This is a genomic window from Rhizobium sp. WSM1328 (assembly GCF_057653715.1).
On record NZ_JBYGKO010000005.1, the window covers coordinates 1 to 57,671 of the forward strand.

Genomic DNA, 57,671 nt, shown 5'->3' on the forward strand with positions numbered 1-57,671 from the left:
ATGGATCAGATGACGACCCGCAAGCCAACGAGCGAATCCTCCGCTGCGAAGATTACACGCCAAGCGCAGATGTTGTCAGCGCAGTTGCAGTCTCTTCGCACCCATATGTATCCGCCGGAGGCGATGAAATCGTTGCGCACCTTTACCTCGCGCGACGTGGCCACCATGCTTGGGATCGCCGAATCGACGCTCCGACAGATGTCGTTGGACGGCGAAGGCGCAATGCCCGAGAGGCTGGAGAATGGCCGCAGGAGCTACACGCTCGCCCAGGTCAATGAGATCCGTCGATACCTGGCGGTGAAGCGGCCCATGGAAGCCTTGGATTTCTTTCCGCGCCGGCGTCCCGGTGAGAAGTTGCAGGTTATCGCGGTTGCGAACTTCAAGGGCGGATCGGCCAAAACGACGACGACCGTTCATCTCGCCCATTATCTTGCTCTGACGGGTTTGCGGGTGCTCGCGATCGATCTTGACCCGCAGGCATCCTTGTCGGCCATGTTCGGCTATCAGCCGGAGTTCGATGTCAGCGACAACGAGACCATATATGCGGCGATTCGCTATGACGACGACAACCGCCGGCCGATGCGCGACGTCATTCGCAAAACCTATTTTGACGGAATCGATCTCATACCCGGCAACCTGGAGCTCATGGAATACGAGCATGAGACGCCGCAGGCGATCGCAAGCGGCGGCGGGCGCGGCGACGGGATCTTCTTCCGGCGGCTCGGCGCCGTCATAAACAGCGTCGAGGAAGACTACGATGTCGTCGTCATCGACGCGCCGCCGCAACTGGGCTATCTGACCCTGGGCGCGCTTTGTGCGGCGACCTCGCTGCTGATCACCGTTCATCCGGCGATGATCGACGTTGCCAGCATGAACCAGTTCCTGGCAATGATGAGCGATGTCATGCACGTCATCGAGGAGCGTGGCGGTGTTCTGGAACACGATTTCATCCGATATGTCATCACCAGGCACAATCCGAACGACGTCCCGCAGGTGAACGTCGTCGCGCTCCTGCGCTCCCTGTTCGGCGAGGACGTGCTGGCGCCAGCGGTGGTGGACACGACCGCGATTGCCAGCGCCGGCCTTGAGAAGAAGAGCCTTTACGAAATGGCGCGTGGTTCGGTTGGTCGAGACACGCTCACGCGCGCCCTGGATTCCGTCGACGCAGTCAATCTCGAGATCTTCAACCACCTCAAATCGGTATGGGGACGGTCATGACGAATGCCAAAGAACGCTCCAGTCGGATGAAAAGTCTGTTCGCGAATGTCGATTCTGCGGAACTTGCCAAGCAAATCTCAGCTGGGCCTGCGGTGAAGGTCGGATCTGGAGCCGTCAAGTCGATGGACCGGGCCTTCGTTGCCGTCGAAGAGGAGAATGAACGCCTCCGCCTGCAATTGAGCGGCTCGGAAGCCATTGTCGAAATTGACTCCGCTCTTGTCGTTCCCTCCTTTGTCAGGGACCGCCTCGATATCGAGGGAGATCCGAATTTCCAGGGTTTCGTCGAGGGCATTCGGGAAAGCGGCCAGAGACTTCCCATCCTCGTTCGCCCCTCCCCCGACAAGCAAGGCTACTTTCAGGTCGCTTACGGCCACAGGCGCTTGCGCGCCTGTCAGATCCTTGAACGGCCAGTGAAAGCGATCGTCCGCGATCTTACCGACGATGAACTGGTGGTCGCTCAAGGTATCGAGAATACCGAACGCGCCAATCTCTCCTTCATCGAGCAGGCGTTCTTTGCCGCGACCCTCAAGGCGCGCGGCTTTCGGCGGGAGACGATCGCCGCCGCGCTCGGCAGGGCGGATGGCAAGCTGACCTACGTTTCGATGCTGATTGGAATCGCCGAACAGGTCCCCGCCGAACTGATCGGCATCATTGGTCCGGCTCCTTCGATCGGCCGCCCCAAGTGGGAAAAGCTCGCCGCCCAATTCAAGGATGGCAAGGCACCGGCTGCGGCCCAGACGATCATTGATAAGCTGACTTCGACGGCTGTATGGGCCGCTGCCACGAGTGACCAGCGCTTCGCCGCGCTGATGAGCGCGCTCGAACACAAGGCGGCTAGAGGAAACCAGGGCGAAGAGGTCGACCTCGGCGGCGGCGCCGTGATCACCGCGAAATCTTCGCGTTCTTCAACGCTTATCACGATTCCGGAAAGCAAGGTGCCGGGCCTCTCGGCCTGGCTCGTCGAAAGGCTTCCGGCGCTGGTGGAGGAGTACCGAAAGCAAACGGGAGAGACGCCGATGGGGTAGGCTAATTCAGAAAAAGGAAAGGGCCCACCGACGGCAATCGGCGAACCCTTGAATCCTAGCCGACAGTACGAAAACGTCCCATCGACATCAGCTCTTACAAACTGATTCTATGACGGACCGCTGGCACAATCAACCCCTGCGTAACAGCCGGGAATGAAAAATTGTGCCCGTCTGCTGGCTTTCATCAACAAGAATCTCGATGGAGCCGCACGCCAAGGCGTTGCGGGCAGCTAGCCCATGACAGAAGCAACGGCAATCGCATCGTTCAGACGCGTCAGTCCGGCCATTCTCGCAAGCGCGCGGATGGCGATGGCCAACGACATACCGGACACCTCGAAGTCGGAGATCTCTCTCCTGTTGAAAAAGGCAGCGCCGATCCTTGGGATCGACGGCACGACCTATCATGTCCTGGACATTCTCCTTGGCCTCTCGCGCGCCGATGACTGGAAAGGCGCCGGGCGACCGATCGTTGCCATCTCGAACGCCAAGCTCGCCGAATACACGCTGCGCTCCGAACGCACAGTGATGCGTTGCCTGCGCAGGATCGTTGAGGCTGGGATCGCCGCCTACCGTGACAGTCCGACCGGCCGGCGTTTCGTGTACCGCGACAATGACGGGATGGTTGCCAGCGGCTTCGGGCTTGATTTCACGCCGGCGCGCGTGCGGCTCGCGGAGATCAGGGAGAGCGTCGAGAACTACCAAAGGGAACTCAAGGCCAGCCAGGATGCACGTCGCGCGGTCACGCGGTTTTCCAGAGCAATCATCGATGCCTGCGAGGCGTTCCCGGAAAAGGCAGACATCTGGAGGAGCGCCGCACAAGCAATCATCGATGCCGTAGCCGGCCGGGCAGACCAGGCAAGCGGTCTCGAATCACTCCACGGAGAGGTTCTTGAGTACGCGGAGCAACGCTTCCGGGAGCAAGATATGTCATGCGCGGGTGACATCCGCGTCACCTCTAATATTAATACAATCCCTAAAAACCTTCCTGATAGTAATCAACGGACCCGCTCAAGTGAGCGAGACATAATTTCCACTGACGTCGGCTACGCCGCCGATATGGCCTATGAAAATAAGCCTGAAGCGGCTGCGGGTGACATGCAATCCCGATTGCGGCAGGCGGAAAAGACGGTTGGTGATATCCAAGGTGTCGTTCTAGCTGCGGTGCCGATTGGTTTGCTTCAGGTTGGGTGCCGCGCGGCGCAGGAATGTGTCAGCGTGGAGTTTGACGGATGGTCCGATGTAGTCGGGGCGGCTGAAACGATGCGGCGCATGATCGGCCTGTCGGAGTCTGCATGGGTAGACGGTGTAGGGAGGGTCGGCCGATATGCTGCGTCCGCCATCTTGGCGACCGTGCTCGAAAAATCCTTGCGCGACCCGGAGCTAATTGCAAAGCCCGGGGGCTATTTCCGTGCAATGGTCGACCGGGCTGTCGATGGAAGTCTTCACCTCTCGAAAAGCCTTTACGGTCTTGCGGAAAGCGAGATGAACACACGGGATAGATAGGCGAAAAGTAACAGCTGTTACCCTGCCCTTGGCCTTGCGGGACGGATTAATCGCGACGAGGTTTTGGGGTGAAGCCGCCGCAGGAATGGATCGAGTTCAGGGGCGTGGCCTCGCCATCTGGGGCGGATGGGCGGCAACGGGGCGGGCGAATACAGGAAGAGTGGTCGTTTCGTCGGGTATCCGTTTTCGCCCGACGTCGATGCAGCCATATCCATCTGGCTTCCGCAACAAGACGGCGAGGGCGGTACAACTGCCCTGAAGTAACTTCAGACAAAGCTGTTGCCGAGAACTGCCATTCCTACTGTCGATTGAAATGGGATCTGCTTGGCTGCCGATCGAGGGCCACCCCTCAGATCTGAATGTGTTGCCGGTGATAGCCCAGCGTCGACGGTTCTGGCGGTTGCGATCTCGCTCTCTGGCTGCGTGGTCATACTTTTCGGGGATGAATTTTTGCGCGTCCTTGGAGCCACTCCGCTCGAGGAAGAACGTGGATGTTGGCGGGCATAGACGAATTCGAAGGAGCGGGGGCGGCCCACGGCGAGGGCATTGGGTAAGGACGTTCGCATATACGTCCATGATGCTGCGGGGTGGCAGCTGAGCGTGCGCGAGGGATGGAGTTGAGTGAGGGAGAGTCGTGAAGAAGGACGTCTTCGAATGTTCATTCAGCAACCCATGCCACCTGTCTCGGCCCGCCTGTGGCCCGCTCAGAGATCATGTGCATTGCTGCTTAAAGGGACCGAACGTCAGTCGGGGCGTGCGGCACCCGCCATGCAAAAGAAGTTCCAGGAAGGCCGGCAATGGCGTTTGCGCGATGGGTGCTGCAGGCCGTCTTGCTGGAGAGATCGACGGGTGGAGGGTAGCCTATCGTCGCTTCTGAAATGAAAGTTGCCTATCCACGGACGGAGAGGTCCGTGGGCAGGATCCGGTCGACACGCCCGTTTCGCGCTGTCATCATCGTGAATGTTTTTGTCGCTCGCGTTGGACCAACCAGGCGATCTTAACGAGGAACCCAAAAGGTAACAGCTGTTACCTTTTGGGCGTTGCGTGCCGACAAGGATGTGACCCTTCTCCTTCTTCAAAATGCTCAATCACCAAAGGCGACACTGCTTCCTGGAGCTCGGGTAGGTGCCGAGCGGTCTGACTTTCAAGGCGTAAGAGACGTGGAAGGGTCCGGCGCGGGGCGGCAGAAATCGGTGCCACTGGCGACGTCGACACTATGGCGTAGCGTGCACTTGATGCTGGAGCGGTGGCAGCGAGAATGACTTGCGGACAGAGGGCCGAGCGCGATCGTGATAGGCGGGGCCTAAAAAAGTAACAGCTGTTACCTTCTGCGACACGGCTTTAAGACACGCAATGATGCAGCGTTTGAACACGCAATCGTTTCAATCGCGGCATGCGCGCGAATTGCTCGATGACTTCACATCCGCCGCATTGCATGACTTTTTTTGGGCCCCCGTGTCGCCTCGACTGGTTCGGCCTCTTCGGTCCTTTGTCCAAGGGGACGCGGCGGTTGGGATCTATCTCTTTTTCTTAATCAGGGCAGATTTAGTGCATAGCGTGCGTGCCGGCGATCGCCGGTGCGCGTGAGCGCTTCTTTCTCCACCAAGTCATGAAGATCGCGCGTCGCTGTCGCTCGCGAGGTCCGCGTTATCGAAATGTAATTCTCAGCGCTCAATCCGCCTTTAAACCCCCCAGGACCTTCTCGGAACATCCGAGCGAGGGCCTTCTCCTGGCGCTCGTTGAATTGCCCGCGGAACCTGTCATAGAATTGCGCCTTGCTGATGTAGAAGGCCACCCGCATCAAGGTGGTCTGTTGTGCATCAAGGATGGTTCCCGCAAAATACACCAGCCATTCGGTGATATCGAGCGTGCGCTGATGCCGTTCGAGCTGATCGTAATAGGCTTTCCGGCCATTCTCGATCGTGTAGGCAAGTGCAATCAAGCTCGGTTGCCCGATATTTTGGGCAAGCGATTTTTCGGCGAGCGCTCGGCCAAGCCTGCCATTTCCATCTTCAAACGGATGGATGCTTTCGAAGTACAAATGGCCTATGCCGGCACGGGTGAGCGCGGGCAAGGGGAGTTCACCGTGCGGCGCCGTTTTGTTGAACCACTCGGTGTAGGCCGCCATTTCCGCCGGGACCTGCCTTGATGGTGGAGCCTCATAGTGGACGGTCGGATTGTCCAGACGGCCGGACACAATCTGCATGGCATCTTCATGCGTTCGATATGCGCCGATCGCTCCAAGATGGCGATTGCCTGTCATCAACATGCCGTTCCAGCGAAACAGGGTTTCATCATTGAGCGGGGCCGACCAAGTGTCGTACACATCGACCATCATTTCCGCGATGCCGCGCTCTTGCGGAGTTGATGGCCGATTGTCGGCATCGAGACCAAACTGGCGGCGCAATGAGGATTGCACGCTCAACCGATCAAGCATTTCGCCCTCAATCGCGGAGGTTTTCACTGCCTCGTCGCTTAAAAGCTCGATACGAAGCAGATTGCGTTCCTCATCGCCGACATGACGGACTGCGCCGATCACTTCCCCCGAGGACAGAAGGAATCGGCTTTCGAGTGGTTCAAGCGGCGCATGATCATAGATGAAATGCGGCCAACCTTCCTGCGTCCAGTTCCACTTCATGAGTTATAGGCACCTTTTCTATAACTCACTATAATGCATTGCGATGAGTGATAGAAATGAATTCTATCGCTCATGCAATGGATCGAAGGTGCTCGCGGAGACCCAGAGAGCACCTTGAAAGGTTAGAATCGACTATATCCAAAGGGCAGCAAACCCATATGTCGCCAATCAAACGCGCCTCGTCGGCTGCGTCACAACCGGCACTCATAAGCGTATGGCCTGAGGACGCGCTTCGTCCAACAGCGCCCTCGGATTGTTGATGACGCTCGCGCCCGGGTTTGGAAGACATTGCGATAGCCGCCACGGCTAAAGTGCACGGATTCACGGTCTTGACCCGCAATATGCGCCATTTCGGGCCCTGGGCGTTCAGGCACTCGATCCGTTTGAACATTGCCGGAGTTATAGGTGAGGGGGCTTTTTCTGGAAGTCCGGCCGCTCAAGTCAGATTGGTCGGGAGACGAGAACCTGGGCATACAGGCATGGGAAAGACGAAGATCATGGGGGCTCCTCTAGGCGATATGCATCTATCTATTCGCTAAGTAAGACTAATCAGAGCTTTGCCTATCGAGGCTAGCGGCATTGCTTCCACATCGTGCTTTAGGGGGAAAGTTTCCTGCCCAGGGTAAACGACGATGCGTCGTGCCGGGTCGAGATCTTCACATGCAAGATAGAAGCCTTTCTCGAGTTTCGGTGTCAGGCTCCGCTTGATTTCGATAGCCCAAGGTCGTTCGCCCGGGGGCGTTAGAAGAAGGTCGATCTCGGCACCAGCCGACGTCCGATAAAAATTGCTCTGAGTTCCGGGCGGCGCTGCTGCAATCAAGGTCTCGATCACGAACCCTTCCCAGCTTGCTCCGGCGACCGGGTGCCCGAGCAGGTCCTCCTGAGTGGTCAGCCCCAAAAGGGTGTGGGTGATGCCGCTATCGCGAACATAGACCCGCGGTGATTTGACCAGGCGTTTGCCAATGTTCACGTGCCAGGGCTCTAGGCGTCGTACGAGGAGTAGATCAACCAGGAGATCGAGATAGGAGGCGACCGTCTTGCCATCGACGCCGAGCGAACGCGCAAATTCCGCGGCATTTAACAGTCCGAATTGGTGATGCGCGAGCATGGTCCAGAAGCGCCGCAATGTCTCGGCTGGAATGCGAGGACCAAGCAAGGAAATGTCTCGTTCCAGATAGGTTCGTATAAAGTCTTGCCGCCAGCGCTGGCTTTCACGATCTCTCGCTGCTAGGAAACTATCCGGGAAGCCGCCTCGCACCCATAGCGTATTCAGATCGTCAACTGGCACTTCCAGGCCGTCGATCGGACCCATTTCAAGGTAGGCGATGCGACCTGCCAGCGTCTCACCCGACTGTTTCAATAGATCGATGGATGCGGACCCGAGCAGCAGGAAATGGCCAGCCTTCCTTCCATTTCGCCGGCCCCGGTCGATAAGCCCACGCAAATTCTGAAAAAGATTTGGTAGCCGGTGAACCTCGTCCAGGATAACGAGCTTGTCGCTGTGCTGGCTGAGATATAGTTCCGGCTCGGTGAGTTTGGCGCGGTCGGCATCCGATTCCAGGTCGAGATAGATTGATGGGCGCTGTTCGGCTATCGCGAGCGCCAGCGTCGTCTTGCCGACCTGACGCGGGCCAATGAGCCCAACGGCGGGGCTCGAATCGATCAACTCAATCAGTTTTGTAGATATTCGACGTTCGATCATCCTTGCATTTATGGAGGATAATTCCGCAATTGCAAGGATTACATATTGATGTTTGGGCTGCGTCAGTTGGCGCGTCGCTCGGCGTGTGCGATTTGAGGGTCAGTTCCTTCAAATGACCAGCCTTGCGGCCCGCCCGTTCTTCTGTTCTGCGTTGTTGTAGTAGCTTGCAGCCTGCGCACCGGTTTATGAAGGGACTGCCGCTTTCGCCGAACTGCGACCCAAAACATCACCATTGGCGAGGCAACCGGGCCAGGAGTTCTTTTTCAGCGAGCTTTTCGCGGACCATAAGATGAACGGTGCGACGGAGGCGCTCGAGGGGAAATGCTCGGTCGGGCCCTATCGCGTCAAGCGGATTCATATTGCGGTCGCATGGGGTCACGCAGGGCAATTCAGGTAAATAGGGCAATACAGACGGCCATCCAGATTAACGCCGTCCCCAGTACCATCGCTCGCCTGGCGACGACGACTTTGTCTGCATCGTCCTCCGCTACAGGTGTAGTCACAATCCAAGGCACGGAACCAAGTGCTGCAAATCCGATGATAGCCAGACCCATCACAAAATAGTCGAATGAATGCCAGGCCCCATGTTCATATACCCCCCAGTAACCCAGAAAGGCCATTCCGACTGCAAACATTGTGGCGGACGCCGAGCAGAGGCCTGTGACGGATCCGGTAGGTGCGCGCATGTTCCTTTTTTCACGTGTTTCCAAGTTCATGACGCGATATCCATGACGGTTGGCTGCCTCTCTGCAAATATGTCAGGAATTGAGCGCGGCGTGAAGCGCGTGTGACTGTCTGGGACGGCCGCAAAATTCCCCGCCTCGGCATGGGATGCTGGGCGATCAGCGGCCACTTTCCTCCGTGACAGAAGAGCGCTGCATCCGCGTGTCGCATACGAACATCACATATCACACCATTTGAGCTGCCCGCCCGCTTCGACGTGTCGCGTTGTTGTAGTAACCTGACGCTTGTTGAATCGAGCGGTGGCGGGACTGCTCCATCGCCTCGGGCAGGGGGATGCCACGGTTTGCCGCCTCGGTCAGATATCCAGATCGTAGCCCGTGCGCGGAAAATTCCCCCGGCTCCAATCCAGCCAGTTCCACCCGCTGCTTGATGATCGCATTGACCGACTGCGGATCGATCGCCCGTCGCGACACAGTCCCCCATCGCCCGATCGCCCGAAACACGCTGCCGCTCTCGATCTTGGCGGCCACCATCCAGGCATTCAGCGCATCCACCGGCCGACCGGTCAGATAGACAACGTCGTCCTCGTCGCCGCTGGTCGTCTTGGTGCGTCCGAGATGGATGGCGAGAGAGGGGAGGGAAGGGCCATCGTCCCCCGGGATTGGCGGTTCGACGGTCAGCTGCTCGCTGCGCAGGCCGGCGATCTCGCTGCGCCGCCGACCACCGGAGGCAAAGGCAACCATCAGGATTGCACGGTCACGGAGATCGCGCAGACTGTCGGTCGTGCAGGTTGCCAGCAGTTTTGCCAGCACATCGCCGGTGACGGCCTTGGCGCTCTTGCGACGCCGCGTCCGGGGGACGGCGCGAACGGCGAGGCGAATGGCTGATTTGAGGGCAGGGGAGGCGAAGGCGCCGTCAAAACCGCGCCATCTGGTCAGCGTCGACCAGTTCGCCAGCCGCCGGCGCACCGTCGATGGCGCGTGCGGGCCTGCGGATCTGAGAAAACCCTGGCTCCGAAGGTCTTCGTCGACGTCGGCCGGCATGCCGTGATCCGGATCGGTCTCGCGGTGCTGCGGATCCCAGAGGTGATGCGCGACGAATTTCAAAAGCAGCGCCTCGGGTGCCGGCCAGGGCAGGGATTGTCCGGTCGCCGCCAGTCCCCAGGCTTCCAGATAGGCAAGGTCGGAAGTCAGCGCCCGCAGCGTGTTGTCGCCCATGCCCTGGTTGACGAGATGGCGCAGCGTCTCGACGTCCTGGTCGGTCAGAAGCTTGGCGAGTTCGTCGCGGCGCTCTATCGGGAGGACGGCGGCAATGGTGTCGAGTTCTTCGGCGCGCCGCTCGACGGAAGTCTGTGATTTTTTGGGTTTGGCCACAGGCGCTCCAGAAAGACGGTTTCGGCGGCCTCTGAGACCGTGATTTGCGCCGACTCTTGCTGATTTGGACCTCGAAATCAATCTACCATCGATAAGAGCTACTTATCGATGGTTAGGACAACGCAGAAAATCCACAGGCATGACGGAAGCAAGCGACGTTATCACTTCTAATTAACGCGGCATTAACTATAGTTTCAATGGGTTACAGTTCGATTTAGCTGCCTGTTTAGTGGACGCTGGAAGGCCGGCCGCCCAAGGGCGAGATAAATAGAGACCCCCGGGGCGGCCGCACCTCTATGCGGCTTCCCAGACCTGGTTCAAAATACGGGCGGCCAGTGCCGCCTTATCCTGTGGCAGGAAGCGGCCGTAATGTTGCTGGATCATATCCGGCGTATCCTGGATCGCGTAGCTTGCCTGCTCATAGGAGCCGGTGAGTTTCAGGATATGCGTGGCCAGCACGTCGCGTACGTTGTGCGGTCCATGGGGAAGCAAGCCAGGCAATGCGCCCCGGCCAGTGTAGGGATTGTAGATGCCGTAGCGCTGGATTGTCAGCCGCCAGGCCTCATAGAAGGTCGTCTGGTCATATGCAGCGTCCGTGCTCGTCTGCTTCACGGTTTTGACGAAGAAGGTGCCAGGATCCGTGCCATCACCCAGGAGCACACCCCGATGACGATCGATATAGGCATTGATATGGTAATAGAGGTCGAGAAGGTCGGGGAGCACCAGGCGAAACGGTTTCGATCCGAAGAACGACGAGTGCGCATTCTTGAAGGCACTTGCCGGGATCAGGACTTCCCAGCCGTGATCGCGCTCGCTCCAGCGGAGCTCGCCGCGCCGCATCTCCTCAAGGCGCCGTTCCGATGTAGGAAAATGGCCGCGCGGGCACAGCAGCAGTTGTCGAAGGTTCTTCTGCCGCAGCCCCAGATGCAGGCCGAGACGTAGCATCAGAAACGACCGTACCGATTCCGCCGCTGCCCTGGGATAACGATCCTTGTCTGGCATTCTCATTAGGATCTCATCAGTGATCTTGCGGTATTCGGCGAGCGGGCTCGGTGCTTCCAGGACGCACATGATCGGCTCGAATGGATCGCGATGCACGCGCATCACCCGCTGGATTTCCTTGATCCGATTAAGGGCATGCTTGTGGAAGGCGTCGCAGCATGCGTGCCAGTCACGTTTGGCAAATGCGATTTCCTCCGCCGTCACCAACCCTTCGATCGGCACAACTCGCTCTATCAACTCCGGGTGCTGGCGCAGCCATCCTGTTTCTTCGCGCGTCAGTGACAGCGATATGCTCAGCATATCGGCTTCCCATGCAGTGAAGAAGCCACGGCGGCGTTCCCGCCATTGCAAATACCAGTCCCAGATGCCGGGGAACACGAGCATTCCGAAGGTCAATGCGCCAAGCGGTACACCGCGACCGGCAATCTCGCCGCTGGGGGAGGCCACCAATGCGCCGAACATTAGTCCGAGGTGCTCCAGCTTTTGCGACGCAGTCTCCTCGCCCCAGACGCCATTGCGCTGAAAACCAATCGTCGTCAGCGTGGCGGTCTTGAACACGAGCAAATCCGCCATCTCCATGGCGAGACGGGGAGGGGCCTCGATGACTCCCGACACAATATCTGGATCTTCGATATCGCCCGCAGTCGCAAAAGATTGCGCGAGCGTCTGCTTAAGTGACCTGATGTCAGCTCGCCCGCCATAGGCCATGGCTGGAAAGCGGATTGCATAGCGCTGCTTCGATGCGGCGGCCTGGAAGCGCCGATAGTCGGTCGAACCGCTGATGATGACGCGCCGAACCCATTCGAGGATCTCCTCGCGCTTGGTGAAGGGTAGGGAGTTGAAATTGTCGGGAAGGTGCCAGGCGAGCCGCCGACGCTCGGCCGCTGAGATGTCGTCGCCGAGATCATGACCCGATGCCGAGCGCGATTGATGCGGAAGCTTGGCCTTGAAGTAACCGGATGGTAGCCGGTAACGCCGTTCAATGCGCCCGAGCACCTCAAGGCTGTCGATCGTCCGCGGCACTTTCGTGCCCTTCAGCCATGAAAGGATGGTCTTGTTGTCGAACGTTTCGTCAGGGCGAATGACGGCACGATGCAGGTAGTAATAGGATTCCCCAAACCGGCGCATGTGCAATTCCAACGATGCCTGGAAGGAGACCGGATCCTCCCATCGATCAAATAGCGGGCTTGGGAATTCCTCGATTGCCGCCGGCTGGGGGCCGGTTTTCGCCGAGTGCTTCATCGCGGGAGCGGACGGTATCGCTGCTGCTTGCCGGTTTCGCGGGAGGCGCTGCGTGGATTTCTGCCTTTCCGCCAATCGAGGTCGTGTCGCGCCAGCTGCTTTGTTTGCTGCAAGCCAGCGGGAGATGGCGTCGAAGCCGTGTTGCGCCGTTCTCTTCACATCGTCGGTCAGCTCGTTCGTGAGGTCGCAGGCGAGGGCGATTTCCTGCCAATCGAGCTTGCCGAATTTCATCGGCGGGTAAGCATGGTGGCCGATCAGCGCAAGCATGTAGCTTGACAGGTTTACGATCGAGCGAGGCCGAAGCAGAGGCGAAAGACGCATTTCGCAGAAGCTGGAAATCTTACGTTGGAAAGTTTCTGGCGAGGTTGGAATTGAGTTGGCCATCGGTATTCCTTGCAGTCTATCTTGATAGAAGGCGTGGGCTGCTAAGGTAGATCGGTAAAGGCTGGGTTAACGCGCCAAAGCGTTAAAGGGACCGGAATAATGTAGCCGGCTAAGTGAATAGCTGATCGCCAGCATGCCTAATGTCTCAGAAAAAACGCCTGATAATGCTTTTAGCAGGATGTCGTCAAAATCAGTACGGACGATTACGCGTTGCTCTCTGGGGAACATCCTCAGACGTGTGAGTATCTATCCGGCTTGCGATATCATTAAGTTTCGCGACAAAGGTGGTCGCGCTGAAAAGTCAGAGAAAATGCTGTCGCAAAAGTCAGGCGCGAAAGTCTGATTTTTGCGACAAGCGCGAGCGCCGCAACCACAGCATGATGTTTCTGTTTTGGCCCGAATGCGATAGCGTCAGGTATGAGCGAGCTGGAAGTTCCATTGGTCGGTGGCCGTATTACGGCCGGGGTGATGCGTGTTGGCGACACCGTTCGCCGACCGATTACTGCGGACCGATCTGATGTTCATGACCTACTGAGGCATCTTGAAGCCATAGGCTTCGAAGGCACTCCCAGGTTATTGGGCATCGACGAACACAATCGCGAAATCCTAAGCTACTTACCGGGCGATGTGCCGCGTGACCTCGACCATTTTTCCGACGTCCAACTTCGATCCGCCGCAGCTCTTTTGCGCCGTTTCCATGACGCGACTGCCTATTCACCGCTTGCACGAAGGCAGAGTGCCGAGGTTCTGTGCCACAATGATTGGGGACCGCCCAATGCGGTCTTCCACCAAGGCCTGCCCTACGGGATCATTGATTTTGATACGATGGTCCCGGGTCTCCGCTTATGGGACTTGGGCTATTCCGCTTTTGCTTGGCTCGATCTCGGCAATCCAGATTACACCGGAGCAGAACAGGTTCGACGCCTGTCGGTGTTTTCAGAAGCCTATGGTCTGTCGGCTTGCTCCCCGGCGCAAATTGCTGCCTACGCGGTCGCGCGGCAAACGGCCCTTGCAAGCTCGGGAAGGGTGAAGGGTAAGACTGAAATGGCGGATTGGGCAGCATCAGCTGCAGACTGGACGATCGTTAACGTGACGGAGAAGCTTCTACCGACTGGCTATTCTATAGGCACGCAACTCTAGTCGACGGCGGCAGTCCGCTCCTCGCGACAATCATCCGCATCAGGAATTACGCGACTGTCACGAGACGATCGGTATCCATATCTCCATCTCTCCACGGCCGGTTTGGCCATTGAACCGATGGTCATATCGTTCGAAGTCAGGAGCTTGGGCGGCCTGAAGTCCCAAATCCGGCATGACCTTATTCCAGATCGTGTAGACCGTCTTCGGCAGGTCAGAAATATGACCGCTGTGCGTGAATACGGCATAATGGTGCGAAGGCAGATCGATCTGCTCCATCCCCGATGTTGAAGCTGACGCCTCGACGCCCGCGATATAGCGGAAATTACCTGCCTCATCGCCCATGCAGCAGACGCCATAAGCTGTTCCGGGCACTACACCGATGACGTCGCTTTCACGTGCAAAGAAGGACTGCCAAAGGGCCGGAATGGCTCCGGTTTTCGCGAACGAGCAGTCGGTGCCAAGGCCCACGACACGGAAGGCTGCACGTTCTCGTTTCTGCGGCGGGCTGACCGGCACGATCATCTCTTTTTTCATCTCGAATGGCTCCATTAGGGTTAGGTTCGGGGCTAATCCTTGGTGCGCAAGCCGCTCGGAACAATGCCGAAATAGCCAACGAACGCTCGCGTGAATGCCTCATGAGAACTGTAACCTGCGTCCAACGCTATCGTAAGCGCGATTTTCCATGCACATTGACGTACGCGGTATCTCTGAACCAGCCCCTTTCGCGAAGCGATATCCGGGTCTGTCAGGCAGCGGAGGCTTTGGAGAAGTTGAACGGCAGCAGGTCGCCGATGTCGGCGGCTTCTTCGCGCTGAGGCAACTCAGCAAGCACGTGGCGTAGCCAGGTGAGTGGGTCGACGCCACAGGCGCGGCAGGTCAGCATCAGACTGTAGATCACGGCGCTGGCCCTGGCTCCGTCAGCGGTATCGCTGAACAGCCACGATTTTCTTCCGGTCGCAAAAACTCTGATGTCGCGTTCCAGAATGTTGTTATCGATCGGCATCCTGCCGTCGCTGATGTAGCGCGTCAGGTAATCCCATTGGTTCAGGGTGTAGGACACGGCATCGCCTAGCTTGGTATCCGGCACGACCTTCGGCGCGATATTGTCCACGTCTTTAGGGCGATGAGGACAGGCAAGCTGTGCTGTTGCCGGAAACGACGAATGCAATCGGCCTGCGTTTCACCGGCGTCGGGCGTTTGGTCTCTTGCCTGCTTTTCGATACGGTAGAGCTGCTCGAAGAACCGGAGCGCCTGTTCCGGCGGTCCGCCTCCATTCTTCCGGGTTTTGAGAGCCTAGACGAAGCGCCGCCGGGAATGGGCCATGCATCCGACATGGGTTGCGCCATGCAATGTGCGCCATGCGGTGTATCCATCGGTCACCAATATGCCGCTATAGTTACCGAGAAAGGTCTGCGGGTGGACCTGGCCGCGGCCCTGTTGATAGTCGAGAAGCACGATTGGCTCCTCACTATCGTCGCTGCTGCGATACGCCCACATGTAAGATGTGCTGGTGGCTTCCTTGTCTTTTTCCTTCAAGACCTGAACTGTCGTCTCGTCACCATGAATGAGAGGCTGCGACTGAAGCCGCAATCTCAGCGCATCGTAGATGCGATGCAAATGCCTCTCGCTCGAACCGATCACCCAGTGCGCGAGAGCACCTCGGCTGATCGGTACGCCGGCCCGTTCGAACGTTTGCGCCACGCGGTAGAGCGGCGTGCCGTCGACATATTTGTGGACGAGTGCGAAGGCCAGCGTGGAGGCGGTGGCGATGCTGCCCGGCAATGGTTGCGGCGGCATCGGTGCGATCACGACAGGTGTGTTGATGCCGGTGCGGTCGCAATGGCGGCAGGCGTATTTGAACCGCACATTCTGCAGAACCTTAGCCTTGACCTCGATATGAAGCTGCTCGGTAATGGCCTCGCCCATGCGATGCATTTGACTGTCGCAGCAAGGGCAAACTTTCCGATCGTCGGGAAGGTCGTATTCGACACGCTCGCGGGGCAGGTCTTCTGGCAGAGGTCTGCGGCCCCGCTTTTTACCCGCGGCACTTTCGACTGCAGGCAGGCCTATATCCGGGAGATCGGCGACGTCGTCGCCATGATCAGGATCATCCTCGTCTGCGGCCTCTTCGGCTTCGTTGAAGAGGCGATCGACGTGCTTTTCGCTGCGGGGTGCAAACCGATGCAGCCTTGCGAGTGCCAGTTCCTCTTCCAGCTTGACGACCCGCCGTGACAGCGCTTCCTTCTCGGCTTTGAGCGCAGCGATTTCGGCAGCACTTGCCGCCAACTGCGCCATCAGCTCTGCAACATCAGGTTCGCCGGTTCGGGTCATCCCAGTTTTGAATCTGAACCGCGTCGCCGCGTCAACAGATCAACACGCCACCTCAGCCAGCGATCTGATATTGCCGCACGGGATGGCGGATCATCGCATCAATATCGATCCCGTCGAGAATCCAGTGCAGTTGCTCGGTCGTCAGTATAACCACCGGCACCTCTCGGCGCGGCCATCGGAACTTGTCTTCCGTCAACCGCTTCAGGATCAACACAAAGCCCGAGCGATCAAAGAACAGCAGCTTCACCCTATCCCGACGGCGGTTGCAGAAGGCAAACACCGCCGGAGCAAACGGGTCCAGCGCCATCGTCTCCTGGACCAGGACCGCAAGGCTATTGATGCCTGCCCGAAAGTCGATCGGTTCGCGATGCAGGTAGACCTTGAGATCAGCGCCCAGTCTGAACATGACCCAACGCTCCGATTATCGCCGTCAATCCGCTGAGATCATTGCACTCCAGCGTCAGTCTCACACCATTGGGCAGGGACGCGCTCACCTTTGCTGGAGAGGAAAGCGGGCCGTTCCTGTCCATTCCCGGCAATCGCTCTTCGCGATCCGCGGCAGGCATCTCAATGTCGAACTCCCTGCTCGGGGCGGCGACCTGAACGGGGATAAACGCAGATGTCGAAGACGGCGATAATGGATGGGCTTGGGTGTGCTTCGTGATCCATTTCCAAACGAGGTTCGCATTGACCCCGTGTTCTCGCGCTAGTTTCGATACCGATGCGCCGGGCTCAAGGCAGGCAGCAACAAGGCGATCCTTCGACCCTTGATCGAAGCGGCGTCTTCCATTCAGACCGACCAGCCGTACCGCGAGTTTTTGACCTTCATCCATAACTTGGTGTCCACCTCTTTTAAGTGGACACCACATGCCAAAGCTCACTCAAATACAGAAGGTGCGGAGAAATTCGCGCTTACACGCTATCGAGAGTATGTTGGGGTCACTCGATGCGATGGTATGGGCTGCATTAGACAGCCTGCGCGCCCGAACATAGGACTTGATCGACATTCCAGTGGCGAACTGAAACACCCGACACATGTGGTTGATGTTGACCGCGCACCGCTCAGACAACGATGCGAGAGACAGCTCTGAGTGCAGATTCATCTCGATTTGCCAGACCAGCCTGTCCAAAAGCGGCATGGGTTCTCCTGTGGTTCACCTTCCCTATTCCTCGCCGCCATGATGGACATTCTGGCGGGAGTGCGGCTGCTGGATCATAGGCTCATGCACCAATACGCACAGTCGCAGGAGCAATTTGGACGAAACGTGCGCACTAAATTGAAGGCAGCGAGGTTGCTCAAAACATGAAACCACCAATTGTCTTTTTTATTGAATGCAAAACTTATTGACTTAAACGTGTAGCAACCTCTAGTATCCGTTTCCGCGATATAGCCGGGTTGCAGTTGGTAGGCGGACCGGCTCCAATAGCGCCCGCTCGTTTCCATCCGCCAATTCATTGGGATGCTTCCATGTAGCCTCTGAGTAGTGCGAATGAAATACTCTCGACAGACGAGCGTGGCAGCGTGAAGTGCTGATCAAATGGGAAAATAAGGATGTCGGATCCACTTGCAAATACATCCAAGCGATTTGCGCTTTTCAGCAACAATTCCCTCTTTGCGTTCATTTCCATTTTTTTCTGCATCATGACGTACGCAACTACAACCGCCGCAGCCGGCAGGGAAACACTGTACATTCCAAAGATATTTCGAGTGGAGAATTTACCAAATTGCAATCAATATCGTGATCAGGAGCGTACCGAGTGCGAAACGACAATACTCAATCTTGGATACTTTAGCTGGGGTCTGGTATTTGCAGCACGAGGCTTCGATCTCGCCCCAAGGATAATGCGCGGCGATCTCAATGCTTTCCAGGATTTTGTTAAAGACGATCCAGTCTATTCGACCCAAAAATCTGCGGTCGTGGCCTTCTTGAACAAGCCTTTCAAAATTTGCGCTTACAAAAACTGCGGAAAATTCCTCGGCCTGTCAGAACCCGAGTTGGCTACTGTATCGGCGGAGTTCGACGACAGCCGAAAGGCAATGCTTTGTCTTCTCAACCGAGATCGATCGAAAGACAACCCCGGCGGCGCTCTTAGCGACCGAACATTGCTTACTGACGTCGAAAGCATGCAACGCGGTCTCATTCCAGGCTGCGAACCGAAATCGACTGCTATTGAAGAAACTATTCGACGAGCTTTCCGAAATTAAGGGGGAACTTCCATGCCGATCACTGTCGTTGCTGGCAATACGACCTTTGTGCTTCTCGACAATTTAACTGCAGAACGGCAGGGGGAGCTTAAACGCGCTATCGAAACTCTCGCAGCGTCGAGCTACGCTTCGGCGTTATTCGGAACGACGCGGACAATTGAGGTTAGTAACGTTGCCAACGGTTCAACCCACAGTTCGAGCGCGATCTATCTCGATAAGGCCGAGTCAACCGACGCTACCTATATCGATCTTAATGGAAACAAGGCGCCTCTCACAGAACGGGGCATATTCGTTCATGAATTGGTTCACATTGTTACAGGCAAACTTGACCTCGTAGCGGCTAATGGCAGCGAAATAGTGGACACTGACGGATATGGATCTCTGCTGCTAGCACCGTCTTCAGACTTTTTAGGCGAGACCGTTCGATATACCAATTCGGTTATGCTGGATGTTTTCGGTGAACAACCAAGAGGGCATTACTTCGATGTCTTCTTGGCGGCCAAAGAAGCGGGATACTCAGACACTAGCGTGCCGCTTTGGAAGCAATCTAGTTACACCAATGGCGAGGCAATCGATCAGGTGGTCTTGTTCCCGGTAAGTGGTCCAACGGACTGGACCGTTGATCGGCGAGGCTCACTGACAACAGGTACCGACCCGCAGCCCAGCCGGGATCTAATTATTGGTTACGACGGCAAGCAAACCGCTTTCGCGGGTGCAGGTGCCGATTTTGTCTACGGCGGAGCAAATGATGACAGCCTGTCAGGCGGGCAGGGCATCGATCACCTCTTCGGTGGGGACGATCATGATATCCTGGCCGGCGGTGACGTTACCGATTTCCAGAATGTCGTGCTTCGCGACTATCATCCTGAATGGAACGACGGGGTGAAAGATGTGCTCCGAGGAGGCACCGGAAACGACCGCTACCTCATCTCACACGAAAACGACTACAGTTATTCAGGTACCCTGGCAGAATCGCTTGAACTTATAGACATCATCGATGAAACTGCAGGCGACGGGCTTGGCGAAATCTGGGTGCAGAACCACAAGGTTACCCAGATGGCTGGCGGTCAAACTGTCGAAACGACAGATGCGATCGCAATTGCGGGTACCTACGAGGCCGTTTCCACGAATGACAACGGCACCTATTATCGAAATATTTCGTGGACAACTGACGATCTTGCAAAAACCCAATGGGTGGCAAGAATTCTGGTTTCCACGATCCTTGATGATAAGGGCCGCCCCTACATCTTCCTATTGCCAGAGTATCCAGACGACGGCACTCCCTACGCTGCGATCGTAGGATTCAAGCAAGGCGATTTCGGAATAACGCTTCAAGCTTATTCATCTCCTAGTGAAGGAACCCCGAACGCCGATACAATTCACGGGCCTAGCGACCCGCCTGGCTCGGATGCAGATAGCGATGAGCGTATACATTCAGGGGCCGGCGACGATGTCGTTTATGGCCGCGGCAATGAAATTCGCGGGATTGCCCGGATATCCGCGACGACGGTGGACTGGGTAAACCGGTCCACCTGAGGATGCTGGAGGGAGGGCCTCGTCTAAGCTCGGATCTCGGTAATCATCGAAGCGATCTGAAGCCCGCCCGTAGCTCTTCGGTAAAGAGCTGTGGCTGTTCCCAAGCGGCGAAATGTCCACCTTTCTCCACCTTGTTGTAGTGAATTAGCTTTGGATACGCTTTTTCGGTCCAGCTCCTCGGGGCCTCATATTGCTCGCCACGGAACACGCTGACGGCCACCGGAATGTTGACACCCTTTTTATTGAAGAAGCCGCCCTTGTATTCCCAATAGAGCCGGGAAGCAGAGACTCCTGTGTTCGTCAACCAATAGAGCGTAATGTTATCGAGGATCTCGTCACGCGTAAGTTCGCCCGTCGTGCTGGCGGTCCGATTCAAGGCCGAGGCGACAGCCGCGGCCGGCTGCGCATCCGCATCATTGTGATCGAGAAGCCATGCGGCGAGAGTGGAGTAAGCGAACGCAACCAGCCCGCGTCAGTAGCGCGAATCAAGCGAACATTTCCTCCCAGGGAGGGTGACCGCCGCCAGTGGAATCGCCCTAGAGCCATACGGAGATTTGGCCGCATTTCCCTCCGCGCAACGGCCAACGGACATTCCCCTCCTTTGTCAGCGCGAGCTAAAGCCACAGCGCACCTAAAGCGAATCTGAATGGAAATGCTAACCAATCCCCTTCCGTGTGCTTTAACGCTCTCTGTTTTAGGCTCTGCGAACATGAAGGTATGCGACAATCCATTTCGAACAGCCACCTCTATTCCTCAATGAAGGCGTGGCGTGCAGAGTCGAAAAGTGGTTGGGAGAGATAGTCGAAGAAAGTTCTATCGCCCGTGCTGATAAATGCCTCCACAGGCATGCCCGGATACAACTGGTCGACTGGTACAGATGCCGGGAGAGCCTCCGTAATTTCGAGTAGAGCCCTATAATAAGGCTGTTGCGTCGCTTGGTCTATCAGGCGATCCGCGGAGACCTGTTGCACGGTTGCGTCGACTTCGGGTGTAAGTCGAGCATTTAAGGCCGAGAAGCGCAAGCGAGCTCGTTGCCCGATATGGATGACATCAATGTCGATCGGCTGTAGACGCGCTTCCACCAATGGTCGCTTCGTGGTCGGCAAAATTTCCATGATCTTTTCGCCAGGCGCGATGACGTTGCCGATGACGTTGTAGAGGGAGGTCACGACGATCCCGTCCGTAGGCGCGCGGATGACAGTCCTTTGCAAGACTTCCAAAGCCGCAGCGACCTGCTCCTGCACATCACGCAAAGTGCTCCTGGTTTCGGTCAGCTTTGTCACGGCGTCTTCTACCCGTTGTGTCTTTTGCCGTTCGATCTGCTCATCAGCCTCGGCAATCTGCGAGCCCGTCGTTGCCTGCTCCGATGTAAGGGCAGCCATTTGGCCCAACAACTCCGCATCAATCCGGAGGAGCTCCGTGTAGTCGGAGCGGTTGATTAAGCCTCTATCAAGAAGCCCTTGCTTGCGAGCAAGCTCGTCTTTGATGATGGACGACTGTTTCTCGATCGCCGCCTTTTGTTGGCGAAGGCCATTTCTGGTTTCGTCAAGCTGATCCAGGCGTTGATGGAGGATCAATTGCTCGGATCGAAAGCGTGCGAAACGAGCCTCGAATTCCTTCTGCTCTTCGTCAATAATCTGTGTCAGGCCGGAGGTGAGAGGTATTATCGCCTCGTCATGAATCTCCGCTTTGAACGTTTCCGCTCCATCTCGTTCCGCCGCTAGGCGCTGTATGCGTGCACTCAGTGACACCCACTGCTTTACGAGACGGTTGAGCTGGGTTTTCGCAACTGTGTCATCCAACACCATCACCGTGTCGCCTTTGCGGACGTGATCAGCCTCGCGAGCGTGCATTTCACGGACGATGCCGCCTTCGAGGTGCTGCATATGAATATTCCGACCGGCTGCCGCGACCGTTCCTGCTGCGACAGCCGCTCCCGCGATCGGAGCCGTAGCTCCCCAGACCCCCAAGGTACAAAACATGAGCGCGATGGCGCCATAACCAACGACCATCGGCATCTTTGTTGTCGCCGTAAGCTCCCTCTGCCATCTATATCCCGACTGCATCGTCTACTCCGCGCTATCATGAACAAGGGCAAGATGGTCGCTTGCGGCTTTGGCGCCGCTGGCAGAATTCGAATCCGGATTTCGGATAAACGTCTGACCGGCTTCCCGACGAGCGGATTTGCTGGACAGTCGCTGGAGGATCTCGGGCGCCGCTCCGAAGAGATCGATTGAGCCATCTCTGAGCACCATCGCCTTGTCGCATCGCATCACAATACCCGGTCGATGCGTCACGATGATGATTGTCGTGCCGGTCGCCTTGGCTTGAAGGAGAGCCTTTTCTAGCGCCGCCTCGCCCTCTGCGTCGAGGTTCGCATTCGGTTCATCAAGCACGAGCACCTTCGGATCGCCGTAAAACGCACGCGCCAGACCGATACGTTGTCTGGTGCCTCCCGACAACATGGTCCCGGCCGCGTTGATCACCGTCTGGTAACCCTGCTTCTGGGCGATCACCAGCCCATGAGCTTCAGCGCGCGTCGCCGCGCTCGTAATGCCGACATCTGTTGCGTCAGGGTCAAATCGCGCAATGTTTTGGGCGATCGAGCCGGGTAGAAGTTGAACTTCTTGCGCCAGGTATCCGACGCATCGGCCGAGTTGGCTGGAATTCCATGTCCTGTAATCCGCGCCGTCCATTGCGACTAAACCGGCAGTTGGGTGTAGCACACCTGCGAGCACGCGCGCCAGTGTGGATTTGCCGGCGCCACTTGGCCCTAGCAAGGCGACTGCCTCTCCGGGCAGGATTTCAAAGTTGAGCCGTTTGAGGACCGGCGCGCTACCGCTTATTTGGTTCGGAGGTGACCAGACCAGGTCTTTTACCGACAATTGTCCACGAGGCTCCGGAAGCTCAATTCTTCCACCGGACGAACCATTGACATCTTGGATTGCCGTCTTGAGCCTGCTCCATGCCTTTCGGGCGTCTACGACCTGTTTCCAACCGGCGACCAACTGGTCGATTGGCTGTAATGCTCTGCCAGAGATGATAGAGGACGCAAAAATCATCCCGGCCGTCATTTCGCCCCTTATGACGAGGACCGCCCCGGCGCAGAGAATGGCGAGTTGAAGGGCCATCCGCAGAGCACGGGAAATTCCAGAAAACGCCGCGTTTATGGCCAACATCCGATCCTGAAGCATGGCTGCTTCCGCAAACCGGTTTCCCCACCTCTCGAGGACGTGACCGAACATACCCATTCCGCGGATCGTATCGGCATTTCTGGCAAAGGCCTGCGCTAGAAGGTTGGCTGCAATGCCAACTTCCTGGGCTTTTGCGTTTGCGGCTCGCGCGGCGAGTTGATTGGCAACGACGAGCAGGAGCATAAGAATGGCGCCGGCTGCGGTTATCAAGCACAAGACCGGATGCACGAAAAAAAGCAACACCATGAAGAGGGGCGCGAACGGGAGATCGGCAAGGTTAGCGAGGCCACGTGAGGCGATGAAGGATCGGACAGAAGAGAGGTCGCGTAGCGCCGGGGTATCGCCAAAGTCCGCTGTCGGAGAATTCATTGATGCGTGAAATGCCGCGCCGCCGAGCTGCCTGTCGACCAAAAGGGCGACTCTCTGGCAATAAATTGATCGGATTATTTCCATGAACGCTAGAAACGCCAGCGACCCGGCTGCGATTAGCGAGAGATATAGCAAGGTCGGGATGCTTGCGGCGGGGAGGACGCGATCATAAACCTGCATCATATAAACGGAGGGAACGAGCAGGAACAGGTTGATGATGACCGAGAAAACAGCGATTTGTAGCCAAGCACTGCGAAGGGTCCGTTGAAGATCGGCGAAACTGCTCATGATGATGAACCTGATAGCGAACTGCAAAGTCGTTCCGAAACGCAACCTTGCTGCGTTTCGGATTGGCTGCACTGACAAAGACTAGATGATCGCGCCGATCGGTTCTGGTTCAAACCACAGGTCGGAACTGTGGTTGTCATCCTGCAATGCGGCCACGAAGTCCGCCAGTGAGACGACGTCAGCACCTGAACCTGCCACTTCGCTAGTTGCTTGAATTTCCTCATAACTCGTGACGCAGTTGGCGTCGAAATCAGCAGCGGAAACCGACGAGGATGGGAAAGCGATGATATCGGCCGATGCCAATTCGATCGGAGCAGGAGCCCTCATTTCGTTGGCGCCTTCCAACGCCACCAAGTCGTTTTGCGCTGCCTCATTGTTGCTATCCTGCGCCAGGAAATCGACGACATCGATGCTGGTGTCTTCCTCGCCGTCTGGGGCGTCGAAGACAATCCATTCTGCGTTGCTGATAACGTTAACAGTGTCACCGCTGACAATACCGATTTTCGTTCCATCGATGGCCACGATGGAATAGTCAGATTGTCGACCGCTGATGATGACGGTGTCGCTTCCGTTTGCGCCATCGATCTGGTTGTAGCCGGAACCGGCAAACACGACATCGTCGCCATCGCCAGCGTCGATGATATCGTTGCCTTCCAAGCCGAAAATCGTGTCGTCCCCTGCATAGCCCCGGATGGTGTCGTGCCCTACCGTCCCAGTCAGCGTATCGGCTGTGCTTGAACCATCGATTTGCGTAGAATTGTTAGCGTCCAGCAAACTCGATACGTTGATGCTGGTTTCGTCATTCTCGGCGGGACCGTCGAAAACGATCCATTCCGTCGCATGTATGAGATTGACTTGATCGGCGCCGGCCACCCGGACCCAGGATCCGTTCACGACCGTCACGTCAAAATCACTTTGAAGGCCCGCGATGATCACCGTGTCGCTGCCGTCGCCGCCTTCAATCGTGTTCTTGCCGGCACCGCCCAATACGACATCGTCACCGCTGCCGGCATCGATGTTGTCGTTGTTGCCGAGTCCGAAGATCGTATCGTCACCCGCCTTGCCGTGGATTGTATCGTAACCATTGGTTCCGGTGAGCTCGTCATTCCCTTCTGTTCCGTCGACCGATGTGGCCTGAGCGCTCTGCAGGAGTTGAACCAGGTCGACGCTGACGTCGTCCGTTCCTTCGGGTGCGTCGAAAACCAGCCACTCCACGTTGTTCAATGAGCTCGACAAAGTTGAGCCGTGAACTTCAATCCAGGAGCCATTGATCACGCCGAAATCGAAATCTTCGACATTCCCAGAGATGATCACGGTATCGCTGCCGTCACCGCCATCGACGACGCTCTTTCCGTCTCCGGGAAAGATCACGTCATCGCCAGTGCCGCCGGAAAAATAGTCGTTTCCAGCTACTCCAAACAACGTGTCGTTGCCTGCGAGTCCTTTGATGGTGTCGTTCCCAGAGGTGCCGGTCTGGGTGTCATCACTGCCGGAGCCCACGATCTCATAGGATTGAAGCGTACTTGCCGTGACGTCGCCATCGAGGAACCTGAACACCTCGACATTCGACACCACGTCCCGAAAGTCGTTATCCAAGATAGTGAACGTACCATCCGGCATCGAGACAACGGTGTATTCGCTTCGGTTTTTTGCGAAAGCTGCAATGTCCGATCCATCGGCTCCATCTATCTCGTCGTTGCCATTTCCGCCGGAGAGAACGTCGCTACCACTGCCGCCATTAATGTAGTCGTCGCCGTCGTCACCGCTTATGGTGTCGTTGCCGCCGTTGCCACGTATATCGTCGGATCCCGTACCGCCCGCAGCCGTATCGTCACTGTCGCCAAGGTGGTCTCTTGACTCACTTCCGGGCGCCTGGGGTACGCTATACCCGCTTATCTGGATGCCGAAGTCACCTTGCTTGAATCCGACAATTGCGGCGGTCGGTTCTTCGATTGCCGGGTAGCTCTGCATCAAGAAGATAATGCGCTCGCCGTTTTCATCAGTCAGATTGGAGACCAAAATAACCGCAGAGTTGTCGAATTCCTCGCCGTCACCGACTTGCGCGGTGGAATTCCAATAATAGGTTCCGTCCTCGTCGTCTGTGTAAAGCTCTTCATAAACTCCGGCTGTCGCAAGGCTCTCAATCAGGCTCACCTGCCCAGAAGGAGACCCGTACGTCCTGTGTGTTTGCAGCAGAATGGTTCCACGCCCATCACCATCGCGCTCATCGATCGTATCAATCACTTCAAGGATTGAAGAGCCTGCTGCTCGCCAGTCTGACGTGGCCCCGTTTTCGTGATAGATGAGGTAGCGGTCATTGCCGAACCCTCCCTTTAGAGTGTCCCCCTCGCCATCGTCCCAATCCTGATGCCGAACCTCCATATCAATGGTGCGATCGAGGCCGTCGAAATTCCCCCCGACAAGTAGATCGTTGCCTGCCTGCCCCTGTAGTTCGTCCCGATCGAAATTTCCTAGGATGATATCTTCGCCGTCTCCGCCGACGAGGAGGTCCTCATGGGTCCAGCCGCCTATATAATCCGCACCCTTGCCGCCGACGAGCGTGAAACCGTGAAAGCCGTCCATAGTGTCAAGGAAGGTCGGGTCTTCTGCGACCAAAACGTCATCCTTTTCATTCGAGCCGTAGACGACATTGCGGTCGTCTTCAAAGAAGCTGGTGTAGGGATCATCCTTGATTTCGGCGATGAACGGAACTGCGTTCAATGTCGCGAGCTTCGCTTGCCACACTGCTGAGCTCACCGAGATGTCGTCAAAATGCGCGACGTCGGTTGCGAAGTCACCGGCTGTGTAATCCGTTGTCGTTGCACCATTGCCGGTGAAGTTGATGATGACCTGATGGCCGATTTCGTAGGGGTCCACCAACGGACCGAGGATCGCATTGGCTGCGCCGGTTCCTGGCCCGCCTTGGAAGTCAAAGTTTTCGGTCGCAGCAGCAATTGTAATGCTAGTAATCACGCGGATGTCGGCCACGACCGAGAAAGATGCGCTAAGGATGTCAAACTGTGTTGTTCCCCACAGAAACGCGCGCTGATCGTAATCGCTTGAAAAAATGTCGATGCCGTACTGCTGCATACGCGCCGTGGTAGCGGTTCCAGTCAGATTGAGCTCCGTTAGCATGTCGGCCAGGGAATAGATCCCGTCGGCGATCGCATGTGACGTATCAAAGAACTCCTGAACCACCCCCATCAAGAAAGGACCAGCATAACGACCCGGGCCGGTCGTCATAAACGAGTCTAAGCTGACCGTAATGACCTCGCCGGCGGTCGCTTCGTCGCGCAACCGAACCGAGTAGTCGTCATCCGGAGTGGTATCCCCGTAAAGATAGTGCTTCACGCCATCAATGATGCCCAGATCCGCCCAGTTATTATAATGCGTCATTGAGATTTCTCCTCAGATCGGAATGAAAATTCTTGGATCGTTCCTCGAGCAGAAGCATCGACCCATGCCCATGCAATGTTTTTCTCGGTCTGCAATTTGACGACGACGAGGTAAGTTTCCAAATTCAAGAACGTGTCCAATTTGTCACTTAGGTTGCGAATGGAGCGTTCTTCTAAGAAATTATTCGGAGCTACACCTCTGTAGTAGACCCAGACTTGGCAACAATCCGGGTGATCTGCGATAAAGGCACGCGCTCTTCCTTGGTATCGCTCAATAATACTGTCCGGCGTCTTGTTGTATTTGTTGCCGGGCTGCAAAAGGAATGTCACGGCACTGAGAATTACTGTCTCCCTTTTCGCGTTGAAGCGAAATGGCGCCGGATTGATGTAGTTATACGCAAGGAACAGAATTATCAGCAGAGACCCAATTAAGACGAAAAAGCGTATAGAGGCTCTGTTCTGCATCACTTTTCATGCCTGCCATGGTGCTGTGGGTGAGGGTGTTGCGCGTGATCAAATGAGTAACGGAGCCTATCGTCTGTGAGGTCATGGCAGATTTGTTTCACAACCTGTGCATGATGAACTCTAAGTATGTTTTTATGTTTTTACAACCACACTGTGTACGGTTGATGATGGCGGTAAATTATCACTGAAGAACCTCTTGGGATTGGCCCATATCGCTGCAGGAGTGAGCCAGCCGTGGCGGATGGTTGGCGGTTAAACAGCGCAGTAGTTCGGTGCCTGCGTGCACGTGAGCAAGGTGGGTAGCCTTGTCGAGTACCGGACGACGGTCCAGCATGTCATTGACGTGGAAGGATGACTTCATAGAGTGCCATGGTTATCGCAAAGTCGAAAAGATCGTCAGATGGGAACAGCCGGATGACTGAGATACCGCGCTTCGGCGCTCGCAAAGAGATAGACGAGACCTGGACCATATTCGACCGGCGCACCGGCGAGATAGCTGTGCGGTCCGGCCTCATCATGGCCCGCCTGACCGGGAATGTGGTTTTGGGGCTGATTCAAATTCTCGAACAGATCGAAGATGCACCAAAGCTGATCCATTGACCCTTCCGGGGCCGTCCGCCCGATGTGTCACCACGGACAGGGAAACAAGCCGCCGATGACCTCGCACGACACTGCGGAATTGCTGGAAGATGCCGCCGACCGGATCGCGGATATTTCCCGGCCGGATCTCCAGATCATGCTTCGCCGGGCCGCGCTGCGGCTGCGCAATGCCGGGGCCGTCTCGATGGAAGATGATGTCGAGGAAGTCTTGCGCGACCTGGCCGGCGAGCTGGGTATGACGCGCAATGACATGATCAGATACATCATGCGGGAATGGATGGAGAAGAACATCTATCTGCCGGTCCACAATCTGGACGAAGACGGCCAGGTGGATGGATCGGCATAATCTTCAAACGCCGAGGAGCGGTTTTTGATTCGGGGTTGGCCATGGAACCATCGCGCCGGCAAATACTTGAATGCCGGTTAGCGATGAGTCCTCGCAAATCCGAATGGTCCATCCATGAGCGATCAATACCAACCAATCTACACATGGCGTCAGACATGGCCGGGAGAAGGATATCAGGACTTCACCGGATTCGACGGTGAGGAGTCTTTTGGCCGCGTCCAGCTGGACCAAATGAGCCACGGCAGGACGGGCATGTGGAAGTGGGACGTCACCCATCCTCCGTGGATCCGGCAGTACATAGTCCCTCATACCGGATGGGAGGAGACCGCGCGGGAGGCCTGCCGGAGGGTCGAGGAACTTTACCATAAGCTGCTGGAACTGCATGATCGGCCAAAAAACAGTCCGTGACCGGCTGGTCGCTGTGCGAGCCGGCCAAGCCCACCGTTGGCGCAAGGCGAGGGGGATCCCCCATGCCGCATCCCCTCACACTCCCGTCCCACCCGGCACCTTTTATCGAGCCCGCTTTCTGAAGCCAAATAAAGTGGCCCGAGCGTGTGTGGTGCTCGGGCCCAGGGAGGTTGGGTTCCCAAGATCGCCTATCACGCAGGAAACATCGTCATTCGATCGGATGATAAGTCGCTGAATAGCTGAACTAGCAGCATGAGTCCCGGACAGACCCTGGTTGCTTTGTTGCCTTGGTACTAGGCGGGAATCGAAGCGACGAGGCGTGCGAAAGCAGCCTGTGACCGGACCCCGACCTTCGCAAAACAGCGTGACGCATGCGTCTTGATCGTATTCGGGGAGACGCATAAAGCGCGCGCAATATCATGCAGGCTCATCCCGCTGCCAATCAGTGTGGCAACCCGCGTTTCGGCCTCGGTCAAGCCAAACATGGTTCGCAGTCTTCGCGCCTGAAGACGAGCCCTGGCTTCCGTGTCGACGATTTGCAAGAGGACGCGCGCGCGGCTGTCGATTGCGTCCCAGACTGCAGACGAGGACGGAGCAAGCGGCGTGACTGTCGCGAGATAAGGCGGCAAACCTGACGGTCGGGTGATCGGGAACGCTCCCGTGAAAGGCGCGTCACCACCCTCGGCAACGGTGAGCGCCTGACGGATCGCCGTTGTCATGTGGGAAGAAGTCTCGGGGTTCTGAGGGGTGAGGTATAAGCGTTCGTTCCGCCTGATCGAGACGCCATCGGCGTCATTGAGGAGAGCTTCGGCTGCGGTATTGAGCAGGATGATTTCGCCGCGACTTCCCATCAATAGGGCGGCGTTCGGCATCGCGTCGATCAGCCTTTGCGCCAGGTCGGACCCAGAGTCTATGCGGTTGACGTGTAATGACAGATCGATGGCGCGTTCGATATGCGAGGCGAGAAGTCTCAGCCGCTTCAGTGCTTCCGCAGCATCCTCGTCCTGTGCGCGAGAAAGGAAAAGCGCGATGCCCCCGATGCCTCCTGGCTCGTGCAGGCTGGCATGCGGCATGAACAGCTGATTGTGGATGTTCTGCGGCTTGCAGATGTCGGTGTAGAAGGCGGACCGTTCGACCGCCGCCAGATCGATCATGGTGTTACCAAGCACCACGTCGCCGGGCTTTACCGCATCGCAGCGAGAGCCGCGATGTCATGCCGAGCCCACCAATCATCGAGGAGTTTTCACTAGGCAGGAAAGCGCCGATTGTGTTGAAAAACTCAGCTTGCTGGCGCCGTAGTGGCGTGATTCAATCGTCGCATTGATTTGCGGAGAATTGAGCAATGATGGGATGTCAGGCGGTTCCGGCGCAGCTCTTCTACGACTTCTGCCTTGATGAACACGTCCCTGCGGACCACTTGCTGCGCGGGATCGACTGCCATCTCGACCTCGACAGCGTGCGAGTACAATTGAAGCCTTTCTACAGCAATACGGGCCGTCCTTCGATTGATCCTGAACTGATGATGCGGATGCTGATCATCGGTTACTGCATGGGCATCCGCTCGGAACGGCGGCTTTGCGAGGAGGTCCACCTCAACCTTGCCTATCGCTGGTTCTGCCGCCTTGGGCTGGATGGCAAGGTGCCGGACCATTCCAGCTTCTCGAAGAACCGTCATGGCCGGTTCCGGCAAAGCGATATCCTGCGGCATATGTTCGAGACGGTGGTGGAGCGCTGTCTGGCGCAGGGACTGGTCGGCGCGGAAGGCTTTGCCGTCGATGCCAGCTTGATCGCGGCGGACGCCAACAAGCAGCGCTCAGTGCCTGGCGCGGAATGGGAAGTTAAAGAGGATGCCGGTCGATCGGTGCAGGAATATCTGGCGGTCCTCGATGACGCGGCTTTTGGTGCTGCGTCACCGGTGAGGCCGAAGTTCATCTCGCCTTCCGATCCGGCAGCTCAATGGACTGGTGCCCACAAAGGGCATGCCTTCTTCGCCTATGCCACCAATTATCTGATTGATACCGATCATGGCGTCATTCTTGATGTGGAGGCGACGCGTGCCATCCGCCAAGCGGAGGTCGGAGCATCCCGCACGATGATCGATAGGACAGAGAACCGCTTCGGCTTGAGGCCAGGCTATCTCGCTGCTGACAGTGCTTATGGTTCCGCCGACAATCTGGCTTGGCTGGTCAAGGAAAAGAAGATCGCGCCGCACATTCCTGTCTTCGACAAATCGAACCGGACCGACGGGACCTTCTCGCGCTCGGACTTTACCTGGGACAGTGCGAATGATCGCTACATATGCCCGGCGGCCAAGGAGCTGAAGCAGTTCCACCGAACCTATGCAACGCCCAGATCGGGGATCACGAGCGAAGGGACACGGCTCTATCGCGCCAGCAAGAAGGACTGCGACGGCTGTGAACTCAAACAGCTTTGCTGTCCAAATGCGGTTGCACGCAAGGTACCGCGTGATCTCAACGAAGATGCCCGCGATGTCGCCCGAGCGATTGCTGCCACGCCAGAATATGAGCAGTCCCGGCATCGTCGCAAGAAGGTCGAGATGCTCTTTGCACACTTGAAACGCATTCTCCGGATGGCCCGTTTGAGGCTGCGAGGTCCGTGCGGGGCGCGAGACGAATTCCTGCTTGCCGCAACCGCTCAAAACCTCAGGAGGCTGGCCAAACTCAGACCACAAAGGTCGCTGCACGGCGTTATCGCCGCATAAGGCGGCATAAATCGAAACCTTGCGCACAGGCGCAGGGCAGATAACCGATAACTCCCTGCCCAAAAGGCCCAAAAGGCCCAAACGGCGGGCTAAGCGGCTAATCCATCGAGTTTTTCAACGATATCTCCACTTGCGGACATTTCGTAAAACATGGCTAATCCCACCATGACAAAGGGTACACTAAGATTTTTCTTTGATTTTGGGGCTGGCGGGTGCTTGTGGGCGGGTGATGATGCTACCCGATCCAAATTGGGCGCCGGACCGCTTGATGCGACCGTGTATGACTTTCAAGGGGATGTCGCACTTCCCCCCCGGCTTTTATTGCCAAGCAACGTTCACTCGCTCATCAACCGTCTCGATCAAGAATATCTTAGCTACCTCAACCCATTGTATCCACCTGATCCAAGCCTCTGGACGCAAGCCAGGTGCGACCGCTTCAATAGCGATGTGGACCAGCTTCTGCATTTGCTTCAGGTCGAGTTGGGTACCAACTTCGTGATTATCGATCAGCAGAAACGCCGTGCCGAGGACCCGGCTCTTGGCGAATTCCTCGCCGCGAATCCCAATCAGAAGCCAATGCCCTAGCAATCGTCGGAATGGCGGCACTGGGCCGAACCCGGTCTTCCAACGCGTTCAAACTATGCCGAGCTTTCGATCTTGGACTACCGGAAATCTCGGCCCTTAGGGAATGGGCTCGGCATAGTGTCGGGCTCGGGATAAGTGCCTGACCTTCATATCGATACGCTGAAGGTGAAGAGCAGGAATTTTTATTGATATTCAGTTTGAAGAGCTGGTCGTTTGTTCAAACCGGTTCAAGAGCGAGGACTTGCGAAGTGCCGTCGGGCCCAGCCGCTTCTCAGGTCCTCCCGATCAAAACTGACACCCTGTTTGAACTGGGGAGGTTTTCCGCTAGGGTCTCTTCACCTGTCAGACGAGTAGGGTCGACGTCACCGCTGAAGATAACCGGGGGAATGGGAAACCCAGTGCCGAAGAAAAGCAAGAACAGCGCCAGCCTCCACTGGACGGTCTGCACCATAACTCACCAATAATGTCCCCGCGCATCCGCGCGGGCTGGTTGCTTAGTGGAGCAAGTCAAGCAGTTTGCATTGGTGAATGAGGAGCGTTGCCCACCTGCGCCCGGCTTGCGGGAGGATCGTGCTCCGAATTGGGCGGAGACCGCTTGCGGTCTGCGTTCGCAGCCGTCCGCCTTCACGGCAATAGCACAGCCAGCTGTCCCGGAACTGGCAGGCATGGGATCGCCGCAAGATTGGTGCCAGCGGTCGCAATCGTATTCACCGCCTGCGCATTTTGTCCTTTACCGTGGTCAGGCTGCGTGTACGAGCGCCTTGAGCGGCATCTCCTCGGTGTTTTCAAAATCGGTCGAAGACGCATTGATGCTCCATGTGGAAAATGCAATCCTAAGGGGTGAATACTTTGTCTGCACGCGCTTAAATGGGGCCGACCACTGAACGGTCTCCCGAAACGCGCTATGTCACCGCTACTGAAAGGGATATTATGCTTTACACCTCAAACGTGTTCGTGGAAGCAAATGAGATGGTGCAGTGTGCGGATCTCGGAGCCTCCGCTCCTCTGGGCGGCTCTCTGATCCGCATAGGCCAAGGCAGGGCACGCATCCAAGGCAATTGGGGATATCGACCCAGCGGTGCTCCCGGTTCGGCATATCGCTACGGCATCCAGTGGGATGGCGCGACATATTCACAACGATCTGCGGCCAACAACGTCTGGTACAATTTTGGAGCGGCCGCAGAAACCGGCACGATGTAGATGTAAGGTGACCTCGATCATTCCCTTGATTGGGGCAGAGCAATATCTGGGACTGGTCGGTGGAAGCGGTCGCTCTTCGCGGATTGGGTAAGCGGCATTAGTCAGCTTGGGAGAGACTTCGGAGAATGGAATGGGAGCTTGGCGTTCAGTTACGATCAGACCGATCCGCTCGGTACAAACCCCGTGAATCGCGAGCTGTCGCGCTATCTCGAAACGCGGCGCGGCAACTGCATCACCATGCCGATACTGATGTTGTTCGTTGGAAAGCGCCTCGGTCTGAACATGACGCTGGTGCAAGCGCCTTTGCATCTGTTCATCAAGTATACCGATGACGACGGCAAGATCTGGAACCTCGAAGCGACGAGCGGTGGCGGCTTTACGCGTGATGTCTGGTATCGCCAGAAATTGCCGATGTCTGACGAGGCCGTGGCGAACGGTGTCTATCTCAGGCCTCTGTCGCATGACGAGGCGGTAGCGGTAATAGGCTCGACATTGGTTGAGCATGCGCTGGAAACGGGCAACTACGAAAATGCCATTGCGATCTCCAATGTGCTTCTCAAGCACTATCCGAACTTCGCATATCTGCTTGCCAAGACAGGCAGTGCCTATGGCGGGCTGCTGCACCGCGAACTGGCCGGCAAGTACACACGCATGGAAGATATCCCGGTCGAGCTCAAGGCCAAGGCCAACGAATGGTACCGGCTGAACGGCGAAGCCTTCGCCGAGGCAGAGGCACTCGGCTGGCGGCCGGACGACGGCCAGGTTCAATAGCGAATAGATTTAAGCGGGGGCTTATTGATGCGATTTTTTTCCAATGGGTTTCTAACCCGTGTTCTCAGTCTGCTGCTTGTTTGCAGTATGCTGTCGGTATCGTTCGGATCGGCAGCAAACGCGCGATTTATCTCTCCAGATACTATGGACCCGACAATCGAGAGCGTCGGCACAAACCGGTATGCCTATGCCGAGAACGATCCGATAAATAAAAGTGATCCAAATGGGCATGCTAGCATAGGCCATAACGGCGGACCTCCCCTCGACGGCGATTCAGACGGCGATCACGTACCAGATTTTTTTGATCCGCATCCTGCGTTCGATGATCGTGCAATTAAGCAGATCGACCCAGCCCTCAATGCGGGTGGGTTGCCAAATCTCGGAGCTATGATGGCGGGGGCCGCCATCATCGGGATGGCTGCTCGACAGGAAAGCGTTAAAGTTCGGACCGACCAACTGCTGAAGGACAATATAGGATACAATGTTTCACCGCGTAGCTACGACAAGGATTTTGAAAGAATTGGCAAAGACGCCACGTTTGTGACGGACCGGAAAGCACTTGAAGACGTGCTCGGGCCGCTGAACAAGCTGGATTCTTCGCGCATAACCTCACAAACAGTCGCAAAGTTGGAGCAAGCGCTCGGGCTTGAGTCGGGAAGCCTTAGCAGAGGTGGATTCAAGATTAGAGAGATCGAGGACCTTAAGTCGCGAGGAGTGGGCTCACCGGTAGACACTGCCAACAAGCAGTTTTTGGGTGGGGGCAAGGGATTGCCGGGTGGGGGGCCGGAGTTAACATTGAGTGATCGTGTTTCTACATCTGGCGGCAGCGGCATTAAAACAGTCGGGGAATACTTCGGATGGAGCAAATAGAATAGTCATGCCTAGGCCGACAAGAGTGACAATCGCTTCGTCCGAATACATCGGAGTGAGCGCCCCAGTGAATGAGGACATCCAAGTTCTTAGGAGTCTTGGTTTTGAAGCCGACGATAACTACAAAGGGCTGTACTTCTATCAGCCACAAGATGAGAAGTTGATCTACGCGATGTATGAAAAGCTCCGCAACCTTGGAATACCATTTTCCACACATCGGACGGGCGGAGCTGACTATGCCATTGAGACGTTCCGGGACAAAGGCCGCGTTCATGGCAAGTTCAAGCGGATCAACTTCTTCGGCAACGACACCGACGACGATGCGACTTTCGCGATCGAAGAGTTTTAATCGGTCGATGCCTCGCTCGCCTACCGTTATGGCCCGGTGGGGCGCATGCGGTACTTCGTTTCAGCCGCAAGGCTAAAACTGCACCGACGCGTTGGGCCGCCGAGCTTCTGGTGAAGAAGCCGTACACTGTCGTCGCTGTTGCTTTGTAACCGCCCGATTGGAACCGCCTGCCGCCTAGCGCCCTGATGGCCTAAGACACGTGTTTAACGACGTCGTTAGCGACGTGTCTTAGGCGAGGATTGCGATGCGCGTTGAAATTCTTGGGCAGGAACGTCGACGGCGGTGGCGCGAAGAAGACAAGCTTGCGATTGTCATGTCGGTTGGGGTTTCTGGAGCCACGATCACAGAGATTGCTCATCGTCATGATGTAACGCGGCAGCAGATATACGCCTGGCGTAGCGAGCTCAAGAAGAAGGGGCTGCTCCCGGTGTCTTCGAATGCATTGTTCATTCCCGTCGATCTGAATGCCGTGCAGAACGATGCCCCTAAATTGAGGGAGAGCTGCTCCGGGATGATTGAGCTACGATTGATCTGCGGCCGCACGCTTCGTTTCGAGAGTTCTATGGCTCCCGATGTCCTGACGCAGATTATCCGGGCAGTGGAAGCAGCATGATTGGGCCTGGGACCGGCGTTCGGGTGTATCTTGCGTGCGGGATCACGGATATGCGCAAGGGAGTAGAAGGCCTTGCCGCGCTTGCGCAGGATGTTTTGCGTCAGAAGCCGACTGGCGGCGCGGTCTTCGCCTTTCGCGGCAAGCGTGGCGATCGTTTGAAGCTGCTGTATTTTGATGGCCAGGGCTTCTGCCTGTATTACAAGATCTTGCAGAAGGGGCGGTTTCCTTGGCCTTCGGCATCCGACGGGACTGCCCGGCTGACGTCGGCCCAACTGGCGATGTTGTGGGAAGGGATCGATTGGCGTCGTCCTGATTGGGGTGCGCCACCGGCCCGTGTCGGGTGATTTTATCCCACTGAAACCACTGGTTTTTATGGAAATTTATCCTGTCTCGTGGTAGTCAGGATCATGTCTAGCGCGACGACAAATCTTCCGGACGATCCAGCCTTTCTCAAGGCAATGATTGCCGCTTTGCAGGCGGAAAACGCGAAGATGTCGGCCACATTGCAGGCGCATGATCAGTTAATCCAAACGCTGCGGCTGCGCATTGCCAAGCTGAAGAAACAGGTCTTCGGCAAGTCGTCTGAAAAGATTGAGCGTGAAATCGAGCAGTTGGAACTGGCGCTTGAGGATCTGTTGATCGCCGCCGCTGAAGGCAGTACGGCGCCAATCGATGAACCTGATGAGGCGGCGTCTGTTGTTCCCTTGGCGGATACGTCTGAAAAGATCATGCGCCGGCGCCCACGCGTCTCGGACAAGGCGGTTCGCGAGCGCCGAGAGCTCGATCCTGGCTCCTGCTGCCCGGAATGCGGAGGTGAATTGCGTCTTGTCGGTGAGGACGTCAGCGAAATCCTCGACATGATCGCCGCGCAGATGAAAGTCATCGAAGTTGCTCGACTGAAGAAGTCCTGCCGCTGCTGCGAGAAAATGGTGCAGGTGGCAGCACCCAGCCGCCCGATACCGGGCAGCATGGCCGGCGCTGGCCTCTTGGCGTACATTCTGGTCTCGAAGTTCGACGACCATTTGCCACTGTACCGTCTGAACGAGATCTTCGCCCGCATGGGCGCCGACATTCCCGACAGCACGATGGTTGATTGGTGTGGTCGCGCCATGCAGGTTCTGCAGCCTCTCATCGAGCGGATCGAAACGGCGGTCATGGCAAGTGACCTGCTTCATGCGGACGACACCCCGATCAGGGTGCTGGATCGCTCGCTGCGAGACAAGGGGTTGGGCAAGGGTGTGAAGAAGGGCAGGATCTGGACGTATGTCCGCGATCAGCGTCCATGGGCAGGCAGTTCCCCGCCCGGTGCAGTCTACTATTTTGCTCCTGACTGGAAAGAAGAGCACGTCCACCGCCACCTCAAGCAATCAAGCGGCATCCTTCAGGCTGACGGCTACAAAGGATATGGCAAGCTATACTCGCCTGGAGAAAAGGGAGAATCTCGCTTCAAGGAAGCCGCCTGCTGGGCTCATTGGCGACGAGACTTCCACGATATCTGGACATCAAACAAGTCCGAGATCGCGCGAGAGGCTCTTCATCGCATCGGAGCGCTTTACGACATCGAGCGTGGCATCAATGGGCAGCCTCCTGAGATCCGTCTTGCTGCGCGTCAAAAGCAGAGCAAGCCTAAGGCCGATGCATTCCGCCACTGGGCTGAAGCTCAACTCACGCGCATTCCGGGCAAAAGCGATCTGGCGACAGCTTTCCGCTACGGATTGAGCCGATGGTCTTCGCTCTGTCTGTTCCTCGAAGACGGTCGCGTTGCGATCGACAACAATGCCGCCGAGCGGGCACTGCGTCCGATAGGCCTGGGAAGACGAAACTGGCTCTTCGCGGGAGCCGATACGGGAGCGGAGACCTTGGCACGCGCCATGACGATCATCGAGACGGCAAAGATGAATGGTCTTGATCCGCAGGCCTATCTGGCAGACGTGCTCGATCGCATCCACGATCACAAGATCAATCGGTTAGACGAATTGCTTCCGTGGAACTGGTCGGCGATCACCACAATCGACGCGAAGGCAGCCTGATGGCGACAGTCACCTACGTCCGTACGATCAAATTTGTTGCCGAAATCCTCGAAGAGGACCCGGAGCTTCTTCAGGCAATTGTCTCCAACGATGATAATCTGAGCTACGGCAGCATCATCTCCGTGTACACCGGAGACGACGAATCGGTGACCGCACTGACGGACGACGGCATGGACGAATTGGAGCAGATGCTCAAAGATGCCCGCCGCTCACCCCAAGAATGGAACGACTGTCCTCGACAGCTTTGTTGACGACGAGCTGCTCGTCGCTCGCATCAAAGCAAAATCTCGGCGGTAGCAATCGGGCGGTTACGTTGCTTTTGGCGAACAAGATGGCGCGGATCGTCTGGGCGTTGATGACGACGGGCAGGCGCTTTGAAGCTATCGCCGCCCTTTGAAAGATTACAGAGGATCAGAATTGGTGAGGTGCTGATGGTGTGATGGCGAACGGTCGAGCCGGGATCGGACAAACCCGATCAGCGGACTACATCAGGGCCAGCGGCATGAAAGGCGGTATACATGCCTTGCACTCGACTAATCGTCAGAAACGCCAAAAAGCCCTTGGCACGCGGAGGCCGTCCATACATGCCACTGAATTTTCATCCGACTGCGATTAGAGCCTCGGCGGGTTTGGTCGGCACTGACCCAACAAGCTCCCAGGGATATTCGGCAGCTTTATCGTGATCTGAAGCGCAATCCAAGTGAGACCATATTCTCAGTATTAGATGGATTGCCTCCGAACCCTGCCACAGCCACTGAGCAAGGCGCAGCCATCGGGTTTAAGGCGATCATAGCTGGAGGTTTGAAATATCAGAAATCAGCTCCGTTCAGCCATCTTGTACCGGGTGGCGGATTGGCTGCCCACGAAGCCGCTGGCGGCCATGTGCTGGCTCGGCATGTTGGTCAGGCCGACGCCGACCTCGCGGCGAGACTCGCTGCACAACCAAGACTGGCTGCAGCTTCAACTTTTGCCAGCCGAGCGGAAGCCGAGACGGCCATTTCCGGAGCGCTAATCGCTCGGGGAGCCGACGTGAATGCTTGGGTTGCTGGTGGCGCGCAAGGGAGATTGGTGATAGATGGGGCCTTTAGTGGCGGCTCTGTCCTTCAACGCGGCGCAGCGGCTGCCGTACCTGGTACTGGCGTAAGAGCTGTATTGGTAGGTACGGGAGGCGGTGGGTGGCGAATCCACACGGGGTATCCTACACCATGACAACAAATAATACTGCTGACCTGAGATCATTCTTCGGCGGATACTTCCACGAAGACTGGGAGATGGATTCGTCTGAGCCTGACGAAGTCATCGCCCAGTTCTTGAGAAGCAAGCCTAGCCCTGACGAGATCGATCGAATTGTTGCTCAGATCCGTCGCTACTTGGGTGAAAGGGACGATGCGGCTATCGAGCGTGGCTTGTTCGAAGAATTAGGATGCTACTACTTGCCAACTGCGGACGACATGAGCGCGCGCGAATGGCTTAAACATGTAGCCGACCTCCTCAGTAAAGGGTGAGTAGCGGCTAGGTGCTTAGTCCCCGCATTTCCTAATCGGATCGCGGATAAAGTGCTCCTGTTGTAAAGCCCTGAGGCCGCTCGGGCGCCCGCTCGCCGTCCTCAAGGAGGTCAACCGTTCGCAATTTTGCTTTGGCGCGGCAGATTGTGGCTGGCATACCCCTGCTTGATCCTGTCAGCAGCGTGATCATGAACGCCAACAGTGGCAACGTAGACGCAGGGATGGTCGCGGGCGTATTTGTAAAACGCGACGGGCCGCTTGTTGCACATTGACATCAAGTTGCTGAGTGCGAGGTTGGAAGCTTCTGATAAGCGGCTAGCCGCGGCTTTCAGCCAGATTCGCACCGCGCAATCTCCCACCTGAATCTTTTGCGTGCGCCGGGAAAGTGTTTTCCGATTTGGGCTCTTATTTGCTGGTTTAGCATTTGTATTATCCAAACACCGGGATGGAGGGCGGAGCGCATTAGCGGTCTCGATATCTATCACCGAAAGTGTCCAGGCGGTTCTGAAGGCATTTGCCAACGCGCGCAAAAGTCTGGCGCGAAGACCGAGAAAGTCGAGAGGATTTGGCGGTGAAGGCTATACGCTACTACGGGAAACATGATGTCCGAGTGGAGGAGGCTGCCGAGCCCGCGTCACCCCAGTTTGGCCAGGTCATCGTAGAGCCGACGTTTTGTGGCATCTGCGGGACCGATCTGCACGAGTTCGAATCCGGTCCGATCTTCACTCCCAAGACGCCCAACGCCTATAGCGGGGCCATCCAATATGAGGTCGCCGGCGACGAGATTATCCTTGAGCTGCTCCATCGTGCGCGCACCGATAATGCTCGATGTGACGGAGGGGCGGTTTGTAACCCAGCTCAGCGCTACCTGACTGGGCGTCGCGCCAATTTCGCTGGCAATTTCCCTAACGGCGTCCATCGTCGCCCAGTTTCGATCCGTGGTGAACATCTTGTCCCCGATCCGCTTGAACATGGCGTTGCCGTTTCCAAGACGGGTGTCTGAGCTTGGCTCCGTTCCGCGCGCATATTTTCCAGTGAGGAAGCCGCTACCGAGCGGAGACCAGGGCAGGAGGTCGTTTCGGTACTGCCGTCAGTTTGCCGGTAAACTGTGCTCCGGCGCTGCATCGGCTCGCGGTGGCGCCCTGCGGAACGCTGGATTGTCGGAATAAGCTGCCGTTCGCCCCGGGGCGGCGACCCGAACTGACCGCAAAACAAAGCGTCTGAGCTACGAAACTGTGGATCTTTGGCGGAACGTACGCTTCTGCAATGCCATCAGCATTCTTAGGCACCGGATCTCTATACTCCGAAACCGAATAGCGGAGGTTCCAACAACCTCGACAATGCTCGTCATGTATTCGTTGACGCCGACATAAGAGAGCCTGCCTTGGACGTGACCGCGCGACCTTTCCGATAACTCGAAGATTGCTGGGAACAAGAAGCTTCGCTGGGCGTAAGAAGGCTGGACGAGCAGAGCTTCGATCATAGCACGTTGCCTTGATCGGTCCGGGTTCTGTGCCGCCCACTTCTTCTGATTGCGATTCCCCAACTCGCCCCGCCTCTGGCGGGGCTTCTTTCTGCCGTTGGCTATGGCGCGGCGGATGTATTCATTGCGGGGCGAAGGTCATATCGAGAACAGTCAGTTGCTCGTTGGCCATCATGGCCCAGGCGCAGACACCCGTGTTGGCCGCCTGTGCTCAAGGTTCCACCGATGCAAGGAGGTCCATCAATACTTCAAAGTGCTCCCGTGCCGTCCTCAGGACGTCGGCGCTGGCGATCGGTAGATCAATTACGGCTTCTAGAACACGAACCACACGGCGGGCCGCACGCCGGATTTCACGAGAAGACATGTCAGATCTCAGGATCTCTGTCGCCAAGGTGAACTTGGCGCGATAGCTTGTCGCGACTTGGGCGGAGAGCCGCCATTGAAGGTAAGTCTGTTGCATGCCGTCGTAACGCATCAGCTGCGGAAAACGCGGCCTGCCATTTACAAACAGAGTGAATCGTATTTTAACTAAAACCTAAACGTAAGTTAGTTTCAGCTTATTAAACTAAAGGATATCCGCACACTTGCGTTGTGCCAGAACCCGCCTGACGTCGCGACCTGACCAATGGTGGTGACGGAGGAGTCCTGTCCTGTTTTATAAATTGTGATTTCCACCTGCGGCCGACCCGGCCATGGCACAATTGCACTCAGTTCGGCGTCCACGTCCGTCAGTTGCATCAAAGGTGCCCCGCGGAAACGGTGCAGTTTGGGGAAAGGGCGATCGCACGGGAAGGAAGGTTGGGTCGGCGGACTGGCCCGTATGGGCGACCTGTGCGATCCTTGTGTCCAAACGATAGATAGCAGGAAACGTTGCTGCTTGCTTCCGTACCGTTGAGTGAATCGCGGAGTTTAACCGACCTAGAAGAAAACCCCGCGACAGCGGGGTCAGGAAGGGGGGTGTTTTCTAGAGCAAGGCATGTTGCGCTGCAAAACTACTTTGACCTGTTTTGGAGAAATTGCATTAAATTATGACATGTAAGAATTGCCAATCGTGGTGCGAAGCCCACGGACAAAGGTCTTGATGTTGACCGCCTCGGAAGACGCCGATCCCCTTATAGCGGCGTTACGACGAGGCGCAGTCGGATACATCGTCAAGGGTATCGGATCACGCGGCCTTGCAGAGGCCATTCGAAGGGTTGCTGGAGGCTCGAAGTACATCTCGCCGAGCATGCGCGTCAAGTTCGAAAAAAGTCTTCTCGACAGACCGGCTTCGCTCACTCCCCGGGAAACCGAGGTGATGGAACTGGTCGCCGAAGGACTTACCAACAAGCATATCGCGCGCCGCCTGAACCTCCAGGAGAAAACGATCAAGCATCACATGACCGAAATACTTATTCAAGCTTGGCGCCGGCAATCGGACGGAAGCAGCAATCAGATGGCGCCAGCCTAAACGGAAACGAGTCACGAAGGTTCACGGGCTGATTACCAAGGATTCGAGGCCACCGACTGGGATTTCAATCCGTCTCCTCCAACGCATTAAGCATCCCGGAGCCGGAGAGTCATCAGGGAGGTTCTGACTGGAGTTGGGCATTTGCTAAAACGTCCCTGACGTCCTTTCAGCAAGGATCAGGAGAATCTAAGCCGGATCGCGCCGAGGGAAAGGCGGGCTTAAGTCCGGTTGGCGACGGTGGGCCTGCTGCTCGCTTTCAAGGCCATGGTTCGGCGTTCACGATCTTCCCTGTCGTCCTGCTCGAACCTTCGTAACCGAGCCTGCAGACCGCGACAAAGCCGTTTCGCTTGCCGCGACCAATCGGCTGGGAGAACGCCCAGGACCGGATGCTCGGCCGTTTTCCCAAGCAGTAGGCAGGCGAGTCCGACGCTAGGACAATGGTCCGTCGAAGCCCCGGCATGAAGTCCGACGTCTGGAACACTTCGTCGATCTTGGGGGTTGCCTCCTCAGCGGAACCATCCGCATCCAAGGAGAAAACAGATGAATATCAAGATCGTAGTGGTCACTGCTGGCATGCTGTTGGCATCGACCGCCGTCTTTGCGCAGTCGTCAACGGTGACGGGCGCTGCAGGCGGTGCTGCAACGGGTGCGATCGTCGGCGGCCCGGTCGGTGCTGCTGTCGGCGGAATCGTCGGCGGCGTGGCAGGTAGCGTCATCGATCCGCCGCCGCAGCAGGTGGTGACCTATGTTCAGCAGGCTCCGGCCCCGACCACGCGCGTCGTGGTGAAGGAGAAGGTCGTCGTCGGACAGCCCCTGCCGGAGACCGTGGTCGTCACGCCGGTTCCCGACGATCCGAAATATGCGTACGCGATCGTCAACGACCAGCGTGTGATCGTCGAACCTTCCTCCCGGAAGGTCATTCAGGTCATTCAGTGACCACGGTCGGCTGAAGCCGTCCCCCAACAACAACTAGGGCACGCATGCGACGCATGAGAATGCGGGGCGGCATCGCGTGCCCGAAACCTCGGAGATTGATCATGAAGAGCAAGCATCTCACCATGCTCGTAGCAGCGTCATGCCGCCGCCTTGAAGATTGCGCTTGCGGGGGATCGACGGCTCTCTTGGCGGGATGACAATTCGCGGCGGCGATCTTGCCGGTCGGGCTTTGCGTATCGCGGCATAGCTCGGCGCGGTCGAATTCAAGACGGAAACCGAATAAGGTTACGCTGTTACCCACACGGAGCCCAACATGTCCCGCACCATCATAAGAACAACCAATGCACCACCGCCGCCGCCAACATTCAGCCAAGCCGTCAAGGCCGCAGGCCTTGTCTTCGTATCGGGGACGAGCCCGATAGATCCTAGTACCGGCAAGATCAAGGGCGAGACCATCCAAGAGCAGACACACCAATGTCTGACTAATATCTCCGCCATCCTCAAAGAGTCCGGCAGTTCGCTGGACAAGGTCGTAAGCGCGACCGTCATCATGCTCGAGGAAGAAGATTTCGCCGGCATGAACGAGGAATGGCTGAACTGGTTTCCGATCGATCCGCCGGCACGCCAGGGCGCGAAGCTGCCTGTGCGCGTTCCCGGCATGAAAATTTCCGTTGCGGTGATCGCAGAGGCATGAAAGTCGATTTAAGACAGGGAATCGTTGACCCGCGAAACGCACGACGCGGCGGCGTGCTAACGTAGCATCAAACGGTCCGTCAGCACGTGACTCGGCGATTTCCCGGTTCGGACGCCGACCTCGTTCCTCAACAGGTTTTTCGAATGCCGGCGTTTTTTCGGATCCGCTAGATAGTCGTCTGCAGCCCGAGTTCGACCACTCTCCCTGACGGCAGCCCGAAATAATCTGTCGCATTGCTGGCATTTTCAGCAAGCGAGATGAACAGCCGGTCCTGCCAGAATGGCAGGCCGCCTTTCTTCGATGGCAGGATCGTTCGGCGGGACAGGAAGAACGACGTCGACATGATATCGAATTTCAGTCCGAGCTTGCGGGCGAGAACGAGCGCACGAGGGATGTTGGGCGTCTCCATGTAGCCGAACGTGATCACCAGCCGACTGAAGTGGCGATTGAAGCTTTCGAGAAAGATTTTCTCATCATCCGGCACGAACGGCGTGGTCGAAGTCACGACGCTGAGAATGACGTTCTGCTCATGGAGCACCTTGTAGTGCTTCAGACTGTGGAGGAGCGCGGTTGGCGCGCCTTCGATGTCGCTCGTCAGGAACATTGCCGTCCCAGGCACCGTCGGCGGCTTCTTCCGGGCCAGGTTGTCGATAATTGTCGTAAGCGCGATTTCGTCGGCCTTGGTGCGGGCGGCAAGCAGCCGACGCCCCGCCGTCCATGTCTGCATGACGAGAGCCATCGTCGTCGCCACCGCAACGGGAACCCATCCGCCATCTGCGAACTTCGCAATGTTGGCGGCTAGAAACCCGGCGTCGATCAGTGTCATCGGCACGATGACGGCAAGAGCCGTCGCCAGCTTCCAGCTCCAGATCCGCCGCATCACGATGAACAGGAGGATCGAAGTGATGAACATTTCGCCTGTCACGGCGATGCCATAGGCGGCGGAAAGGCCGCTCGAGTTTTGGAAGAAGAGCACCAGAGCAGCCACGAAGATGAACAGCAGGTTGTTCACCTGCGGCATGAAGATCTGTCCGGACTGAGTTTCGGAGGTGTGGAGGATTCGCAGGCGCGGAAGCAGGTTGAGGTGCATCGCCTGACGGACAAGGGAATAAGCGCCGGAGATCACGGCCTGGCTGGCGATGACCGTTGCCGCGGTGGCCAGACAGACCATAGGAATCCGCGCCCACTCCGGATGCATGCTGAAAAAAGGATGCTCAGCCATCTGCGGGTTCGCGAGCACGAACGCTCCTTGCCCGAAGTAGTTCAGAAGCAGACTGGGGAAGACGAGCAAAAACCACGCCGTGACAATCGGACGGCGTCCGAAATGTCCAAGGTCGACATAGAGGGCCTCGGCGCCGGTCACGGCAAGAAAGACGGCCCCAAGCACCGCGATAGCTGAGCCGATGTGGTTTGCAATATACCGGACTGCGTGGACCGGATTTACTGCTGCTAACACCGACGGGTCGTCAAATATGTGGATCGCCCCGCTGACGCCAAGGACGATAAACCACAGAGCCGTTACGGGACCGAACACCGACGCCACGCCGCTCGTCCCGAACCGCTGGACGAAAAACAGCATGGCGATGATCGTGAGAGTGATTGGCACGATCCACTTGGACAACGCCGGTGCGACCACCTCGATGCCCTCGACCGCAGACAGTACTGAGATCGCAGGCGTGATGATCGCGTCGCCGAGGAACAGCGAGCCGCCGATCACGCCCAGGACAAGCACCCATTTGGGGCGCCCGGTCAGACTCTCGCGGGCGAGAGTCATGAGGGACAGCGTGCCGCCTTCACCCCGGTTGTCTGCCTTCAAAACGAACGTTACGTACTTCAAGGTGACTACGATCGTGAGTGCCCAGACGATCAGGGACAGGATCCCAAGCACCTCTGCACGATGAGCTCCCGATCCGCCCGTGGCATGGAGAGCCTCCCTGAATGCATAGAGCGGGCTGGTCCCGATGTCGCCATAGACGACGCCCAATGCAGCGAGAACGAGCGATGGCAGTCCTCGCCGGTTCTGGTGTTCCAGTTCCGGATCTGCTGATCGCAGCTTGGCATCGGTCAAAGGGGCTGTCCTGTTCTAGGCGCGTGAATGCTGGAAGTTGCCACCAGCTTGGCCCGATGGCAACGCGAACGTATGCTCATCGGTTGCATCCACATTCCAAAACACTCGAAGACGCGAGGCCTACTTCCGTAGGCACGCGCGACGCCGCGAGTGGCTAGCCAGATTAGGTGCCTCGATAATGAACATCGGGATCGCGCATCTGAGATCGGCAGCCTCATCGGAACTGTCCGAGGCCTTTTAGAATTTACCATGATCGCTGCTTGCCAGCGCAAGGAGGCGTCGGCAGAGCCATGAGGACGACATGACAGAGAGAGATGCACTCCGCGACCAGATCTATCGGCTTGCCGCGGCGGCAGAGGCCGACCCAGACACGTCGAATTTGAAGTCCCTGGCCGTCCAGCTCTGGGCGAATTTCAACGAGTTCACGGTCGAGGACCTGGAAGATATTCTGAGGGACGAATGGAGAACGCGCGGCCTGCCTTTCAACGACAACGCGGAAATATAGTAATCGCGCAAGGCGACGAAGCTTTCGGTCTACAGGCCGCCGATCGCATGATGTCCGTTAAGGCTCCCTGCGGGATGAACCGCCAGCCGTCCCGGCGCCTCGATCAGACGCTCATATTCCTGCTCCGGCACACCGTAGCAGCCGGCAGCGATCTCGATCAGAATGCCGCGATCCAGGATGCGGACGTTGCCGCGCGTCGACTTGATCGCATGCATGCCTTCGAGAATGTGCAGTTCGTTGGTGACGCCCGCCCGCCTGATGCCCAGCATCAACGCCAGGAAATCATGCGTTAGCGGCAGATGATTTCCATCGATGCGGTCGTGGCAGCAGCAGTTGCCGCACCTTGGGGTGATCAAGGATCGGAAGAAAATCTTTGGTCGCCACCTGAAGCCCGTGGCCCGGCACCTGCATGAAGGTCTTGTTTGGCGTTTGGTTGACGCCGAGGACGACAGGGTAGCCGGCGATGCCCTCGCGTCCGATTTCAACGCTTTTGCCGTCGGCGCTCTCCGCAACCCTCGAGGCGAGACAGGCAGTTTGATAGGTTCGAGGAGCGGCGCGAGAAGCTCGAAGGCATCCTCCGGAAATCGCCGCAACAATCTGTTATTCACCTGCCTCTGCCGCAATTCTGTCATGGCATCGACCCCGAGAATGGTAGATGATATCCCTTTCGTTCGGGGGCTTCACGCTCTGTGCGGTTTGACACTGGAGCTTGTGAGCGCGTCCGCCGGGGCGCTAGCTCAACTGTACCACCGAGCGGAAGGGAACCGTCGCGACCAACGTGGCGTCTTCCGTCATGATCTCGAACACGTCTCCGTCGAGGGGATGGCCCATGCGGATCCATTCTGGAAGTTCCATAAATGCGCGTTACACCTCAACCGTTGATTCGTTGGGTAGGTGGTCGATGGTTCAGATCCGTTCAAGGAGGTCACTGGAGACACGCTGGGGTTTTCGGGCCGGAAAACTGAGCCAGCGTCGCATCTACTATTTAGCCAGTATGTCTCCGACGAAATCGGCAAACGCGCGCCTTGGCGCTCACCAGGCCCAGATGGGTAAACAGCCCAAAGATCAATCGTTGGAAGCGTCCAGTCCGGTAGCAGTCGCTGAACTGCGCCGCTTGCCAGTTCCGGTGCGAACATCCAGTCAGAGGTGACTGCTAGTCCCATGTCAGCAAGGACGCCGGCACGGATATGATCGTGCCTGAGAAATCCTCCAGGGCGACTCGCGACCCATGGAGCCGAGCGTCACGCTGCAGGCAACGGAGGCATGGCCTCCACCGTCTTATTATCTTGCGGAGCGAACGAAATGCGCGTTCGCGCGTTATGCCAGCTCGGTAGGGAATACTTTGAATGATGAACATCAGCATGTCGGATCAGATCGTAAGACTTGCTTTTGAACCATCCGTTCGCCGCGCAGTGCAAGACCTCCCTCAGCATCAGCCTATCCAGTCCGATGACCGATTCAATGCTCTCCTCGACCGCCTTGCTCAGTCTGAACGTGAGAGTCGTGCCGCAGCTTCCATCGCGTTGGATGTCTCCCCGTCACTTGTTGAGCGCTGAGTCCCCGGACGCGATAGCCAAGGAAGCAACGACGCGACATTTCCGATGCCTTTGTCCTAGCACTGCCCGTCCAGCCAAAGCTCGCTGTTCCGGCCACTTGAGGCTCAACGCCCGCGATCTATATGCTTTCACCTCTTATTCTCGCTGTGTAGGTAGACCATGTCCGAAGGATCAGACGAAGTAGAGACCATCGACGCCCCGCGCATTTCCACCGGCGTAGAGGGGCTTGATGTCATCCTCGACGGCGGTGTGGACGAAAACCGGCTCTACCTCTATGAGGGCCGCCCCGGCACTGGCAAAACAACGATAGCGCTGCAATTCCTCCTAGAAGGCGTCCGGCAAGGTGAGCGGGTGCTGTACATTACCCTGTCTGAGACGGAACGCGAACTGAAGCTCGTCGCCAAACGTCACGGCTGGTCGCTCGATGGCGTCACCCTCTTCGAGCTTGTTCCTCCGGAAACGACGCTCGATCCCGATCGCGAGCTGACGGTGTTTCATCCGGCGGAAATGGAGTTAAATGAGACGACGAAGCTTATCCTGGACCGCGTCTCCGAGCTCAATCCGAAGCGGGTCGTCATCGACAGTCTTTCCGAATTGCGCCTACTTGCCCACAGTCCTCTGCGCTACCGGCGGCAGGTGCTCGCGCTGAAGCACTATTTTACCAGCCGGCAGTGTACCGTCATTCTTCTCGACGATTTGTCATCTCAGCAAAATGACCTGCAGCTTCATTCCATTGCCCATGGGGTCGTCCTGCTGGAGCAGACCGCGATCGACTATGGCGCCGAACGTCGGCGCCTAAGGGTCGTAAAAATGCGCGGCATCAGGTTTCGCGGCGGTTATCATGATTTCATCATCGAGAAGGGAGGGCTGCATGTTTTCCCCCGACTGATTGCCGCAGACCACCATCAGGCGTTTGATGAGGAGTTCACCTCCAGCGGAATTGCTGAACTCGATCAGATGCTCGGTGGCGGGCTCGAGCGGGGCACGAATGCGCTATTTCTTGGAGCCGCCGGCGTTGGCAAGTCGTCGCTCGCGCTGACCTACGCTTTGGCTGCCGCCGACCGGGGCGAGTACGCAGTCATCTACGCTTTCGACGAAGGGCGAGGAACCCTGCAGGCACGCGCCAAAACCCTGGGTCTCGATTTGCAGAAACATTTGCAAAGCGGGATGATCCGCGTGCAGCAGATCGATCCGGCGGAACTCTCGCCAGGCGAGTTCACGGCTAACGTCCAGAGAAGCGTCGAGAGCGACGGTGCCCGTGTCATCGTCATCGACAGCTTGAACGGCTACATGAATGCGATGCCAGACGAGCGTTTCCTAATCCTGCAGATGCACGAACTGCTGACCTATCTCGGCCAGCGCGGTGTCGTGACGATCCTCGTTCTCGCTCAACATGGGCTCGTTGGCCCCCTCGAAGCCCCGCTCGACTTGAGCTACCTTAGCGATTCCGTCGTCATGCTGCGCTATTTCGAGGTGCAAGGCTCGGTGCGCCGGGCGATCTCGGTCGTCAAGAAACGAAGCGGCCGGCACGAGCACAGCGTGCGCGAGTTCAGCCTGTCCGATAAAGGCATAAAGCTTGGGCCGCCGACCACTGGTTTCGTCGGCGTGCTGGCGGGATCGCCTCATTTTACCGTGGCTCCAGTAGTAAATTCAGCTGACGGACATGATGGCATTAAGTAAATTCCACCCCGAGTCCGTCCTCGTCTTTGCTCCGGTAGGCAGGGATGCGGCCGCTTCCGTTGACCTGCTTATGCGCAACGGGATCGCTTCCAAAGCATGCGGCGATCTTTCTGCGTTTGTGACAGCACTGGAAGCCGGCGCCTCAGCAGCGTTTCTTGCAGAAGAAGCCCTCTTTGGAAAACATGCCAACTCGTTATTCGGATGGGTCGCGGACCAGCCTCCGTGGTCAGATCTTCCCTTCGTCCTGCTCACAAGCCGCCAGGAACAAGTGGGCATCAAAGCATGGCGACAGGACCTGATTGCCAGGTTGCGCAATGTGACTCTCCTTGAGCGCCCGGTGCAGGCTCTGACGCTTGTCGGCACGATCCAGGCGGCGCTTCGTGCAAGAACGCGACAGCTGGAACTTCGCGCGCTGCTGGAAGAGCAGGAGCGTTCTGAACAGGAGCTTGAGAAACTCGTCCTGGCACGGACGGAGGCGCTCGAAACGGCCAACGAGGCCCTGCGCGACGAGATGCGCGTCCGGGCAGAAGTCGAGGAGAAACTTCGTCAGGCCCAGAAGATCGAAGCGATCGGCCAGCTGACAGGGGGTGTCGCCCACGACTTCAACAACCTTTTGATGGTCATTTCCGGCGGTCTGGAGATGCTTGACCGCCAGACGGATCCGGCGAGGCGCAAGCGGTTGATGGATGGAATGCGGCAAGCCGCCGAGCGGGGCTCCGGCCTCACACGGCAGTTGCTGGCTTTTTCCCGGCGTCAGGAGCTCAAACCGCAAACCGTCGACCTGGCCCACCAGATCGGCGGCATGCGCGAGTTGCTCGACCGCAGCTTGAGAGGCGACGTCCATGTCGTCATCGATCTGTCGCCAGACCTGTGGGCGGTCGAGGTCGATGCGAGCGAACTGGAGCTCGTTGTTTTGAACCTCGCAGTCAACTCACGCGACGCGATGCCTAAGGGCGGCACGATCAAGATCACTGCCGAGAATGAGGTGGCGGAGGCTGAAGCCAACGGTCAACGAGACTTTGTCCGCCTCGTCATCGCCGACGACGGCTGCGGAATGACGCGTGAGGTGAAGGCGAGGGTATTCGAGCCTTTCTTCACGACGAAGGACATCGGCAAGGGATCGGGCCTCGGTCTCGCGCAGGTTCACGGGTTTGCTCAGCAGTCCGGTGGGAGGATCGAGATCGACAGTGAAGTCGGCAAGGGAACCACGATCTCCCTGCTGTTGCCACGCTCCCCGAACCACCCCGCCCCTGATCAGCACCATTTGGTCGACTTGCAGGTCGGGCGGCGGCGGGCAGAAGCTGCCGGCAACATCCTGCTGGTCGAAGATGACGACGAAGTCGCGGCGCTCGTCGCTGGGATGCTCGACGAGTTAGGGTTTGAGGTCGTGCGGGCAGCGACGGCCGCCGCGGCTCTCGGCGCCTTGGCCAACAACCGCGCTGTCGACCTGGTGTTCTCCGACATCATGATGCCAGGTGGCATGAACGGTGTGGAGCTGGCAAAAGAGATCCGCCTACGCCGCAAAGATCTGCCCATCCTGCTGACCAGCGGTTATTCGGAGGCAGCCAAACAAGCGGCGGAGAACCAGGGGATCAAGATCCTGCGCAAGCCCTATCAACTGGCGGAGCTCGCGGAAGCGCTCCGAAGAACCATGGCCGGTGGAGATGGGAATTGAGTCTGCGACCAACAACAACGGAAGCGGCTCGAGGGGATCGCTGCATCCAAGATCGAGCGTCTGTCCTTTCGCCAGTCATCGTTGAGGGGGTGTCGCGATGGCGAGCGATGCCGAGCGCGCGCCATCCTCGCCGCTTGCCGAGCGCTTGATTTCTCACGACATCCTTTCGATGCAAACAGAGGATTTCCAGTCGCACCGCGCCATCTCCACCACAACGACCAGGTCATAGAATGAACACTGCCTCCCGTTTCCCCGCCGAACGCCTCCAGCAGGTCCTCGACAGCGCCGTCGATACCGGGATCATCATGCTCGACGTCGAATCACCGCCTGGAGCAAGGGCGCTGAAGCTCTCCTCGGCTGGTCGCAGGACGAAATGCTGGGCAAAACTCTTTCCGCCGGAAGGAGGAGCTGCCGTGCTGCTCGAGGCGGAACTGGCCGACGCCAGGTCCAGGGGAAAGGGAAGCGGCGAGGGTTGGCGGTTGCAGAAGGGCGGTGGCCGCATTTGGGCCGTAGGCGAGACCACCCCAATCCTCGATGACGCCAAAGGGTTAGTTGGTTTCGTGAAAGTGCTGCGAGATCGCACCGAGCAGCGCGAGACCGAGATGGCGCTTCGGGAGCGGACTCGCGCGCTTGAGATCCTCAATCGAGCCGGAGCAAACCTCGCGCGCGAGGACGACCTGGAAAAAGTTGTCCAACTGGTGACGGATGCCGGTGTCGAGCTTACCGGAGTGCAGTTCGGCGCATTCTTCTACAACGTCATCAATCCATCGGGCGAGAGCTACATGCTCTACACGCTATCCGGTGTACCTCGCGAGGCATTCTCGAAGTTTCCCATGCCACGCAATACGGCTGTCTTTGCACCGACCTTTCTCGGAGAGGGGATTGTGCGTTCCGCCGATATCACCCAGGACAGCCGGTACGGCAAGAATGAGCCACGAAAAAGGGATGCCGGAAGGTCATCCTCCCGTACGGAGCTATCTGGCCGTGCCAGTCATCTCGCGAACGGGCGAGGTAATTGGTGGACTGTTCTTCGGGCATGCTGACATCGGCGTGTTCGATGAGGCATCGGAAAGCGGTCTCGCTGGCCTCGCCGGCGAAGCTGCGGTCGCCATCGACAACGCCCGCCTGTTCGATGCCGCCCAACGCGAGCTGCAGGAAAGACGCTGGGCGGAAGAGGCGCTCAAGGACTTGAACACCAATCTCGAGCATCTCGTCAAACAGAAGACCGAGGAACTCACACGGAACGCCGAAGCGCTGCGGCAGGCCCAGAAAATGGAGGCGGTCGGGCAGTTGACGGGTGGCGTCGCCCACGACTTCAACAACCTGCTGCAGATCATCGTCGGCAATCTCGACACCCTTATAAGGAACCTACCGGCGGAAGCGGGGCGGTTGCGGCGGGCAGCCTCACAGGCGATGAACGGCGCCAAACGGGCAGCGGCTCTGACGCTGCGACTGTTGGCCTTTGCCCGCCGCCAGCCGCTCGATCCAAACCGATCGACGCCAACAGCCTGATCCGCGGCATGTCGGAGCTCCTGCACCGGACACTTGGAGAAATTTTCCACATAGAAGTGGTGCTCGAGGCGGAGACCGATCCGAACGAACTGGAAAGCGCGCTTCTCAATCTTGCGATCAATGCGCGTGACGCGATGCCTGATGGCGGCAAGCTAACGATCGAAAGCTTCAATGCCCATCTGGACGAAGCCTATGCTTCATCGCATGCCGAGGTGATCCCCCCGGGCAGTATAGCGCCATCAGCGTCTCCGACACTGGGACGGGGATGGACGCCGAAACGCTGTCGCACGTGTTCGAATCATTCTTTACGACCAAGGATCAGGGCAAGGGCACCGGGCTTGGTCTCAGCCAGGTCTACGGATTCGTCAAGCAGTCGAAGGGCCATGTGAAGATCTACTCGGAAGTCGGCGAGGGAACGACGGTGAAAATTTACCTGCCGCGGCTCCACGCAGACGGAGCCGAAGAAAAGGTCGTAGAGGCACCTACTATCCCCGAGGCTGCACCCGGCGAAGTTATCCTTGTCGTCGAGGACGACCCGGACGTTCGCGCCTATTCGGTCGAGTCACTGCGCGAATTAGGCTACCATGTACTCGAAGCCAAGGACGGCCCAGCGGCCCTGCAGGCGCTGTCGAACCACGGCAAAGTCGATCTGATCTTTTTGGACGTCGTGTTGCCCGGCGGCATGAGCGGCGCCGACGTGGTTGCCAAAGCGCGTGAGACAGACCCGACGCTCAAGGCGTTGTTCACGACAGGCTATTCTCGCAACGCCATCGTCCATCATGGCCGGCTCGACAAGGGCGTGCATTTGCTGCCCAAGCCATTCTCCTTCGAGGACCTGGCGGTGCGGGTTAACGGCACAAGTCGCAACTGCGCGTTGAGGCTAATCCTCACGGCGACCTTGCCGGAACTGCTGGGCACCGGAAAGCCATGCAATTAGTTCGAGCAGGTCATCAGGCGTAGCAGGCTGAGAGCTCGTGGCCGCGCCGCGACGAGCTCCGTTTCTCTCCAAACAAAAAGCCCGCGCCGAAGCGCGGGCCCATCCAGGTAAAACATAGCCTTAGTGGCTGTTCTTATGGCTTTGCTGACCAGCCTTCACGTGCTGCTCATGCGAACCGCCTTGGGTGCCACGCGAATTGTCCTCGCGGCCTGCCGAACCGGATGACGCGGATTTCGCGCCTTGGTTCTTGTGGCTTTGCTGGCCGGCTTTGACGTGCTGTTCGTGGCTTCCACCTTGGTTGGCCATTTGACTTCTCCTTGGTTTGACTCTTTCGAGACCCTCATCGGCCTCGCGAAACTAACGACGCGCCCGCGCTGTTGTTCCATCGTTTCTTGGTCCTTTGTTATTATTGAGAATGATGATCGGATGGTCAAATAAGAAGCCGATGGAAGTGGCTAGCCGGCGAAGTCGAGGACGGGTATTTTCTGGTGGTGGAGCTATCGACCGGATGTGTGCCGTGGAGTTTTAACTGCGACCTGCCGGTTCCATCTCCATCGGATAGGGGTAGAGGACATTCGCGAGCTTGGCCAATCTCGAGAGAAAGCCGGTTCTAGATATCCCGCTGGATGACGATGATAGATCAATCCGGAGGTGACTGCCGCGAGCCCGAGATTTCTAAGCTTGTCCGGGAAGTTCCGGTCGTTTCGGATCTGGCGCCAGCGAGGAGACATGTCAGATCTCAGGATCTCTGTCGCCAAGGTGAATTTGGCGCGGTAGCTTGTAGCGGCTTGGGCGGAGAGCCGCCATTGGAGGTCGTCTGTTGCATGGCGTCTTAACGCATCAGCTGCGGAAAACGCCGCCCGCCATCTGTATACAGAGTGAATGTATTTTAACTAAAACTTAAACGTAAGTTAGAGTCTACCTATTAAACTACAGGATATCCGCCTCACGCTCGCGTCGTGCCACAACCTCGCAGGGCGGCCAATAAGGGCGCCGGCCTAAGTTAACGCGCACAATCATCCTAGAGGGTTGTCAGTCCCGACCGGATGCCACTACTGGCGGACCTGCACCACGGTGTGCCTGCGGCTGCCTTCATCGAGATCGAAGCCGTCCCATTCACCCGCTACGGCATCGCTGCGGAACACGGGTCGGAAGGTAGCGGAGGGTCGTCACGGAGGAGTAGTCGTCCAGCTTCCGCGTTATTGGAAATGACACGGCGCAGGCGGTGCCAGGCGAGGGAAGCCCTCTGCCGCTTCCCCTGTTCTCTCCCTCCTGATGCAGAGATGTTGACGAGGAATGGCCGATTGGCCGGCTCGTGCTTCCATCACGATCAGGATTTTCCCACCTTGAATTTCCAAACCTGTTTCGCCATTTGAGTGCGGTCTGCCTCGTAGCGCCCGAAGACGGCTATGACAGGCAGATGGAAAAAATCCTGCGAAACGCCGGTCGTCTTCAAGATGTGGCCAAGCCGATCCTGGAGATCAATTTGATGCACCCCTTGATCAAAGCGATTGCGAGCGTGGAGGGTGATGCCCCCTATCAGGAGGACGCCGCGTTCTTATTGCTTGACCAGGCGCGCATTCTGGATGACGATCGGCCAGCAGATCCCCGCCGATTTGCCGAGCGGCTTGCACGGGTCCTTCAGAGGTCGGTGAGTCGTAGCAACACGGAGAAGGTGGGGGTGGTCAGATCCATACTCCACCACATTCCTCCGAATGTTCCTGGCTCACCGCCCTCGGCGCCGGCGTTCACTCGTCTTAGTATGGCCTCGCGCGTTCTGGGCGTTTGCGTCTTGACCGTTTCGGCTGTCGCTATCGCAGAACCGCGGAGGATACCGACACTACCGATTTACTGTCCTTGCGATGGGAGCATTGGGCTAAATGGCCTGATGCGCGGGCTCCGTTACAACAATGACTACATGCGGCACGCGAGAACTCCAGACCCTGTCATTTACCTGGGACGGACCCGCCATCGTCTTCATTAATCCGAAACACGTTGTTGCTTTGTTAACACTCGACAACAGCACTCACATCCATGTTAGAAGCACGGGCACCGGGTTATTATCCGCTGAGAGAGACGATTGAGGAAGTCGTTAAGCTGCTAACGGGTCAGTAGTGCCGAGCGGCGGAACTTACATAGTTCACCCAAGTTTTATCGGCATGAGCAACACAGAGCAAAAAGCCACCAAAGGCATGGTCAAACTTGTGCTGACTATCGTCGTCGTCGCGGTAATCATAGCGGTGGCGTATTTGGCTTTCTTCACGCCGGGACAAGCCTAGGCTGAACTGGCGCAGTGCACCGACACTGCGAAAGCGGCCAGCAACAGCAGTAGCTCGCCCGGAAATGGCTTTGCCTCCGACTGGAGCAGGCGAGATGAGCGATAACTTCAGCGCAAAAGAGACCTTGGCCATATATGGCGAGTGCGCAACCACGATCACATTCGTCCGTGATGGCTTCCTTACAGAAGAAAAGACGTTTCCGACAATGCAAGAAGCAATCGATTATCTTAAGGCATTGGAGGCTACCCCGCTCGGGGTAGTTCTCCACATCCGCGTCCACGGTCGCAACATTCCATTCGACCGCGATAACGTAGCGAAGCTGATGCGGGAGCTTTTGTAGATGCCGGCCTTATTGCGGTAGGACAAGATCTGGGCGGCTGGGCTGGCAACTCGTTTCCCTGCTTTAGCTGTGTTGAAACTGAGTTTTGTTCTTCGTGCGGTCCTCCGCTCGGGAAGGACGCAAGGTGTCTTGTGCGACCTCTGACTTGCCGCGCCTCGGCCGAGCGCTATTTGGGAAAACACGGGCAGAAATCGGTCAACCTCGGCGTCTCCCTCATCCGAGGCGCGCACGTCTGGACGAACCGACCTCCGAAACACGCTAGTGCAATGTCACGCGTTCCGACTCGGGCGATGGAGATCCCCGTCCGCACCGGGGCAATCGATACCAGTTCATTGAGGACGATGAACGTGTTTCGTTGATCGCGCGGTTTTGCCGTCGCCACTGAAAGCTAGCCCGGAGGTCTCAGAAGCCACACGCCGGACAGCCCCGACGTCCATCACCAGGGAATGCTCGGTCTTCACCAGCGGTGTCGGAACTTTTCTGGCTTCGATGCGTTTGGCAGCCGGATCCGAAGGCCTAGCCTTTCGATGATCCCCTTTCCATGTACGCTCACTAGCCCCGCAGTTCAAACGCGGGGCTCTTTTTGAGAGTCTGGCTGGCGATGTCTGGCGCCCTTTCGCCGCCCGCCCGTGACCGTCGGGACGATGGTTTCTGCGAAAGTCAAAGTGGTACCGCTCACCTCCTGTCTGATAGCATTTACCGATTTCACGCCGGCCGAATAGCGTCCCAAACTCAATTTTTCATTCTTGATACCCCGACCCCTCTTGAACCGGTAACCGCCTGAATTAAATGATCTATGCTGGTAGCCCAATTGGGACCGGCAAAGTCCAGGAGACGCCGGATCGCTCTTGGCGTCTCCTTG

Annotated in this window: 44 protein-coding genes and 10 pseudogenes; 31 read left to right on the forward strand and 23 right to left on the reverse strand. The window is 57.3% G+C overall.

Annotated elements, in window-relative coordinates:
• The 3 genes from repA to repC all read left to right on the forward strand — a co-directional run bounded on the left by repA (position 1) and on the right by repC (position 3,746).
• The gene (repA, locus tag AC2444_RS34295; RefSeq protein ID WP_012760236.1) at positions 1-1,218 is read left to right on the forward strand and encodes a plasmid partitioning protein RepA; all 1,218 of its coding nucleotides are present in this window, start codon (positions 1-3) and stop codon (positions 1,216-1,218) included.
• Positions 1,203-2,243 (forward strand): plasmid partitioning protein RepB, encoded by a 1,041-nt coding sequence (gene repB / locus AC2444_RS34300; RefSeq protein WP_017997447.1) that lies wholly within the window; start codon positions 1,203-1,205, stop codon positions 2,241-2,243. The genes repA and repB overlap by 16 nt, the downstream gene beginning before the upstream one ends.
• A 237-nt stretch (positions 2,244-2,480) precedes the next feature.
• Complete coding sequence (gene repC, locus AC2444_RS34305; RefSeq protein WP_041935847.1) at positions 2,481-3,746, forward strand: plasmid replication protein RepC; 1,266 nt, start codon at positions 2,481-2,483, stop codon at positions 3,744-3,746.
• Between the two features lie 1,534 nt (positions 3,747-5,280).
• On the opposite strand, the gene AC2444_RS34310 is transcribed toward repC, so the two are convergent.
• The 6 genes and pseudogenes from AC2444_RS34310 to AC2444_RS34335 all read right to left on the reverse strand — a co-directional run bounded on the left by AC2444_RS34310 (position 5,281) and on the right by AC2444_RS34335 (position 12,771).
• The gene (locus tag AC2444_RS34310; protein ID WP_012760233.1) at positions 5,281-6,384 is read right to left on the reverse strand and encodes a Fic family protein; all 1,104 of its coding nucleotides are present in this window, start codon (positions 6,382-6,384) and stop codon (positions 5,281-5,283) included.
• A 535-nt stretch (positions 6,385-6,919) separates the two neighbouring features.
• Positions 6,920-8,086 carry an ATP-binding protein gene (locus AC2444_RS34315; RefSeq protein ID WP_128450127.1) on the reverse strand — a complete coding sequence of 389 codons (1,167 nt, stop codon included), beginning with the start codon at positions 8,084-8,086 and terminating at the stop codon, positions 6,920-6,922.
• Between the two features lie 108 nt (positions 8,087-8,194).
• A pseudogene (locus AC2444_RS34320) lies at positions 8,195-8,286 on the reverse strand (integrase); the annotation flags it as partial.
• Positions 8,287-8,475: 189 nt separating this feature from the next.
• Positions 8,476-8,802, reverse strand: a complete 327-nt coding sequence (locus AC2444_RS34325) for a hypothetical protein (RefSeq protein ID WP_020487171.1) — start codon at positions 8,800-8,802, stop codon at positions 8,476-8,478.
• Positions 8,803-8,994: 192 nt separating this feature from the next.
• The gene (locus tag AC2444_RS34330; RefSeq protein WP_012760230.1) at positions 8,995-10,143 is read right to left on the reverse strand and encodes a site-specific integrase; all 1,149 of its coding nucleotides are present in this window, start codon (positions 10,141-10,143) and stop codon (positions 8,995-8,997) included.
• A 294-nt stretch (positions 10,144-10,437) separates the two neighbouring features.
• Positions 10,438-12,771: a hypothetical protein gene (locus AC2444_RS34335; RefSeq protein WP_128450128.1), complete on the reverse strand. Its 2,334-nt coding sequence runs from the start codon at positions 12,769-12,771 to the stop codon at positions 10,438-10,440.
• Positions 12,772-13,188: 417 nt separating this feature from the next.
• Here AC2444_RS34335 and AC2444_RS34340 point away from each other — a divergent pair, with 417 nt between their 5' ends.
• Positions 13,189-13,911, forward strand: a complete 723-nt coding sequence (locus AC2444_RS34340; protein ID WP_128450129.1) for a phosphotransferase — start codon at positions 13,189-13,191, stop codon at positions 13,909-13,911.
• A gap of 57 nt (positions 13,912-13,968) precedes the next feature.
• Here the strand turns inward: AC2444_RS34340 and AC2444_RS34345 are convergent, their stop codons facing one another.
• From AC2444_RS34345 to AC2444_RS34365, 5 genes and pseudogenes are all read right to left on the reverse strand, one after another.
• Positions 13,969-14,445, reverse strand: a complete 477-nt coding sequence (locus AC2444_RS34345) for a GyrI-like domain-containing protein (RefSeq protein ID WP_164902803.1) — start codon at positions 14,443-14,445, stop codon at positions 13,969-13,971.
• A gap of 211 nt (positions 14,446-14,656) precedes the next feature.
• Positions 14,657-16,242, reverse strand: a pseudogene (gene tnpC, locus AC2444_RS34350) (IS66 family transposase).
• A 52-nt stretch (positions 16,243-16,294) separates the two neighbouring features.
• On the reverse strand, positions 16,295-16,648 hold the full coding sequence (gene tnpB, locus AC2444_RS34355) for an IS66 family insertion sequence element accessory protein TnpB (protein ID WP_128450130.1): 354 nt from the start codon (positions 16,646-16,648) through the stop codon (positions 16,295-16,297).
• Positions 16,629-17,075, reverse strand: coding sequence for an IS66-like element accessory protein TnpA (gene tnpA, locus AC2444_RS34360; protein WP_164902804.1), 447 nt, complete (start codon positions 17,073-17,075; stop codon positions 16,629-16,631). Before tnpA (AC2444_RS34360) ends, tnpB (AC2444_RS34355) begins: the two co-directional genes overlap by 20 nt.
• 48 nt (positions 17,076-17,123) lie before the next feature.
• Complete coding sequence (locus AC2444_RS34365; RefSeq protein ID WP_128450132.1) at positions 17,124-17,381, reverse strand: helix-turn-helix domain-containing protein; 258 nt, start codon at positions 17,379-17,381, stop codon at positions 17,124-17,126.
• Between the two features lie 413 nt (positions 17,382-17,794).
• Between AC2444_RS34365 and AC2444_RS34370 the strand changes: the two genes are divergently transcribed.
• Together AC2444_RS34370 and AC2444_RS34375 are read left to right on the forward strand one after the other, a co-directional pair.
• Entirely contained in the window at positions 17,795-18,448 is a 654-nt protein-coding gene (locus tag AC2444_RS34370) for a hypothetical protein (protein ID WP_128450133.1), read from the forward strand.
• Between the two features lie 12 nt (positions 18,449-18,460).
• Positions 18,461-19,984 (forward strand): calcium-binding protein, encoded by a 1,524-nt coding sequence (locus AC2444_RS34375; RefSeq protein ID WP_128450134.1) that lies wholly within the window; start codon positions 18,461-18,463, stop codon positions 19,982-19,984.
• 43 nt (positions 19,985-20,027) lie between these two features.
• Here the strand turns inward: AC2444_RS34375 and AC2444_RS34380 are convergent.
• From AC2444_RS34380 to AC2444_RS34400, 5 genes and pseudogenes are all read right to left on the reverse strand, one after another.
• Positions 20,028-20,426, reverse strand: a pseudogene (locus AC2444_RS34380) (epoxide hydrolase); the annotation flags it as partial.
• 304 nt (positions 20,427-20,730) lie between these two features.
• Positions 20,731-22,002: an HlyD family type I secretion periplasmic adaptor subunit gene (locus AC2444_RS34385; protein WP_245461294.1), complete on the reverse strand. Its 1,272-nt coding sequence runs from the start codon at positions 22,000-22,002 to the stop codon at positions 20,731-20,733.
• Positions 22,003-22,053: 51 nt separating this feature from the next.
• A complete protein-coding gene (locus AC2444_RS34390) occupies positions 22,054-23,862 on the reverse strand; it encodes a type I secretion system permease/ATPase (RefSeq protein WP_245461295.1) in 1,809 nt (602 codons plus the stop codon).
• Between the two features lie 54 nt (positions 23,863-23,916).
• Complete coding sequence (locus AC2444_RS34395) at positions 23,917-27,231, reverse strand: calcium-binding protein (RefSeq protein WP_128450136.1); 3,315 nt, start codon at positions 27,229-27,231, stop codon at positions 23,917-23,919.
• On the reverse strand, positions 27,228-27,695 hold the full coding sequence (locus tag AC2444_RS34400) for a hypothetical protein (protein ID WP_128450137.1): 468 nt from the start codon (positions 27,693-27,695) through the stop codon (positions 27,228-27,230). Before AC2444_RS34400 ends, AC2444_RS34395 begins: the two co-directional genes overlap by 4 nt.
• A 414-nt stretch (positions 27,696-28,109) precedes the next feature.
• On the opposite strand from AC2444_RS34400, the gene AC2444_RS34405 reads away from it, so the two are divergent.
• A complete protein-coding gene (locus AC2444_RS34405; protein ID WP_128450138.1) occupies positions 28,110-28,295 on the forward strand; it encodes a hypothetical protein in 186 nt (61 codons plus the stop codon).
• 55 nt (positions 28,296-28,350) lie between these two features.
• Positions 28,351-28,641 (forward strand): CopG family transcriptional regulator, encoded by a 291-nt coding sequence (locus AC2444_RS34410; RefSeq protein WP_128450139.1) that lies wholly within the window; start codon positions 28,351-28,353, stop codon positions 28,639-28,641.
• 701 nt (positions 28,642-29,342) lie between these two features.
• Here AC2444_RS34410 and AC2444_RS34415 read toward each other — a convergent pair.
• Positions 29,343-30,218, reverse strand: coding sequence for a helix-turn-helix transcriptional regulator (locus AC2444_RS34415; RefSeq protein ID WP_487762934.1), 876 nt, complete (start codon positions 30,216-30,218; stop codon positions 29,343-29,345).
• A gap of 173 nt (positions 30,219-30,391) precedes the next feature.
• Between AC2444_RS34415 and AC2444_RS34420 the strand changes: the two genes are divergently transcribed.
• The 12 genes and pseudogenes from AC2444_RS34420 to AC2444_RS34475 all read left to right on the forward strand — a co-directional run bounded on the left by AC2444_RS34420 (position 30,392) and on the right by AC2444_RS34475 (position 39,694).
• The gene (locus AC2444_RS34420) at positions 30,392-31,771 is read left to right on the forward strand and encodes a transposase (RefSeq protein WP_487762935.1); all 1,380 of its coding nucleotides are present in this window, start codon (positions 30,392-30,394) and stop codon (positions 31,769-31,771) included.
• A gap of 150 nt (positions 31,772-31,921) precedes the next feature.
• Entirely contained in the window at positions 31,922-32,356 is a 435-nt protein-coding gene (locus AC2444_RS34425; protein ID WP_487762936.1) for a hypothetical protein, read from the forward strand.
• Positions 32,357-33,694: 1,338 nt separating this feature from the next.
• Entirely contained in the window at positions 33,695-34,327 is a 633-nt protein-coding gene (locus AC2444_RS34430; protein ID WP_487762937.1) for a transglutaminase family protein, read from the forward strand.
• Positions 34,328-34,354: 27 nt separating this feature from the next.
• Positions 34,355-35,197: an RHS repeat-associated core domain-containing protein gene (locus AC2444_RS34435; protein ID WP_487762938.1), complete on the forward strand. Its 843-nt coding sequence runs from the start codon at positions 34,355-34,357 to the stop codon at positions 35,195-35,197.
• A gap of 67 nt (positions 35,198-35,264) precedes the next feature.
• A complete protein-coding gene (locus tag AC2444_RS34440) occupies positions 35,265-35,546 on the forward strand; it encodes a hypothetical protein (protein WP_487762939.1) in 282 nt (93 codons plus the stop codon).
• A 38-nt stretch (positions 35,547-35,584) separates the two neighbouring features.
• Positions 35,585-35,692, forward strand: a pseudogene (locus AC2444_RS34445) (IS110 family transposase); the annotation flags it as partial.
• Positions 35,693-35,790: 98 nt separating this feature from the next.
• Positions 35,791-36,159, forward strand: a complete 369-nt coding sequence (gene tnpA, locus AC2444_RS34450) for an IS66-like element accessory protein TnpA (protein ID WP_012756395.1) — start codon at positions 35,791-35,793, stop codon at positions 36,157-36,159.
• Entirely contained in the window at positions 36,156-36,503 is a 348-nt protein-coding gene (tnpB, locus tag AC2444_RS34455; RefSeq protein ID WP_003554417.1) for an IS66 family insertion sequence element accessory protein TnpB, read from the forward strand. Before tnpA (AC2444_RS34450) ends, tnpB (AC2444_RS34455) begins: the two co-directional genes overlap by 4 nt.
• A 63-nt stretch (positions 36,504-36,566) precedes the next feature.
• Positions 36,567-38,189: an IS66 family transposase gene (gene tnpC, locus AC2444_RS34460; RefSeq protein WP_128450348.1), complete on the forward strand. Its 1,623-nt coding sequence runs from the start codon at positions 36,567-36,569 to the stop codon at positions 38,187-38,189.
• Positions 38,189-38,486, forward strand: a pseudogene (locus tag AC2444_RS34465) (hypothetical protein). The gene tnpC (AC2444_RS34460) and the pseudogene AC2444_RS34465 overlap by 1 nt, the downstream one beginning before the upstream one ends.
• A 585-nt stretch (positions 38,487-39,071) precedes the next feature.
• Positions 39,072-39,398, forward strand: a complete 327-nt coding sequence (locus AC2444_RS34470) for an RNase A-like domain-containing protein (RefSeq protein WP_432431638.1) — start codon at positions 39,072-39,074, stop codon at positions 39,396-39,398.
• Complete coding sequence (locus AC2444_RS34475) at positions 39,365-39,694, forward strand: contact-dependent growth inhibition system immunity protein (RefSeq protein ID WP_245461327.1); 330 nt, start codon at positions 39,365-39,367, stop codon at positions 39,692-39,694. The genes AC2444_RS34470 and AC2444_RS34475 overlap by 34 nt, the downstream gene beginning before the upstream one ends.
• Positions 39,695-40,328: 634 nt before the next feature.
• Here AC2444_RS34475 and AC2444_RS34480 read toward each other — a convergent pair.
• Positions 40,329-40,763, reverse strand: coding sequence for an aldo/keto reductase (locus tag AC2444_RS34480; RefSeq protein WP_128450346.1), 435 nt, complete (start codon positions 40,761-40,763; stop codon positions 40,329-40,331).
• 1,462 nt (positions 40,764-42,225) lie between these two features.
• Between AC2444_RS34480 and AC2444_RS34485 the strand changes: the two are divergent.
• The 3 genes and pseudogenes from AC2444_RS34485 to AC2444_RS34495 all read left to right on the forward strand — a co-directional run.
• Positions 42,226-42,628, forward strand: a pseudogene (locus tag AC2444_RS34485) (LuxR C-terminal-related transcriptional regulator); the annotation flags it as partial.
• Positions 42,629-43,167: 539 nt separating this feature from the next.
• A complete protein-coding gene (locus tag AC2444_RS34490) occupies positions 43,168-43,563 on the forward strand; it encodes a DUF1236 domain-containing protein (RefSeq protein WP_128450345.1) in 396 nt (131 codons plus the stop codon).
• Between the two features lie 313 nt (positions 43,564-43,876).
• Positions 43,877-44,257, forward strand: a complete 381-nt coding sequence (locus tag AC2444_RS34495; protein WP_128439483.1) for a RidA family protein — start codon at positions 43,877-43,879, stop codon at positions 44,255-44,257.
• Between the two features lie 166 nt (positions 44,258-44,423).
• On the opposite strand, the gene AC2444_RS34500 is transcribed toward AC2444_RS34495, so the two are convergent.
• The gene (locus tag AC2444_RS34500; protein WP_487762940.1) at positions 44,424-46,325 is read right to left on the reverse strand and encodes a potassium transporter Kup; all 1,902 of its coding nucleotides are present in this window, start codon (positions 46,323-46,325) and stop codon (positions 44,424-44,426) included.
• A 301-nt stretch (positions 46,326-46,626) separates the two neighbouring features.
• Here AC2444_RS34500 and AC2444_RS34505 point away from each other — a divergent pair, with 301 nt between their 5' ends.
• Positions 46,627-46,830 (forward strand): hypothetical protein, encoded by a 204-nt coding sequence (locus AC2444_RS34505; protein ID WP_128450398.1) that lies wholly within the window; start codon positions 46,627-46,629, stop codon positions 46,828-46,830.
• A gap of 29 nt (positions 46,831-46,859) precedes the next feature.
• Here the strand turns inward: AC2444_RS34505 and AC2444_RS34510 are convergent.
• From AC2444_RS34510 to AC2444_RS34520, 3 genes and pseudogenes are all read right to left on the reverse strand, one after another.
• Positions 46,860-47,462 (reverse strand): annotated as a pseudogene (locus AC2444_RS34510) (helix-turn-helix domain-containing protein).
• Positions 47,463-47,562: 100 nt separating this feature from the next.
• The gene (locus tag AC2444_RS34515) at positions 47,563-47,685 is read right to left on the reverse strand and encodes a hypothetical protein (protein WP_260690468.1); all 123 of its coding nucleotides are present in this window, start codon (positions 47,683-47,685) and stop codon (positions 47,563-47,565) included.
• Between the two features lie 242 nt (positions 47,686-47,927).
• Positions 47,928-47,993 (reverse strand): annotated as a pseudogene (locus AC2444_RS34520) (hypothetical protein); the annotation flags it as partial.
• Positions 47,994-48,176: 183 nt separating this feature from the next.
• Here AC2444_RS34520 and AC2444_RS34525 point away from each other — a divergent pair.
• The 5 genes and pseudogenes from AC2444_RS34525 (at position 48,177) to AC2444_RS34545 (ending at position 54,190) form a co-directional block, all read left to right on the forward strand.
• Positions 48,177-48,386 carry a hypothetical protein gene (locus AC2444_RS34525; RefSeq protein ID WP_128450399.1) on the forward strand — a complete coding sequence of 70 codons (210 nt, stop codon included), beginning with the start codon at positions 48,177-48,179 and terminating at the stop codon, positions 48,384-48,386.
• Between the two features lie 159 nt (positions 48,387-48,545).
• Complete coding sequence (locus AC2444_RS34530) at positions 48,546-50,066, forward strand: ATPase domain-containing protein (protein WP_128407106.1); 1,521 nt, start codon at positions 48,546-48,548, stop codon at positions 50,064-50,066.
• Positions 50,053-51,741, forward strand: coding sequence for an ATP-binding protein (locus tag AC2444_RS34535; RefSeq protein WP_128450408.1), 1,689 nt, complete (start codon positions 50,053-50,055; stop codon positions 51,739-51,741). The genes AC2444_RS34530 and AC2444_RS34535 overlap by 14 nt, the downstream gene beginning before the upstream one ends.
• A 97-nt stretch (positions 51,742-51,838) precedes the next feature.
• Positions 51,839-51,970, forward strand: a complete 132-nt coding sequence (locus AC2444_RS34540) for a hypothetical protein (RefSeq protein ID WP_260693312.1) — start codon at positions 51,839-51,841, stop codon at positions 51,968-51,970.
• Between the two features lies 1 nt (position 51,971).
• Positions 51,972-54,190, forward strand: a pseudogene (locus AC2444_RS34545) (ATP-binding protein).
• A 120-nt stretch (positions 54,191-54,310) separates the two neighbouring features.
• Here AC2444_RS34545 and AC2444_RS34550 read toward each other — a convergent pair.
• Positions 54,311-54,496: a hypothetical protein gene (locus tag AC2444_RS34550; protein WP_128407105.1), complete on the reverse strand. Its 186-nt coding sequence runs from the start codon at positions 54,494-54,496 to the stop codon at positions 54,311-54,313.
• Positions 54,497-55,565: 1,069 nt separating this feature from the next.
• On the opposite strand from AC2444_RS34550, the pseudogene AC2444_RS34555 reads away from it, so the two are divergent.
• Together AC2444_RS34555 and AC2444_RS34560 are read left to right on the forward strand one after the other, a co-directional pair.
• Positions 55,566-55,844, forward strand: a pseudogene (locus tag AC2444_RS34555) (molecular chaperone HtpG); the annotation flags it as partial.
• A gap of 719 nt (positions 55,845-56,563) precedes the next feature.
• The gene (locus AC2444_RS34560; RefSeq protein ID WP_128450400.1) at positions 56,564-56,809 is read left to right on the forward strand and encodes a hypothetical protein; all 246 of its coding nucleotides are present in this window, start codon (positions 56,564-56,566) and stop codon (positions 56,807-56,809) included.
• Positions 56,810-57,671: the final 862 nt, after the last annotated feature.

Coding starts and splice junctions, on each gene's coding strand:
- AC2444_RS34400 (WP_128450137.1), bottom strand. CDS start 27,695: ATGCAGAACAGAGCCTCTATACGCTTTTTCGTCTTAATTGGGTCTCTG.
- AC2444_RS34550 (WP_128407105.1), bottom strand. CDS start 54,496: ATGGCCAACCAAGGTGGAAGCCACGAACAGCACGTCAAAGCCGGCCAG.
- AC2444_RS34420 (WP_487762935.1), top strand. CDS start 30,392: ATGATGGGATGTCAGGCGGTTCCGGCGCAGCTCTTCTACGACTTCTGC.
- AC2444_RS34325 (WP_020487171.1), bottom strand. CDS start 8,802: ATGAACTTGGAAACACGTGAAAAAAGGAACATGCGCGCACCTACCGGA.
- AC2444_RS34410 (WP_128450139.1), top strand. CDS start 28,351: ATGACCTCGCACGACACTGCGGAATTGCTGGAAGATGCCGCCGACCGG.
- AC2444_RS34560 (WP_128450400.1), top strand. CDS start 56,564: ATGAGCGATAACTTCAGCGCAAAAGAGACCTTGGCCATATATGGCGAG.
- repC (WP_041935847.1), top strand. CDS start 2,481: ATGACAGAAGCAACGGCAATCGCATCGTTCAGACGCGTCAGTCCGGCC.
- AC2444_RS34525 (WP_128450399.1), top strand. CDS start 48,177: ATGATGAACATCAGCATGTCGGATCAGATCGTAAGACTTGCTTTTGAA.
- AC2444_RS34435 (WP_487762938.1), top strand. CDS start 34,355: ATGCGATTTTTTTCCAATGGGTTTCTAACCCGTGTTCTCAGTCTGCTG.
- AC2444_RS34385 (WP_245461294.1), bottom strand. CDS start 22,002: ATGCCGATGGTCGTTGGTTATGGCGCCATCGCGCTCATGTTTTGTACC.
- AC2444_RS34340 (WP_128450129.1), top strand. CDS start 13,189: ATGAGCGAGCTGGAAGTTCCATTGGTCGGTGGCCGTATTACGGCCGGG.
- AC2444_RS34535 (WP_128450408.1), top strand. CDS start 50,053: ATGGCATTAAGTAAATTCCACCCCGAGTCCGTCCTCGTCTTTGCTCCG.
- tnpA (WP_164902804.1), bottom strand. CDS start 17,075: ATGGATGAAGGTCAAAAACTCGCGGTACGGCTGGTCGGTCTGAATGGA.
- AC2444_RS34505 (WP_128450398.1), top strand. CDS start 46,627: ATGACAGAGAGAGATGCACTCCGCGACCAGATCTATCGGCTTGCCGCG.
- AC2444_RS34495 (WP_128439483.1), top strand. CDS start 43,877: ATGTCCCGCACCATCATAAGAACAACCAATGCACCACCGCCGCCGCCA.
- AC2444_RS34540 (WP_260693312.1), top strand. CDS start 51,839: ATGGCGAGCGATGCCGAGCGCGCGCCATCCTCGCCGCTTGCCGAGCGC.
- AC2444_RS34335 (WP_128450128.1), bottom strand. CDS start 12,771: ATGGCCAACTCAATTCCAACCTCGCCAGAAACTTTCCAACGTAAGATT.
- repB (WP_017997447.1), top strand. CDS start 1,203: ATGGGGACGGTCATGACGAATGCCAAAGAACGCTCCAGTCGGATGAAA.
- AC2444_RS34490 (WP_128450345.1), top strand. CDS start 43,168: ATGAATATCAAGATCGTAGTGGTCACTGCTGGCATGCTGTTGGCATCG.
- AC2444_RS34315 (WP_128450127.1), bottom strand. CDS start 8,086: ATGATCGAACGTCGAATATCTACAAAACTGATTGAGTTGATCGATTCG.
- repA (WP_012760236.1), top strand. CDS start 1: ATGGATCAGATGACGACCCGCAAGCCAACGAGCGAATCCTCCGCTGCG.
- AC2444_RS34425 (WP_487762936.1), top strand. CDS start 31,922: ATGGCTAATCCCACCATGACAAAGGGTACACTAAGATTTTTCTTTGAT.
- AC2444_RS34515 (WP_260690468.1), bottom strand. CDS start 47,685: ATGGAACTTCCAGAATGGATCCGCATGGGCCATCCCCTCGACGGAGAC.
- AC2444_RS34365 (WP_128450132.1), bottom strand. CDS start 17,381: ATGCCGCTTTTGGACAGGCTGGTCTGGCAAATCGAGATGAATCTGCAC.
- tnpA (WP_012756395.1), top strand. CDS start 35,791: ATGCGCGTTGAAATTCTTGGGCAGGAACGTCGACGGCGGTGGCGCGAA.
- AC2444_RS34345 (WP_164902803.1), bottom strand. CDS start 14,445: ATGAAAAAAGAGATGATCGTGCCGGTCAGCCCGCCGCAGAAACGAGAA.
- tnpC (WP_128450348.1), top strand. CDS start 36,567: ATGTCTAGCGCGACGACAAATCTTCCGGACGATCCAGCCTTTCTCAAG.
- AC2444_RS34310 (WP_012760233.1), bottom strand. CDS start 6,384: ATGAAGTGGAACTGGACGCAGGAAGGTTGGCCGCATTTCATCTATGAT.
- tnpB (WP_128450130.1), bottom strand. CDS start 16,648: ATGTTCAGACTGGGCGCTGATCTCAAGGTCTACCTGCATCGCGAACCG.
- tnpB (WP_003554417.1), top strand. CDS start 36,156: ATGATTGGGCCTGGGACCGGCGTTCGGGTGTATCTTGCGTGCGGGATC.
- AC2444_RS34375 (WP_128450134.1), top strand. CDS start 18,461: ATGCCGATCACTGTCGTTGCTGGCAATACGACCTTTGTGCTTCTCGAC.
- AC2444_RS34530 (WP_128407106.1), top strand. CDS start 48,546: ATGTCCGAAGGATCAGACGAAGTAGAGACCATCGACGCCCCGCGCATT.
- AC2444_RS34395 (WP_128450136.1), bottom strand. CDS start 27,231: ATGACGCATTATAATAACTGGGCGGATCTGGGCATCATTGATGGCGTG.
- AC2444_RS34405 (WP_128450138.1), top strand. CDS start 28,110: ATGACTGAGATACCGCGCTTCGGCGCTCGCAAAGAGATAGACGAGACC.
- AC2444_RS34370 (WP_128450133.1), top strand. CDS start 17,795: ATGTCGGATCCACTTGCAAATACATCCAAGCGATTTGCGCTTTTCAGC.